We start from the raw sequence: 55,841 nt of genomic DNA, 5'->3' as shown, positions 1-55,841 counted from the left end.
GATCCCGCGCGACGCCAGCGGCAAGCCCGCGCTCACCGGTTCCTCCGCCGAGCACAAGAAGCTGTCGTACTCCCTGGACGCCTACGTCGGCCAGAAGTTCGACCTCCGCTTCCGTTACGCGACGGACGGCGGCGTGGCCCCCCAGGGCTTCACGGCCGACTCCATCACCGTGACCGCCGACGGTTCCGCCGTCTTCTCGGACGACGCGGAGAGCGCGGACGCGGCCTGGACCGCCAAGGGCTTCTCCCGTGTGGGCGCCTCGATCACGGACGACTACGCGCAGTACTACATCGCCGAGAACCGTCAGTACGTGTCGTACGACAAGACGCTGAAGGTCGGCCCGTACAACTTCGGCTTCTCGACCACGCGTCCGTCCTGGGTGGAGCACTTCCCGTACCAGAACGGTCTGTTGATCTGGAAGTGGGACACCTCGCAGGCGGACAACAACACCAGCGTCCACCCGGGCACGGGCCTCGTCCTGCCGGTCGACTCGCACCCGGCGGCGCTGCGCTGGGCCGACGGCACGGTGATGCGCAGCCGGATCCAGTCCTACGACTCGCCGTTCAGCCTCTACCGCACGGACGGTCTGAAGCTGCACAAGGCGGACGCGCCGACCACGATCCCGTCGTCGAAGGGTGTGTCCACGTTCAACGACCGGACCAACACCTACTACGACACGGCGACCCCGCTGGCCGGTGTCAAGATCACTGACACCAACACCAAGATCGACATCGTCAAGGAGGCCGAGGACGGCTCGACGATCACGGTCAAGGTCGGTCCCGCAGTGAAGTAAACGGTATTTTCGCAGGTCAGAGCATGTCCGGCCGTGACCCCCTTGGCGGGTCGCGGCCGGACGTGTTTAGGTGCGGGGTGTGGCCTTCTTATTGACACTGACACGCACGGGGGTGTGACCTGCATGGCCGCAGGAGGTTTCTGCAGACTGCCGGACGGCAATGTCGTCGTCGCCCTGAACCTGCCGGGGGCGACGGCGGGGCGAGCGCTGCCCGGGGCGGCGACCGGGGCGCCGGTGGCACCCGGAGCGGTGTCCGGGGCGGTGCCGGGCGTGGTGTCCGGCGCCCGGCCCGGAGTCATGGCGGGGGTGCCCGCCGGGGCCGTGCCGGGGGACGGGTCCGTACGGGTCCTCGTCCTCGCCGCGAACCGGGCCCGCGCCCTCACCCGGCTGCGCAACCTGGGCATGCGGGCGATCTACCTCCGCGGCAACGCGGCGCCCCCGACGCCGGACGAGATCACCGCCGTCCTGCACCACCCCGACGGCCTCATATGGCGCACCTCCCCGGTGAGCCCGGCCTCCACGACCCCCGAACTCTGGCACCCGATCAGAGCGCTGCTGAGGAGGCCCACGGTGCGGGTGTGAGACCGCTCACACCACCGGCTTGCCCGAGAGTTCCACGCCCGCGTTCCGCAGTTCTTCCAGGGCCCGGTCCGTGGTCTCCTCGGCGACGCCCGCGGTCAGGTCCAGGAGGACCTGGGTGCGGAAGCCCTCGCGGGCCGCGTCCAGGGCGGTGGCCCGTACGCAGTGGTCCGTGGCGATGCCGACGACGTCGATCTCGGTGATGTCGCGGGCGCGGAGCCAGTCCGCGAGGGAGACGCCGTTCTCGTCGGCGCCCTCGAAACCGCTGTAGGCCGCGGAGTACGCCCCCTTGTCGAAGACGGCGTCGACCGCCCCGGAGGCGATCACGGGGGCGAAGTTCGGGTGGAAGCCCACGCCCTCCGTACCGGCGACACAGTGGGCCGGCCAGGAGTGGACGTAGTCCGGGTTGTCGGAGAAGTGGCCGCCGGGCGCGATGTGGTGGTCACGGGTGGCCACGACGTGCCGGTAGCCGGGACCGGCCGCCTGGCCGATCAGCTCGGTGATGGCGGCGGCCACATCGGCACCGCCGGCCACCGCGAGGCTGCCCCCCTCGCAGAAGTCGTTCTGCACGTCGACGACGATCAAGGCGCGGCGCATGGTGTCGGTGTCCTTCGACTCTTCGGTTCTCGGGTGTGGATGGATGGGCGTAAGGAATCGGCCGGGACTTCGAAACTGCGAACTTCCGAGCCTAGAGACTTCGAGGGCTGTTCGGGAGGGGGCATCCGGCGCTCGCCCGATGCGCGGACCGGAGCACAGGCCCACCACGCGGGCGCTCGGGGGCTCGCGGGAGAGCGCGCCGGACACATTCGCTCCGGCCCGCCCCCGGCGTGCCCCACCCCCAGCGTGCCCCCGCCCGCCGTCCCGCGCCGCTCAGACGTATTCCGTCGGAATGACCGCCTCGCCGCGCGACAGCTGCGTCGCCGACAGCGGCAGGTTCGCCCGCGCGGCCACATGCCGTTCGCGCACGACGTCCAGGGGCTCGCGGAAGAGCACCCGGCCGTCCTCGATCAGCGGGACGAGGAGCTGACGGTCCTGGAGGTCGTCGGGCACCGGCCCGGTGCCGATCACCTCGGCCTCCGCCACGCCGTGGTCGTCCAGCCGCCGGGCCGCCCACTTGCGGCCTCCCACGGACGTCTTCCCGCCGCTGGACCTCTTCGCCACGGCCACCAGCGGGTCCGTGGGGTCCGCCGACTCCGCTCGGGCGACGAGCTTGTAGACCATCGAGCAGGTGGGGTGCCCGGACCCGGTCACCAGCTGCGTACCGACGCCGTACGCGTCCACCGGCGCCGCCGCGAGCGAGGCGATGGCGTATTCGTCGAGGTCCGAGGTGACGATGATCCGGGTGTCCCTCGCGCCCAGCTCGTCCAGCTGCTGCCGCACCCGGTGGGCGACGAGGAGCAGATCACCGGAGTCGATGCGCACGGCGCCCAGCTCGGGCCCGGCGATCTCCACGGCGGCCCGTACGGCCTCGGCGACGTCGTAGGTGTCCACGAGCAGCGTGGTGTTCCGGCCGAGGGAGTCCACCTGGGCCTGGAAGGCGTCCCGCTCGCGGTCGTGCAGCAGGGTGAAGGCGTGGGCGCTGGTGCCGACCGTCGGGATGCCGTAGCGGAAGCCGGCGGCCAGGTCCGAGGTGGAGGTGAAGCCGCCGAGATACGCGGCGCGCGAGGCGGCCACGGCGGCCAGCTCGTGTGTGCGCCGGGCGCCCATCTCGATCAGCGGGCGCCCTCCGGCGGCGCTGGACATCCGGGAGGCGGCGGCGGCGATCGCCGAGTCGTGGTTGAGGATGGAGAGGATCACGGTCTCCAGGAGCACGCACTCGGCGAAGGTGCCCTCGACCCGCATGATCGGCGAGCCCGGGAAGTACACCTCGCCCTCCTGGTAGCCCCACACGTCCCCGCCGAAGCGGTAGCCGGCGAGCCAGTCGAGGGTCTGAGCGTCGACGATGGAGCGCTCGCGCAGGAAGCCGAGGACGGCCGGGTCGAAACGGCAGTTCTCGACCGCGTCCAGCACCCGTCCGGTGCCGGCCACCACGCCGTACCTCCGTCCCTCCGGCAGCCGCCGTGTGAAGACCTCGAACACCGAACGCCGCTCGGCCGTACCCGCTTTCAACGCGGCCTGCAGCATCGTGAGTTCGTAGTGGTCCGTGAAGAGCGCGGTCGAGGGGACGTCGACCGGCAAACCAAGGTCCGCTGTGTTCATGGCAAGGGATCGTACTCCCATTTCGTCAGTCTGACGATTTCTGGAGGATCTTCGCCGGAACGTTTCTCGTCGGCCCTGGTCACGGGCCCGCATTTGTGCGGGCACCCCCCTGTGGTGGCAGCATGGGCGGTGTGACGGCAGCCGTACCCATGGAGATCGAGAAGACCGAGTCGGCGGAGGAGACCTTCGCCGTACCCGAACCGGACGTTCCGTGGGTCACGATCGTCCACAACGACCCGGTGAACCTGATGAGCTACGTGACGTATGTGTTCCAGGCGTACTTCGGGTACTCGAAGGACAAGGCCACCAAGCTGATGCTCGACGTCCACCACAAGGGCCGCGCGGTCGTCTCCAGCGGATCACGCGAGGAGATGGAACGCGACGTACAGGCCATGCACGGCTACGGTCTGTGGGCCACCCTCCAGCAGGACCGGAAGTAGCGACGCACCTGATGCCAGGACAATTCGAAGCGCTCCCCGGCGGCGGCGCGGCCGTCGCGCTCGACGAGGTCGAGATCTCCATCATCCGCTCGCTGGCGGTACAGCTCCTGGAGCTGATCGGCCCGGGGCCCGCCGAGGACGCCGGTGACGACCCGCTCGCCGAACTCTTCGCCGAGGGCCCGAGCGAGCCGCCCAAGGACCCCGTCCTGCTGCGGCTGTTCCCGGACGCCTACAGCGATCCCGAGGGCACCCCGACGGCCCGGGAGGCGGAGGAGCAGCGGGCGTACTCCTCGGAGTTCCGCCGCTTCACCGAGAACGATCTGCGGGCCGGCAAGCGCGAGAAGGCGCTCGCGGTGATCCACTCCCTGGACGCGCTGGCCGCGACCGGTGAGGGCGGGGCCGTGCTGAAGCTGTCGGCGGAGGACTCCCGGCAGTGGCTCGGCTGCCTCAACGATCTGCGGCTCGCCATCGGCTCCCGGCTCGACGTCGTCGACGAGGAGGACACCGACCTCCTCTACCGCCTCCCGGACGAGGACCCGCGCAAGCCGATGGTGATGGCGTACCTGTGGCTGGGCGGTCTGCAGGACTCGCTCGTCACGACGCTGATGCGCTGAGGGAGCCGTCCGGGGTTCGCCGGATGTTCGCTCAGAGGACACTCGAATCCGAACAACGATCGCGTCACCCCGCCCGCGAGGGATGCCCTCGCGGGCGCTCTTCGTCCGGTTCTCCCTGTGTCGTGCGCCACGGAGCGGTCGGGGGATCAGGGGTGCGGCCGTGATAGATCTCCTGGACTGCCAGCACATCCGGGGGGATCGGCGAAAGGCACACCACACATGACCTCCGCTCAGGTCGACGAGAACGGCGACGAGGCCGTACGCGGCGACACGGCCGCCCATGGCGACGCACCCGAAGAGGGGTACGAGCGCGGGCTCGGCAGCCGCCAGGTCCAGATGATCGCGATCGGCGGCGCCATCGGCGTCGGTCTCTTCCTCAACGCCGGGGCGAACATCGCCAAGGCGGGCCCCAGCCTCATCCTGATGTACGCCATCGCCGGCGTGATCATCTTCTTCATCATGCGGGCGCTCGGCGAGCTGCTGCTCTACCGCCCCGTCTCGGGCTCCTTCGCGGAGTACTCCCGTGAGTTCCTCGGCCCGTTCTTCGGCTATTTCACCGGCTGGACGTACTGGCTGCTCTGGGTCGTCACCGGAATGGCGGAGCTGACCGCAGCCGCGATCTACATCAACTACTGGTTCCCGGAGATCCCGCGGTGGGTCTCGGCCCTGGTCTTCCTGGTCATCCTGTTCGTGGCCAACCTGATCTCGGTGAAGCTGTTCGGCGAGATCGAGTTCTGGTTCTCGATGATCAAGGTCACCGCGATCATCGGCATGATCGTGATCGGCCTCGGTGTCCTCACCTTCGGCTTCAGCGCCGCCGGCGACACGGCCTCGGTCTCCAACCTCTGGGCCCACGACGGCTTCTTCCCCAAGGGCATCGGCTCCTCCCTGATGACCCTCCAGGGCGTGATGTTCGCCTACCTCGCCGTCGAACTGGTCGGCGTCACCGCCGGTGAGTCCGAGAACCCGGAGAAGACCCTCCCCAAGGCGATCAACACCCTGCCCTGGCGCATCGCGCTCTTCTACGTCGGTGCCCTCACCGTCATCCTGTGCGTGGTGAAGTGGACCGAGTTCGCGCCCGGCGTCAGCCCGTTCGTGGCGGCCTTCGCGAAGATCGGCATCCCGGCGGGCGCCGCGATCGTCAACTTCGTGGTCCTGACCGCGGCCCTGTCCTCCTGCAACTCCGGCATGTACTCCACGGGCCGCATGCTGCGCACCCTCGCCGACAGCGGCGAGGCCCCCAAGGCCTTCAACAGGCTGTCCGCCACCAGGACGCCCGCGTTCGCGATCACCGTCTCCGTGCTCTTCATGGGCATCGGCGTGATCCTGAACTACCTCGTCCCCGAGAAGGCCTTCGAGTACGTCGTCTCCGTGGCCACCGGGGCGGGCATCTGGACCTGGCTGATGATCCTGGTCAGCCATGTCCGCTACCGCCGCGCGGTCGACGCGGGCCGACTGCCCGCCTCCTCCTTCCCGGCCCCCGGCGGCGCGGTCGGCAGCTGGATCGCCATCGTCTTCCTGCTCTTCGTCACCTGCCTCATCGCCTACGACCACGAGGCCCGCGTCAGCCTCTACGTCATGGCCGGCTGGGCGGCGGCCCTCGGTATCGGCTGGGCCGTGCTGAAGACCCGCGGCCCGGGGGTCACGGACCGCCGCGAGCCGGAGTTCGAGAAGATCGGCTGAGGTCCGCCGACAGGCGCGTCTGCCCAACATGTGGGCCGTCCCGTACCACGCCTCGGTACGGGGCGGCCCCTCTGCTTATCCTGGCGAGCATGCTGACCATCACCCAGTCACTCGTCGACCAGATCGTGGCCCACGCCCGCAAGGACCACCCCGACGAGGCGTGCGGCGTCATCGCGGGGCCGGAGGGTTCGGACCGGCCGGAACGTTTCATCCCGATGCTGAACGCGGCCATGTCGCCCACGTTCTACGAGTTCGACTCGGGAGATCTGCTCAAGCTCTACCGCGAGATGGACGACCGCGACGAGGAGCCGGTGGTCGTCTACCACTCCCACACCGCCACCGAGGCCCACCCCTCCCGCACCGACATCTCGTACGCCAACGAGCCCGGCGCGCACTACGTCCTCGTCTCCACCGCCGACACCGACGGCCTCGGCGAGTTCCAGTTCCGCTCTTTCCGGATCGTCGAGGGCGAGGTGACCGAGGAGGAGGTGCGGATCGTCGACGCGTACTGACCCGACGGCGGCGGGCGGCCTTCGCAGGTTTTCGAGGGTTACGGTGTCCGTACGCACGCGCACGCACACAACTGCCCGCGACGGAGACGGTGTTGACTCAACAGACGCGACGACTGCCCGGTCGGCGCCCCACCCTGGACGACGTCGCACGTGGCTCGGGCGTGTCCAAGTCCACCGTGTCACGGGTGATCAACGGCGAGGACAAGGTCCGCGCGGCGGTCGTCGAACGGGTCCGGGAGGTCATCGCCGAACTGGGCTATGTACCGAACTCCGCCGCCCGCCAGCTGGTCACCCGCCGCAACAACGCCATCGCCGTCGTCGCGAGCCAGCCGCAGAACCGGCTCTTCATCGACCCCTTCTTCGACCTCCACCTCCGGGGCATCCGCAAGGAACTCGTCGCCCACGGGGCGCAGCCCGTCCTGCTCTTCCTGGAGGAGCCCGAGGAGTACCCGCGCGTCGGCGACTTCCTGGGCGGCGGCCATGTCGACGGCGCCCTCCTGTTCTCGCTGCGCGCCGACGACCCGCTGCCCGGCATGATCGACCGCCTCGGCCTGCCCGCCGTCTTCGGCGGCCGGCCCCTGGTCCGCGAGGGCGAGCCCGCGCACGACCGGGTCTACGTCGACGCCGACAACCGGGGCGGCGCCCGCGTTGCTGTCCGCCATCTGGTCTCCCTGGGCCGGGAACGTGTCGCGACGATCACCGGCCCGGTCGGTCAGGAGGCCTCGGCCCTGGACCGTCTGGACGGCTACCGGGACGTCCTCCCCGGCGCCTCGCCGCTCCTCGTCGAACACTCCGACTACACCCGGCAGGGCGGCGCCGACGCCATGGCCGCGCTCCTCGACCGCCGCCCCGACCTGGACGCCGTCTTCGTCGCCTCCGACCTGATGGCCTCCGGCGCGCTCCAGGTGCTGCGCGAACGCGGGCGCCGGGTGCCCGAGGACGTGGCCGTCGTGGGCTTCGACGACCTCGCGCCCATCGCCGGGCACACCGACCCGCCGCTGACCACCGTCCACCAGGACATCGAGGGCATGGGGCGGCTGATGGCCCGGCTGCTGTTCAGCAGTACGGAGGACCCCGCGGGCGGCGGGGCGCAGGGGGCGGGACACCCCCTGTCCTCCGTGGTCACCCCCACGCGACTGGTCGTCCGGCAGTCGGCCTGACCCCCCGCCGAAGGGCGCGGTCTCACTCCCCGGCCCGAAACCGTCCGACATGTGGGATCACATTCCGGGACCCGGACCGGGAATCGATACGATGAGCCCATGGTTTTTGACGACGTGAGCGAGAAGACGCCGGGCGCCCTGCTCGTGGCGCGGCTGCACGTCGACCTGTGCAGGCTTGCCAGCGCCATCTGTTGACGCCGACCCCTGCCGCCGTACGGCCGTGAGCCGCGGCGCCACCCCCGGTGTGACCCCGCACTTCCGCGCTGCCGCGCGCCCACCGAACCGACCACTCCCGACAGGAGCCGCACACCATGGCCATCGAGGTCCGCATCCCCACCATCCTCCGCCAGTACACCGACGGTCAGAAGGCGGTGGAGGGGGCCGGTGCCACCCTCGCCGACCTGTTCACCGACCTGGAGACCCGTCACGCCGGCATCCACGCCCGCATCGTGGACGGCGGTGAACTGCGCCGCTTCGTCAACGTCTACCTGAACGACGAGGACGTCCGCTTCCTGGAGGGCATCAACACCAAGCTGTCCGACGGCGACAACGTGACGATCCTGCCGGCCGTGGCCGGCGGCATGGCCTGATCACCCATGCGCTACGACTCCCCGCTGGCCGCGGTGGGCAACACCCCTCTGGTGTGCCTGCCGCGGCTGTCGCCGTCCGCCGAGGTCCGTATCTGGGCGAAGCTGGAGGACCGCAATCCGACGGGTTCGGTCAAGGACCGGCCCGCCCTGCACATGATCGAACAGGCGGAGAAGGACGGCCGGCTCACCCCCGGCTGCACGATCCTGGAGCCCACCTCGGGCAACACCGGCATCTCCCTCGCCATGGCGGCCAAGCTCAAGGGCTACCGCATCGTCTGCGTGATGCCCGAGAACACCTCCCAGGAGCGGCGCGACCTGCTCGGCATGTGGGGCGCCGAGATCATCCCGTCCCCGGCGGCGGGGGGCTCCAACACGGCCGTACGCGTGGCGAAGGAACTCTCCGCCGAGCATCCCGACTGGGTGATGCTCTACCAGTACGGCAACCCCGACAACGCGGGCGCCCACTACGCCACGACCGGCCCGGAGATCCTGGCGGACCTCCCCTCCATCACCCACTTCGTGGCGGGTCTCGGCACCACGGGCACGCTGATGGGCGTGGGCCGCTACCTCCGGGAACAGAAGCCGGACGTCAAGATCGTCGCCGCCGAGCCGCGCTACGACGACCTCGTCTACGGGCTGCGCAACCTCGACGAGGGCTTCGTGCCCGAGCTGTACGACGCGTCCGTCCTCACCACCCGCTTCTCCGTCGGCTCCGCCGACGCGGTGACCCGTACGCGGGAGCTCCTGCAGCAGGAGGGAATCTTCGCCGGCGTGTCCACCGGCGCCGCGCTGCACGCGGCGATCGGCGTCGGCAACAAGGCGGTCAAGTCCGGCGAGCCGGCCGACATCGTCTTCGTGGTCGCCGACGGTGGCTGGAAGTACCTGTCGACGGGCGTCTACACGGCGGCGACGACGGAAGAGGCCATCGAGACGTTGCAGGGGCAGCTCTGGGCGTAGGGGGCGCCTAGTGGGGTGGGGACGCGGTTCGTCGGCGGCTGCGGGTGCGTGGGGGCTGGTCGCGCAGGTCCCCGCGCCCCCAAAAGACCCAGGCCCCCGCGGCCCTGAAAGGCGACCGGCGATGGGCCTGAAAAGCACGGGGCGCGGCCCCTGCTTTTCAGGGGCGCGGGGAACTGCGCGAGAAGCCCCACCGGAGCCGCACCCGCCGACGCACCCCCCTCAGGCCGACAGATGGCGGACCTGGTCCCAGAGGATCGGGTCGGCCACGCCGGCCTTGCGGCGGAAGTCGTGGACCGGGACGTCACGCAGCTCGCCCGTCTCCAGAAAGCTGGGACGCCCCCGCACATCACCTACCGTGCCCGGCGGCAGCGGAATCACCCCCGCCCGTTCGTCGCGGTAGCGGCTCGTGATCTTGGCGACCCGGGCGCGATCCCCCCGCACGGCCAGCACCAGACACGGCCGGTCCTTGCCCCCGGGCCCGTCCTCGAACGGCACACTCGCCCACCAGATCTCCGCGGGCCGGGGCCGCGGCACAGGCCCCCGCGCCCGCTCGGGACGCCCCGGCGGACGCGCCCGCCCACCCGGCCGTCGCGCCCGCCGAGGCGGCCGTCGCGACCGCCCCCAACCGTCGACGAGCGTCGCGAGCAGCGCCAGCGACACCACCGCCGCGAGCGCCAACCACCAGGACGTGTCCATGGCCCCGACGGTACCGGCGCGCACCACGCCACGCCCGCCCCGTCACACGCCCACGCGCCGTCCGATACCACCTCACCCCGGCTCGAACACGCCTCAACGGCCCTACCACCAGCCGAACCGGTGACACCACAGGTGAGTTCGCCCACAACGACCCCTGGCGGAGGAGCGACCCACCCTTTTGCGCCTTACGCTCAACGGACCGCACCACGCCAGTTGCACCCACGTCCGTCCTTCGCAACCCCGCTAACTGCAATCTGCAATCCGCAACCCGTCGCGGAGGTTAAAGCTCTCATGAAGCTCACCGTCGTCGGCTGCTCGGGGTCGTTCCCGTCCGCGGAATCGGCCTGTTCGAGCTACCTCGTAGAGGCCGACGGCTTCCGGCTGCTCCTCGACATGGGCAACGGTGCCCTGGGCGAGCTGCAGCGCCACTGCGGTCTCTACGACCTCGACGCGATCTTCCTCAGCCATCTGCACGCCGACCACTGCATCGACATGTGCGCGTACTTTGTCGCACGGTACTACCGCCATGACGGGGGCCGCTGCGACCCCATCCCGGTCTACGGACCGGAGGGCACCGAGCAGCGCCTCACCACGGCCTACGCCGACACCCCGTCCGCCTCCTCCATGAGCGAGGTCTTCGACTTCCACACGGTCAAGCCGAGCACGTTCGAGATCGGCCCCTTCACCGTCCACACGGAACGGGTCGCCCACCCCGTCGAGGCGTACGGCATCCGGATCGAGCACGACGGCCGGGTCCTGACGTACTCCGGGGACACCGGCGTCACCGACACCCTGGACGAACTGGCCCGCGACGCCGACCTGTTCCTGTGCGAGGCCGCCTTCACCCACGGCAAGGAGAACATCCCGGACCTCCACCTCAACGGCCGCGAGGCCGGTGAGACGGCCACCCGGGCCGGCGCCCGCCGCCTCGTGCTCACCCACGTCCCGCCGTGGACCGACCCGCAGGTCAACCTCGTCGACGCCCGCGCGGTGTACGACGGCCCGGTGGAGCTGGCGGTGCCGAGGATGTCGTACGAGATCTGAGCCTCCTGGGTGCGCGAAGGCCCCGGAACCTTCCCGGTTCCGGGGCCTTCGTCATGCCGTACGGCGGTCGGATCTCACGCCTTGGTGAGGTCCTCCACCTCCTCCTCGGGTTCGCGGCCCGGGGTGGGGAGGTTCCAGTTGGTGATGGCGAAGCGGAAGACGAAGTAGTAGACCGCAGCGAAGACCAGACCGATCGGGATGATCATCCAGGGCTTGGTGGCGAGGTTCCAGTTGAGGAAGTAGTCGATCGCACCGGCCGAGAAGCTGAAGCCGTGGTGGACGCCCAGGGCCCAGGTGACGGCCATCGAGATGGCGGTCAGCACCGCGTGGATGACGTACAGCACCGGCGCGATGAACATGAACGCGAACTCGATCGGCTCGGTGATACCGGTGACGAACGAGGTCAGCGCGAGCGAGAGCATCATGCCGCCGACGGCCTTGCGGCGCTCCGGGCGGGCGGTGTGCGTGATCGCCAGGGCGGCGGCCGGCAGCGCGAACATCATGATCGGGAAGAAGCCGGTCATGAACTGGCCGGCGGTCGGGTCGCCGTGGAAGAAGCGCGGCAGGTCACCGTGCCAGACGGCACCGGAGGCATCCTTGAAGGAGCCGATCTCCTGCCAGGCCACCGTGTTGACGAACTGGTGCATGCCGACCGGCAGCAGCGCGCGGTTGATCGCGCCGAAGATGCCCGCGCCGACAGCGCCGAGGCCGGTCATCCACTCGCCGAAGTTGGTGATCACACCACCGATGGGCTCCCAGACCAGACCGAAGAAGACACCGACGGCGGTACCGATGAAGGCCATCAGGATCGGCACCAGACGGCGGCCGTTGAAGAAGCCCAGCCAGTCGGGGAGCTTGGTGCGGTGGAAGCGCTGCCAGGTGACGGCGGCTATGAGGCCCATGATGATGCCGCCGAAGACCTTGGGGTCGTTGTAGGTTGCGGCGACATCCGCACCCTTGGTGACCTGGGCCTCGGTGATCGGGAACGCGGTCAGCACGTTCTTGTACACCAGGAAGCCGACCAGCGCCGCCAGCGCGGTGGAGCCGTCGGCCTTCTTGGCGAAGCCGATGGCGATGCCGACGCAGAACAGCAGCGGCAGGTTGGCGAACACGGCGTCGCCGGCTGTGGCGAACACCGAGGCCACCTTGTTCCAGCCGAGCCCGTCCTTGCCGAACACGTCGGCCTGGCCGAGACGCAGCAGGATGCCCGCCGCCGGCAGCACGGCGATGGGCAGCTGCAGACTGCGGCCGACCTTCTGAAGGCCCTGGAAAAGACCGGATCCCCACTTCTTCGCGGGGGCCGCCGTTGGCGCGGTGGCGGTGCTCATAGACTTCCTCCATCGGGTGGTGGTCTACACCACTCAGTGGTGTAGACCTGTTGTAGCAGATGGGGAAGGGATCAGGAACCCTCGGTTCCTACCCGGATTTCGGACGACTCGTCAGACTCGTACGTACCGTGTGCCCGACTCGTCCCGGCGCAGCAGTTCCTCGTCCACGAGCGCCCGGCGCAGGGTCACCCAGTCGTCGAACCACTGGCCGCAGAGGGCGTTGACCTTGGCCTCGGAGTAGGTGACCCCGGCCTCGAAGGAGTCGGCGACGACGGCGAGCACCCGGGCGCGCACCTCCGTGGCACCGGGGATCGAGGTCAGTCGGCCCTTGCGGAAGTAGGCCCCCGCGCCGTCCCCGCCGCCACGCCCGGAGATCCGCACCTCGGCCCGGACGGCCAGCCGGAACGTGTCGTCCAGGAGCCGATAGGCGCGGGCCTCGGTGTCGTACGCGGCGATCCGCCCGTCGACGAGCCCGCGCAGCGCGACCGCGGCGGCGGCCGGGCGCAGCCCCGTCCGCTCGGCCACCTCTTCGAGGCGGGTGGCGCCGAGCGCGAGCGCCGCGAAGGCGTCCCGCCGATCGGTCTGCGCGAGCACGCCGACGAGATCGCGGCAGGAGGGCGGCGGGTCCTCGACGGAGGGGAGGTCATGGGTGTCGGGTGTGGTGCGGGATGTGTTCACGGGTGTCAACTTCCGGTTGGCCGTAGGGTATTGGCCCGCACCTCGGGTGCGGGCCCGGCCTCTACGACTACCGCGCCTCCCATGGGCCGGAGCAACCGAATTCCGTCGCCGGACTACGGCTTCGTCATGTCCTCCACCTCGTCCTCCGGCTCCCGCCCCGGGGTCTTCAGATCGAACCTCGTGATCGCGAACCGGAAGATCACGTAGTACACGACCGCGAAGCACAACCCGATCGGGACGATCAGCCAGGGTTTGGTCGCGAGGTTCCAGTTGATGACGTAGTCGATGAGCCCGGCGGAGAAGCTGAACCCGTCGTGCACCCCGAGCCCCCAGGTCACCGCCATCGACGCACCGGTCAGCAGCGCGTGCACGACGTACAGCCCGGGTGCGATGAACAGGAACGAGTATTCGATGGGCTCGGTGATGCCCGTGACGAACGACGTCAGCGCGACCGACGTCATCAGCCCGCCGACCTCCTTGCGGCGGCTCGGCTTCGCGCAGTGCGTGATGGCGAGCGCGGCGGCCGGCAGCGCGAACATCATGATCGGGAAGAACCCGGAGGTGAACTGCCCCGCGCTCGGGTCCCCGGCGAGGAACATGTTGATGTCGCCGTGCACGACCTCCCCGTCCGGCTTGGTGTAGCTGCCGAACTGGAACCAGATGGGCACGTTCAGGAACTGGTGCAGCCCGATGACGAGCAGCGCCCGGTTCGCGATCCCGAACACCCCCGCGCCCCACGCGCCCAGACCGTTCAGCCAGTCGCTGAAGCTCTCCAGCGCGTCACCGATCGGCGGCCAGATCCACAGACAGAGCGCGGCGAACGCGATCGCCACGAACGACATGATGATCGGCACCAGCCGCCGCCCGTTGAAGAACCCGAGCCAGTCCACCAGCTTCGTACGGTGGTAGCGCTGCCAGAGGTACGCGGTGAGCAGCCCGATCACGATCCCGCCGAAGACCCCCGGGTTCTGGTACGAGAACGCCGCCACCGTCCCCTCCGGTGTCCGGCAGCCCACGTCGACGGCCTTGGAGCCCGGCGCGCAGTCCTTGGGGAACTCGTGCAGCACGCTGTAGTAGACGAGGAACCCGGCGACCGCCGCCAGCGCCGTCGTGCCGTCCGACTTCCGGGCCATGCCGATCGCCACGCCCACGCAGAACAGCAGCGGCAGGCCCAGCTCGCCGTTGAGCAGCGCGCCGCCCGCGCCGTCCATCACCTTGGCGACGTCCGTCCATCCCAGCCCCTCGTCGCCGAACATGTCCGGCTGGCCCAGGCGGTTGAGGATGCCCGCGGCCGGCAGCACGGCGATGGGCAGTTGGAGGCTGCGGCCCATCTTCTGCATGCCCTGGAACAGATGGGTGCTCTGGAGTGCGCTGCCGGCGGCGTTCATTTGGTGACCGTTCGTCCGGTGGTGTAGACCAGTAGTCATCCTTCGGTACGGACGGCAGGGACGCTCGCGAAGCTGGGCCAACTGTGGGTTACTGCGGCAAACAGGTAAAAGGGAACAAAGGGGAGAGTGGGCATGGCCAGTAAGGCTGAGAAGATCGTCGCCGGGCTCGGTGGCCTCGACAACATCGAAGAGGTCGAGGGCTGCATCACGCGCCTGCGCACCGAGGTCCGTGACGCCTCCCTCGTGGACGACGCCGCGCTCAAGGCCGCCGGTGCCCATGGCGTCGTCAAGATGGGCACCGCGATCCAGGTCGTCATCGGCACGGACGCCGACCCCATCGCCGCGGAGATCGAAGACATGATGTAGCCCTGAGCGCGATGAGGGGGTGTCGCGCGACACCCCCTAAGCTCAGCGCCATGTCTCGAATCGACGGCCGCACGCCCGAACAGCTCCGCCCGGTCACCATCGAACGCGGGTGGAGCAAGCACGCCGAGGGCTCCGTCCTCATCTCCTTCGGCGACACGAAGGTCTTCTGCACCGCCTCCGTCACCGAAGGCGTCCCCCGCTGGCGCAAGGGCAGCGGCGAGGGCTGGGTCACCGCCGAGTACTCCATGCTCCCGCGCGCCACCAACACCCGCGGCGACCGCGAGTCCGTACGCGGCAAGATCGGCGGCCGTACCCACGAGATCTCCCGCCTCATCGGCCGTTCCCTGCGCGCCGTCATCGACTACAAGGCGCTCGGCGAGAACACGATCGTCCTCGACTGCGACGTCCTCCAGGCCGACGGCGGCACCCGTACGGCGGCCATCACCGGCGCGTACGTCGCTCTCGCCGACGCCGTCGCCTGGGCCCAGGGCCGGAAGCTGATCAAGGCCGGCCGTCAGCCCCTGGCAGGAACGGTGTCCGCGGTCTCCGTCGGCATCGTCGCCGGCGTCCCCCTCCTCGACCTCCGCTACGAGGAGGACGTGAAGGCCGACACCGACATGAACGTCGTCTGCACCGGCGACGGCCGCTTCGTCGAGGTCCAGGGCACCGCCGAGGCCGAGCCGTTCGCCCGCGAGGAACTCAACTCGCTGCTGGACCTGGCGGTTTCCGGCTGCGACGAGCTGGCCGCCCTTCAGCGCAAGGCACTTGATACGGTCCTCGAAAGGTAAAGAAGGGTAAAGGGCGCACCAAGAGCGACGGCCGCCGGTGGCAACCACGGCGGCCCCGCCCGCGTCCTTGCCCATACGGGCGCACGGCACACCACCGTGCGCCCGGCCCACCGCAGTAGCCGTTCATGCACCACGCAGGGGGCCGTCAGGCCTGCAACCAGTCCACCAGGAGGACCGTTCCATGGCCGCGAGCCGCCGACGTCGTATGACCGCCATCGCCGGAGCCGTAGCTGCCGTCGCCCTCACGGCCGGGCTCACCACCGGCTGCGACGCGGTGAACAAGGCCCTGGACTGCGTCCAGACCGCCGACGCCATCGCCCAGAGCGTCAACGACCTCCAGCAGGCCGTGCAGACCGCCGCGGACGACCCGACGCAGCTGGAGGAGTCCCTCGCCTCCATCGACAAGAACCTCGACGAGATCGGCGACAAGACGGACAACGCCGACGTCAACAAGGCCGTCGACTCCCTCCAGAAGGCCGTCACCGACACCCGTACGGCCGTGGAGAACGGCGACACGACGCCCGACATCAGCGGCATCACGGACGCGGCGGGCGAACTGACGAAGGTCTGCACGTCGTAACGGCACCGGCAGCGGCACTACTCGGGAGAGCCGGGCGGCGGGGGTCGCGATACTGGTGGGCATGACCCGCCTGATCCTCGCCACCCGCAACGCCGGCAAGCTCACCGAGCTGAAGGCCATCCTCGCCGACGCGGGCCTCGCCCACGAACTCGTCGGCGCGGACGCCTATCCGGACATCCCCGACGTCAAGGAAACCGGCGTCACCTTCGCCGAGAACGCCCTGCTGAAGGCCCACGCCCTCGCCCGCGCCACCGGCTTCCCCGCCATCGCCGACGACTCCGGCCTCTGCGTCGACGTCCTGAACGGCGCCCCCGGCATCTTCTCCGCCCGCTGGGCCGGCACCCACGGCGACGACAAGGCCAACCTGGCACTGCTGCTGGCCCAGCTCGGCGACATCGCCGACGAACACCGTGGCGCCCACTTCAACTGCGCCGCGGCCCTCGCCCTGCCGGACGGCACGGAGCGCGTGGTCGAGGGGCGGCTGAGGGGCGTACTGCGTCACACCCCGGTCGGCACGAACGGCTTCGGCTACGACCCGATCCTCCAGCCGGAGGGGGATACGCGGACGTGTGCGGAGCTGAGCCCGGAGGAGAAGAACGCGATCAGCCACCGGGGCAAGGCGTTCCGGGGGCTGGTGCCGGTGCTGCGGGAGCTGGTGGGCTGAGGCCCACGGGGAAGGTCCGGCTTGCAGAAGTCGCAAGCCGGACCTTGAAAATAAAGGCGAGTGCGGCCTGAGGGATTCGAACCCTCACGGGATTGCTCCCATCGCGCCCTAAACGCGAGGCGTCTGCCGTTCCGCCAAGGCCGCTGGTCGCCCGTCGTCCAGCATGGCGGGCGGCTGTCAGTGTACGGTGATCGGCCCCTACCCTGCGAGTGGTGTTCGTTCTTTCTGTCGGCACCACGTATCTGTCAGCGCGTGGCAGTTCGGGCACGGGTATCGCAGGTTCTCCTGGCGGTTGTCGTGCCAGTCCCCGTTGACGTGGTCGATCTGCAAGGTGATGCGACGGCCTAGCCATTCACCAGGGTTGCCGCGACTCGCGCACGCGTACCGCACTCCCACTTCGGTCAGGGCTCGGTGCAGTTGGCTTCTGTTGGTTCGTCCGGCGTGCGCGGGTAGAACAACGAGTACACGATGAGCCGTCGGGGCGTGAGCCGGGCTGTCCGGCTTGCCCCAGGCGCGGCGTTTGAAGTGGCTGGTGTCGAGTCCTAGGCGTGTTGCGGCGCGCCTCACGCGTCGGTGGTCGGTGTCGTTGACAGCCGGATCGAGGCCACGCATCACATCGGCATAGCTCGATGCTTGGGGGGATCAGGGTGCGGAGTGTGTCCTCGTGAATCGACAAGCGGGTGTGGGCGAAGTGCTTTGTGTCAACGCCCCGTTCGCGCAACATGCGTAGCAGTGTGGCGCGCGAGCGGCTGTCATCCGGAACGCCCAATGAGCGCGCCACGCCACGAACGCTGTGTGCTGTGGCTGCGGCTGCTCTCAACTCCTCGGTGGTGAAAGGAAGGTCCAGCTCGGGCCGGTCGATGCCGGGGAAATGGCTGATGTCGATGCCTGCCGCGTCGATGCGCCGTCGAATATGGGACAGCGTGCCGGTGGCCGGAGTGGCGCCCAGCTTGAGTGCTACCTCGCGCAGCGAGAAGGATGAGGCGGCAGCTTCGGCGATGTCGGCGTCCGGGTATTTGCGCCACGGGCTGCGCTGGGTGAAGTGGCTCGTGTCCAGCCCGTGACTGGCAACCTTTTCTTGCAGCACACGTCGCTGCCCCCCGCTCGTCTGGAGTCCGAGCCGCCGCATTGGATCTGTCCAGTTGCGTGTCTCGGCGACGGCTGGTGCGAGTCGCTCCTTGCTGTAGGCGTCCATGCCCACCCACCCCTCCCATTCGACTGTTTGATCAGTCCTCGCATGGAGTAACGAACCGTTTATCGGACGGTCACGTCCGGGATGCGGAACGGCCCGTACCGGATCGTTTCGGTACGGGCCGTGCGGGCGGCTGCTGCGGGTCTCAGATGCCCAGGTCCTTGATGATCTTCGCCACGTGGCCCGTCGCGCGGACGTTGTAGAGGGCGTGGGTCACCTTGCCCTCCTCGTCGACGATGATCGTGGAGCGGATGACGCCCTGGTAGGTCTTGCCGTAGTTCTTCTTCTCGCCGAAGGCGGCGTAGGCGTCCAGGGCCGTCTTGTCGGGGTCGCCGAGAAGGGTGACCTTCAGGGACTCCTTGTCGCGGAACTTGGCGAGTTTCTCGGGCTGGTCGGGGGAGATGCCGATGACGTCGTACCCGGCGTCCGCGAGGAGCTCCAGGTTGTCGGTGAAGTCGCAGGCCTGCTTGGTGCAGCCGGGGGTCAGGGCGGCCGGGTAGAAGTAGACGATGACCTTGCGGCCCCTGTGGTCGGACAGGGACACCGCGTTGCCGTCGGCGTCGGGGAGGGTGAAGGCGGGGGCCACGTCACCGGGCTGGAGTCGCTCGCTCATCGGTCCAGCGTAATGGCGGGCCCTGGCAGTGCGGCGGCGGGTGGAGCTGACAGACTGTCCGCAACCAAGAGATTTCACCAAGAGATTTCAGGGACAACCGACAACGGGAGGCAGCGCGGTGGCGGATACCTCGGACACCAGAAGCCCGGCCGAGATCGAGGCGGACATCAAGCGCCGCCGCGACACCCTCGCCGAGACGCTCGACGAGATCGGCGTCCGTGTGCATCCGAAGACCATCGTGGGCGACGCCAGGGCCAAGGTCGTCTCCAACATCGACCACACCCTGGGCAAGGCGTACGTCTCGGTCAACCGGGTCGTCAGCGATGTCCGGGGCCAGTTCGTCGACGAGGACGGGGCGCCCCGGATCGAGCGCATCGTGCCCGTCGCCCTCGTGGTCGTCGGTGTGGTCGGGCTCCTGGCCTTCAGCACCCGGCGCCGTAGGGCCTGACGAGGACGGTAGGTTCGGGGTGTGAGCGAGAAGACCCAGCACGACAAGTTGCCCATCCGGATGCTCCACGACCGTGTGCTCGTGCGGCAGGACACCGCCGAGGGCGAGCGGCGTTCCGGCGGCGGCATCCTGATCCCCGCGACGGCGGCCGTCGGCCGGCGCCTCGCCTGGGCCGGGGTCGTCGCGGTCGGCCAGAACGTCCGGACCGTCGAGCCCGGCGACCGGGTCCTCTACGACCCCGAGGATCGCGCCGAGGTCGAGGTCCGGGGCGTGGCGTACGTGCTGATGCGGGAGCGTGATCTGCACGCGGTGGCCGCGGACCGGTTCGAGGGGTCGGAGGACTCCACCGGCCTGTATCTCTGATTCCACTGTCGGTAGAGGCGTGAGGGGCTGGTGACCATGGTCACCAGCCCCTCACGCCTCTGTTTTGCTACCGTTGAAGACGCCCGACGAGACGCGCCGTACCGGGACCCGCACCGGGATTCGACAAGACGACGCACCCCGATTCCCTTCACGGATCACGGAGGTGCCGTCATGGCCTGGGTTCTGCTCGTCGTCGCCGGAGTACTCGAAGTCGGCTGGTCGATCGGGATGAAGTACACCGATGGATTCACCCGCCCGCTGCCGAGCGTGCTCACCGGCGCCGGCATCGTCGCCAGCATGCTGCTGCTGTCCTACGCCGCCCGTACCCTGCCCATCGGTACCGCGTACGGCGTGTGGGTGGGGATCGGGGCGGCCGGGGCGGCGGTCGTCGGCATGGTGTGGCTGGGGGAGCCGACCACCGCCGCCCGGATCTTCTTCGTATGTCTGCTGCTCGTGGCCGTGGTGGGGTTGAAGGCCACCTCCGGCCACTGAGCAGTCGCGGTCACCTCGGCTAGCCGAAGGGTCCCACCGAGGTGTCGCCCCCTGTGGTCGCTCCGCCGTCCGTCGTTCCCCCGTCGGTCGTGGTGCCGCCGGTGGAGGTGGCGCCGCCGTCCGTCGTCGTACCGCCCGTGGACGTGGCGCCGCCGTCGGTGGTGGTGCCGCCGGTGGACGTCGTACCGCCGTCCGTGGCCGTGCCGCCGGTGGAGGTGGTGCCGCCGTCGGTCGTGGGCGTGCCGCCGGTGGTGGTGCCGCCGTCGGTGCCGCCGTCGGCCGGGCCGTCGGTGTCACCGTCGGTCGGGCCGTCCGTCTCCTCCTCGCCCGTCGCGCCCGGCTCGTCGGCCGGGGTGCTGGGCGGGGTGATGACGACGTCCGCGCCGACCTGGAGGTCGAGGTCGAACTCCTTGACCTTCTTGCCCTTCAGGGCCTCCTTGGTGAACTGCGCCCAGATCTCCGTGGGCGCCCCGCCGCCGTTGATGCGCGGCAGGCCCATGGCGCCGTACAGCGGCTTGTGGGCGCCCGTCTTGGGGTCCTGGCCCATGACGGAGACGACGGTGGCGAGGTCCGGGGTGTAGCCGGCGAACCAGGCCGCCTTGTCCTCCTCGGCGGTGCCGGTCTTGCCGGCGACCGGGTGGCCGGAGGCCTGGGCGGCGGTGGCGGTGCCGCTCTCCACGACGCTCTGCAGGACGGCCGTGGTGGTGTCGGCGGCCTTGCGGCTGACGGCCTGGGTGGACTCCGTCGTGGGCAGCTTGATCACCTCGCCGTCCTTGCTGATCTTCTCGATCATCGTGTACGTGCCGTGCTTGCCGTGGTTGGCGAGCGTGGCGTACGCCTCCGTCATGTCGAGGACGCTCGCGGTGGCGGTGCCCAGGGCGATGGACGGGTACGGGTTCATGTCCGGGGTGTTCTTGGGCAGTCCGAGGTCGATCGCGGTCTTCTCGACCTTCTCGGGGCCGACGTCCACGGCCATCTGCGCGTACACCGAGTTCACGGAACTCTGGGTGGCCTGGCGGACGGTGATGTCCCCGTAGTTGACGTAGTCCTCGTTCTCGGGGGCGTACGTCCCGCCGGGCCAGCCGACCACGGGGCGCTTGTTGGTGCCGTCGTAGATGGTGTTCGGGGTGATCGCCTGGCCGCTCTGGTTGTTGGAGGCGTTCTCCACGGCGGAGGTGAACACGAACGGCTTGAAGACCGAGCCGTTCTGGAAGTCGCGGCGGGTCGCGTTGTTGACGTACTGCTTGGTGTAGTCGATGCCGCCGTACATCGCGATGACCTTGCCGGTCTTCGGGTCGATGGAGACCCCGCCGGCGCGGACATGGTTGTCGATCTTGCGGTTCTTCTTGTCGAGCTTGTCCATCAGCTGGTCGTCGACGGCCTTGATGAAGGCGTTCTGCATCTTGGGCTGGATGGTGGTGGTGATGCGGTAGCCACCGCCGTTCTCCAGTGCCTTCTCATCGATGATCTTGTGCTCGATGAGGTACGACTTGATGGCCTCGACTAGGTAGCCGCGCTGGCCGGAGAAGGCGCTGGACGTGGTGGCCTGCTTTGGCATCGGGAACCTCGCGCCGGTCCGCTCGGACTGCTTGAGCCAGCCCTCCTTGACCATGCCGTCGAGGACGTAGTTCCAGCGGGCGACGGCCGCGTCCTTGTTCTCGGGGTGGGCGACGACGTCGTACATGCTCGGCGCGTTGACCAGGGCGGCGAGGTACGCGCCCTGCTCGGCGGTGAGTTCGTCGGCGTCCACGCCGTAGTAGGCCTGGGCGGCGGCCTGGATGCCGTAGGCGTTGCGGCCGAAGAAGCTGGTGTTGAGGTAGCCCTCCAGGATCTCGTCCTTGGTGACCTCGCGGTCCAGCTTGATCGCGATGAAGAACTCCTTCACCTTGCGGGTGACGGTCTGGTCCTGGGCCAGGTAGTAGTTCTTCACGTACTGCTGGGTGATCGTCGAGCCGGACTGCTTGCCCTTGCCGGTCGCGGTGTTCCAGGCCGCGCGGGCCATCGCCTTGAGGTCGATGGCCGGCTCGGAGTAGAAGTCGCGGTCCTCGGCGGCGAGTACGGCCTGCTGGGCGGCCTTGGAGACCTTCGACAGCGGGACGTTCTCGCGGTTGACCTCGCCGTCGCGGGCGATCTGGGTGCCGTCCGCGTAGAGGTAGACGTTGGACTGCTTGGTCGCGGCGTCCTGCGGCTTCGGGATGTGGACCATGTTGTAGCCGAGCACGAAGGCGCCGGCGATCAGCATCAGTCCGATCACGAAGGCGCCGAGCACGAAGCGCCAGGTGGGGATCAGCCGCTTCCACCCGGTCCGCTTGGGCCGCTTGCGCTTCTTCGCCTTGCCGCCGTCGGGGGCGGGGTCCGGGGTGACGTCCGGCACGACCGCGGTGGCCTTCCCGGCGGGGATGACACCGAGGGCCTGCGTGGGCGTGTCGGCCCCGGGGCCCGCGGTGGCGGCGGTGCCCGCGGCGGCGGCGCCTGCGGTGGCGGCGGCGCCTGCTTTGCGGGCCGGGGTGATGGCCAGGGTGGTGGTGGGGGTGTCATCGGCGCCGCCACCTGCCGTGCCACCCGCCGCGCCGGGGGTCCGGGGGGACTTGGCGTCGTGGGTGGAGGAGGGGGTGCCGCCGGAGGAGGGGGAGGAGGCTCCGGAGGGGGTGCCGTCACGTCCGGCGACGGCGCCGGGGCCGGTGTCACGTGCGCCGGCCGCGCCGGCGCCCAGCGCGCCGGCGGCCTTGGCGGCCCGCGCCGCCCTGGCAGCCCTGGCGGCCCGCGCGTCCGGGACCCCGGCACCGGGCGCCTGCCCACCACGGTCCCCGGAGGGCTTGCCACCGGCAGCGGACGCGGACGCGGATGCCGACGTGGACGTGGACGTGGACGTGGATGCGGACGTGGACGTGGACGCGGACGCCGAGTCGGCCTCGGCCGCCCGGCCACTTCCGGCAGGAGGCTTCCCACCGGGTGCCGAGCCGGGTGCCGAGCCGGGTGCCGAGCCAGGTGCCGAGCCAGGGGATGCCGCGCCGGGCGACGCGCCGGACCGCCCACCGGGCGCGGCACCGGGCGCGGCACCGGACGCCGCGCCGGACCGCCCACCGGGCGCGGCACCGGACGACCCATCGGGCCGTCCGCGGTCCGCCGCACCGGACCGCGAGCCAGGCTTGCCGCCGGGCGCCGCGCCGGACCGCCCACCCGGACGCCCACCGGCTGCCGTGCCGGACTGCCCGCCAGGCCTCGCCCCCGGCGGTCCGCTCGGTGTCGGGTCGGGGCGGTTGTCGGGCCTTCGGAGGGCGGAGGTGGGCCCGTCGGTCGGGGGCGGGTCGGTGGCCGGTGTCGTGCCGGGCTCGCCGTCGGTGCTCCCCTTGGCGGCGTTGTCGCCGGACCCCGGAGTCGCGCCCGGAGTGCGTCGCTCCGGATCCCTCGGCGCCCAGCCCGGATCGTTCCGCTTCGGCTGCGGCTCGTCGCTCATCGTGCTGCCGTGCTCCTGTTTTCGCGTCGTACGTTCATTTCCGTACGGCCTCGTACGCTTTACGCCCGCTCCGGGCCGGTTCTGAACCCCTGAGTTAAGACTCTCGTACCGTTCGATCCGTTCCCGGATCGCGTCACGTCCCCCTCACACCCCAAGCGCACACCATGCGCACCTCACGAGCGCCACCGTCCGCCCCCGAAAACGCATGGCGGGCCCCTCCGGCCGCGGACTAGGCTCCTTCGCTTCGGCCCGAATCGGTCCAGGCCTCGGCCTTTCGCCTAACTCTTCGCAGCGGATGGGGGTTTCCTCGTGGGCACAGGGCGGTTGTACGCCGCCGTCGCCGCCGGTGGTTTCAGGCGGTACGCGACATATCGGGTGGCCACCGCGGCGGGGGTGTTCACCAACACGGTCTTCGGCTTCATCCTCGCATACACCTACCTGGCCCTCTGGCACGAGAAGCCCCACCTCGGCGGCTACGACCAGGCCCAGGCACTCACCTATGTCTGGGTCGGCCAGGCCATGTTCGCGGTGATGGTACTGGGCAGCGTGGGATTCGAGGAGGAGTTGATCGAACGGATCCGGACCGGGGACATCGCGGTCGACCTGTACCGGCCCGTCGACCTCCAGCTGTGGTGGCTCGCCGCCGACATGGGCCGCGCCCTGTTCCAGCTGCTCGGACGCGGTGTCGTCCCCATGGTGTGCGGCGCCCTCTTCTTCGACCTGGCCCTGCCCGGCGGCCCGCTGCCCTGGCTCGCCTGTCTCGTCGCGGTCGCCCTCGGCGCCCTCGTCAGCTTCGCGATCCGGTACATCGTCGCCCTGTGGGCCTTCTGGCTCCTCGACGGCGCCGGAGCGATGCAGATCACCTGGCTCACCGGAGTCTTCTTCTCCGGGATGCTCCTGCCGCTCAACGTCTTCCCCGGCGCCCTCGGCGACCTCGCCCGCCTCCTGCCCTGGTCCGCCCTGCTCCAGGCCCCGGCGGACGTCCTGTTGGGCGAGGCCGACCCCTGGGCGACGTACGCCTTCCAGCTCACCTGGGCGGTGGTCCTGCTCACGGTCGGGCGGCTGATCCAGTCGGCGGCGACCCGGAAGGTGGTGGTCCAGGGTGGCTGACCTCGACGAGCGGCCCATGGCGGGAGTCGGGCCCGAGGACCCGTTCGACGCCTACGGTGTGGGCGACCGCGTACGGGACGGGCTGCGCGCCTATCGCATGATCGCCGCCATGTGGATCCGCTCCACGATGGCCTACCGCGCCTCCTTCGCCATGACGACCTTCGGCAACTTCGCGGCGACCTCGTTCGACTTCGTGGCGATCCTGCTGATGTTCTCCCAGGTGGATGAGTTGGGAGGCTTCTCCCTCCCCGAGATCGCCCTGCTGTACGGCACCTCCGCCGTCGCCTTCGGGCTCGCGGATCTGATGATCGGCTCCATGGACCGGCTCGGCCGCCGGGTCCGCGACGGCACGCTCGACACCCTCCTCGTACGACCCGTGCCCGTGCTCGCCCAGGTCGCGGCGGACAAGTTCGCGCTGCGCCGCCTCGGCCGGGTCACCCAGGGACTGTTCGTCCTCGGGTACGCGCTCACCACGCTCGACATCGCCTGGACGCCGGTCAAGGCGCTGATGATCCCGCTGATGGTGTGCGGCGGCGGGCTGATCTTCGCGGCGGTGTTCGTCGGCGGCGCGGCCTTCCAGTTCGTCGCGCAGGACGCCTCCGAGGTGCAGAACGCCTTCACCTACGGCGGCGCGACCCTGCTGCAGTACCCGCCGGCCCTCTTCGCCAAGGATCTGCTGCGCGGTGTGACCTTCGTCCTGCCGCTCGCCTTCGTCAACTGGGTGCCCGGACTGTACGTCCTGGGCCGCCCCTACCCCCTCGACCTGCCGTCCTGGACGGCCTTCGCACCCCCGCTGGTCGGCGTGGCCTGCTGCGCGCTGGCGGGGCTCGTGTGGCGGGCGGGGCTGCGTTCGTACCGGAGTACAGGGAGCTGAGCCGTGGCGTCAGACAGCATGTTCATCGAACTCGACCGCGTCGAGAAGGTCTTCGACGTCCGGAAGAAGACCGGGTTCCTGCGGCGGGAGCGGCGTGAGGTGCGGGCGGTCGACTCGATCTCCTTCACGGTCGCGAGAGGGGAGATGGTCGGCTACATCGGGCCGAACGGCGCGGGAAAGTCCACCACCATCAAGATGCTGACCGGCATCCTCACACCGAGCGGGGGCCGGCTGCGGGTCGCCGGCATCGACCCGTCCCGGGAACGGACGCGGCTGGCCCGCCGTATCGGAGTCGTCTTCGGACAGCGCACGACCCTCTGGTGGGACCTCCCGCTCATCGACTCCTACCGGCTGATGCACCGCATGTACCGCATCCCCGACGCCCGTTACCGCGAGAACCTCGACCGCTGTGTCGAACTCCTCGAACTGGGCGAGCTGTTGGACGTGCCCGTACGGCAGCTCTCGCTCGGGCAGCGGATGCGCGGGGACATCGCGGCGGCGCTGCTGCACGACCCCGAGGTGCTGTACCTGGACGAGCCGACGATCGGACTGGACGTCATCAGCAAGGCGAAGGTCCGCGAGTTCCTCAGGGAACTGAACACCGGGCGGGGCACGACCGTGCTGCTCACCACGCACGACCTCCAGGACATCGAGCAGCTGTGCCGCCGGGTGATGGTCATCGACCACGGGCGGCTGATGTACGACGGGCCGCTGACCGGGCTGCACGAGGTGGGCGAGAGCGAGCGGACCCTCGTCGTCGACCTGGAGCGCGAGTTGCCGCCGATCGAGGCCGGGCCCGCCCGCGTCGTACGGGTGGAGGGGCCCCGGCAGTGGCTCGCCTTCCCGGCGTCGGAGTCGGCGGCCCCGCTGGTGGCGCGGATCGCGTCCGAGTATCCGCTCGTGGACCTCTCCGTGCGGGAGCCGGACATCGAGGCCGTGATCGCCCAGATGTACGCGCAGCAGGCGGAGCGGGTGGCGGAGCGGCGGGGGGCGGAGGAGGCCGGCGAACGGGTGGGGGAGCCGGGGCCGGCTGTGTCGTAGCCCCTGTGCGGGGGTTCCTCGTAGGCTGATTCGTATGACGGACGACATGCCGGATCTTCCGGCCGCCGCGGATCTTCGTGCCTCCGACGCCGATCGTGAACGGGTCTCCGAGCAGTTGCGGGACGCCCTCGCGGAGGGGCGGCTCGACATGGAGGAGTTCGAGGAGCGGCTGGACGCGACGTACAAGGCGCGGACGTACGGCGAGTTGGCGCCGATCACCCGGGATCTGCCCGGGGCGGGGACCGTGGCGCCGCCGGCCGTCGTGCCGTCGTCGTTGCCGTCGTCGCCGTCCGTGTCGCTGGTCAAGGGGCCCGGGGAGGGCGCGAGTTGGCCGGAGCGGATCGTCGGGGGCGAGGGGACGTCCACGTGGGGCGTGGCGATCATGTCCGGGTTCGAGCGCAAGGGGCGGTGGACCGTGCCCGCGCGGTTCGACTGCTTCGCGTTCTGGGGCGGCGGGGAACTGGATCTGCGGGACGCGGTGTTCGCGGAGCGTGAGGTCACGATCAACTGCGTGGCGATCATGGGCGGGATCAATGTGATCGTGCCGCCCGGGGTCGAGGTCGTCGTCCGGGGCATCGGGATCATGGGCGGGTTCGACCACGGCGAGGAGGGGGTGCCGGGGGATCCCGGGGCGCCTCGGGTGATCCTCACCGGGTTCGCGTTCTGGGGCGGGGTCGGGGTCGAGCGGAAGGTGCCGAAGGCCGAGCGGCAGCGGTTGAAGGAGGCGCGGAGGTTGGAGCGGGTGGAACGGCGTGAGGCCCGGCGGGAGTTGCACGCGTCCCATCTCGACCGGGTGCACGAGAAGCGGCGGGAGAGGGATCTGGAACGGGAGCGGCGTAGGGGGCGGGAACGGTAGGTCGTGTGCCGGGTGCGGGTGCGGGTGCGTCGTGGTTGCTCGCGCCGTTCCCCGCGCCCCTAAAAGATTGCGCCGTTCCCCGCGTCCCTGTGTTGCTACAGCTCCGCCGGTGCCGAACCCTTGAGTTTCTGTAGGTCGAAGACCTCGGCCATGCGTTCGTAGCCCTTGTCGCTGGGGTGGAGGTGGTCGCCGGAGTCGTAGTCGGGGCGGAGGCTGCGGGGGTCGTAGGGGTCGCGGAGGGCCTTGTCGAAGTCGACGTAGGTGTCGAAGACGTCGCCCGAGCGGATGGTGGCGTTGACGGCCTGGCGGACGGACTCGCGCTGGTCGGAGTAGCCGCGGTGGCCGCGGAAGGGCATCAGGGTGGCGCCGACCACCCGCAGGCCCCGGGCGTGGGCCCGGTCGACGAGACGGCGCAGGCCCTCGGTGATGGCCTCGGGGTCGGCCCGGCCGGGGTTCTTCAGGATGTCGTTGACGCCGAGGTCGATCACCACGGCCCTGACGCCCGTCCGCCCGAGGACGTCCCGCTGGAAGCGGGAGAGTCCGCTCGGGTTCTCGGCGGGGCGGCCGTTGCCGTCGGTGAGGACGCGGTTGCCGCTGATGCCCTCGTTGACGACGCTGTAGCGGGGTGTGTCGGAGGAGCCGGCGGCGGCGCGGATACGGCCGGAGAGGACGTCCGTCCAGCGCCGGTTCTCGCCGGCCGTGGAGGTGACGCCGTCGGTGAGTGAGTCGCCGAGGACCACGACCGTGCCGTCGGACTCGTTGCTCAGCACGTCCAGCGCGGTGACGTACCGCCAGTGCATCGTCTGCGTGGTGTAGGGCACCCCGGTGACGTCCGCGACCCGGTCGCCCTCGGCGGTGTACGAGATCTGCCGGGCGTGCGCGTGATAGGTCGCCGGGCCGGAGGGCGTCGGGGAGTAGGTGGTGATCAGTACGTCGCTGTCGTGCGGGATCGGCACCCGTACGGCGTCGCTCACCACCTGCTGACCGGCGGCGACGACGACCGTCGGATTGCCGGCGAAGGTGAGGCGGCGCATGGTGTCGGCCGCCGCGGCCGGGGTGGCCGACGAGGCGGCGACGGCGAGCGAGGCGTGGGTGATGGTCAGCGGCTGCTGGCCGTAGAGATTGGACAGCGTGACGCGGGCACTCGTACCGGAGGCGGTCGTGTGCACCACGTTGCGTACCGAACGGCCCGCGAGGCCCGCCGTCTCGGTGCCCGGCTCAGACCCGCTCGGCGAGGCGGCCCAGGCGCCGACCCAGACGCCGGTCGAGGCGGGTGCGGCGCTGTTGCGGGGCGCGCGGGTGAATGTCTCCTGGCGGTGGGTGCCGTCGTCGGTGCCGACACCGACGTATATCGCGGCCGAGATGGCCACGATCAGCGCGGCGATGGCCGCCAGCAGTGCATAACCGTTCTGCCTGGTCATGCGGTGAGCTACTCCTCGGGCTGTGGAGCCCCGAGGCTCCGATGTGATCACCCCATCATGCGTCATGGGGTCAGGGCTGCTTGTCGGAACCCCGATCGGTTCCCCCGCCCGGACAGACGCGGGGAACTCCTGTTCCGTTCCGGGAGTAGGTCATGCAGTGGGTCACGTCCGCAGGTGTGGAAGACCGGCAGAGTTGAAGATCGGCAGAGTTGAAGATCGGCAGAGTTGAAGATCGGCAGAGTTGAAGATCGGCAGAGTTGAAGATCCGCAGAGTTGAAGATCTGCGGGTGTTGAAGAGATGAGGAACGGGACAATGTGTACGGGGGACAGGGAACGGGTGGAGTGAATGGACCGTACGAAAGCGGAAGCGGCGGAAGCTGCGGACGAGACGGGCGAGGCGGGCGAGGCGGGCGGAGCGGCGCGGGCCGCCGAGCCGCGTGTCTCGCACCGCACCATGACCACCTTCAGCGCCGCCGACGAGGAGAAGCAGCGCGGCGTCCGGCAGATGAAGCTCATCGCGGCCGGGCTACTGCTCTTCGTCGCACTGGTGTACGTCCTGGCCAAGTGGGCCGCGCACGAGGGCGCGGGCGCCTGGGCCGGCTATGTCGCGGCGGCGGCCGAGGCGGGCATGGTGGGCGCGCTGGCGGACTGGTTCGCCGTGACCGCGCTGTTCCGCCATCCGCTCGGGCTGCCCATCCCGCACACCGCGATCATCCCCACGAAGAAGGACCAACTGGGCGTCTCGCTCGGTGAGTTCGTCGGCGAGAACTTCCTCTCCCAGGACGTCGTACGACAGCGGCTGCGGGCCGTCGGCATCGGCAGCCGGCTCGGCGCGTGGCTCGCCGAACCGCAGAACGCCGATCGGGTGACGGCCGAGCTGGCGACCGCGCTGCGGGGCGCGCTGACCGTGCTGCGCGACTCGGACGTGCAGGCCGTCGTCGGGGAGGCGATCACCCGGCGGGCGGGCGCCCAGGAGATCGCGCCCGGCATAGGGAAGATGCTGGAGAAGATCGTCGTCGACGGCGGCCACCGCCGGGCCGTCGATCTGATCTGCGCCCGCGCCCAGAACTGGCTGATACTCCACGACGAGCAGGTGATGGACGCCGTCGAGGGCGGCGCCCCCGGCTGGACCCCCCGGTTCGTCGACCGGCGCATCGGCGAGCGGGTCTACAAGGAGCTGCTCCGCTTCGTCACCGAGATGCGCGACTCGCCCACCCATCCGGCGCGCGGCGCCCTCGACCGCTTCCTCACCGACTTCGCCACCGACCTCCAGTCCGACACGGACACCCGGGCGCGGGTGGAGCGGCTGAAGGGCGAGGTGCTCGGCCGGGGCGAGGTCCAGGACCTGATCGCCTCCGCCTGGACGGCCGTACGGTCGATGATCGTGTCCGCCGCCGAGGACGAGCGCAGCGAGCTGCGGTTGCGGGTCCGGACCTCCCTGCTGTCGCTGGGCACCCGGCTGGCGACCGAGCCGAGTGCGCAGGCCAAGGTCGACAAGTGGCTGGAGGGCGCGGCCGTGCATGTCGTGACCACCTATCGCGCGGAGATCACCTCCCTCATCACCGAGACGGTCGCGAGCTGGGACGCCGAGCACACCACGAAGAAGATCGAGGCCAACATCGGCCGTGACCTGCAGTTCATCCGGATCAACGGCACGGTGGTGGGTTCGCTGGCGGGCCTGCTGATCTACACGGTGTCGCGGGCGCTGGGGGCGTAGGCCGTTCGGGTGCCCTCGCGGCGGCCGGGCGCAGGCCCCGCCGGGCGGGGCACTCGGGCCGGGTTCGCTCGATGTGGAGGGAGCCGCAGCCCATGTCCGTCACCGATCCGAAGTCCCCCGGATCCCCGGATCCCCGGATTCGCCGGATTCACCGGATTCACCGGATTCGCCGGGGTCGCCGGGGTCGCCAGGGGTGATCACGACCGCCGTACCGGCGCGTCTGGACCGTCTGCCCTGGTCGCGCTGGCACTGGACGATCGTCATCGGCCTCGGCACGGTGTGGATCCTCGACGGGCTGGAAGTGACCGTCGTCGGCAATATCGCGGGGCGAGGCAAACTGTTCGACACGGTCGGGCGGCGGATCATGATCTCGTCGACGTATCTGCTGTCCGGTGTCCTGCTCTTCGTCACGGCCTGGCTCTTCGGCCGGGGTTCGCTCGACGAGGTGACCCTGACGGGCTGCTGGTGCGTCGTCCTGTTCTTCGCCTCGGCCGGGGCGAGCAGCGCGTATCTGACGGTCTCGGAGGTCTTCCCCATGGAGACCCGCGCGATGGCCATCGCCTTCTTCTACGCCCTCGGCACGGCCGCCGGCGGTATCAGCGGGCCGCTGATCTTCGCCGAGCTGACCGAGTCCGGGGTCGTCTCCGACACCGTCCTCGCCTTCCAGATCGGTGCGGGGCTGATGTGCGCGGCGGGGCTGGTGGCGGCGTTTCTCGCGGTGCGGGCGGAGCGGCGGTCGTTGGAGGACATCGCGGAGCCGTTGTCGGCGACGGCGCTCCGCTGAGGGGGGGCGGGGGAGGGGTGGGGTGGGGCGGGTGGTTGGTCGTCCGTCGCGCCGTCGTGGCTGGTCGCGCAGTTCCCCGCGCCCCTTACAGGGGGCGGGGTCTGCTGTGTGGCTCAGGGCGGACTGAGTATCCGTACTCTGTCGGCGCGGCGGCTGCCCGGCAACCCTCGTACGCATGACCGAGAAGCTGCTTCGCCCTCTGCGCACGCGCCCCTGGCCGGAACGCTGGCTGACGCGTCTGCTCGGTGCCGCGCTCGCCGCGGCGGCGTACCGCGTCTGTCTTCCCTGGGATCTGCGCAACCGGCCCGAGCTGGAGGGTTCCCTCTCGGAGACGACCCCCGTGACCGTCACGGGGCTGATCGTCCTCGCTCTGGTCCTTCTGCTCCTCGCGGCCTACTTCGGCCGTCGGGACGCCCTGGCCTGGCCGTTGCTCCTGGTCGCCGTCCCGCCGGCCGCCCTCATGTACTTCTCCTTCCACAGCCGCCCCGAGCCCCTGGACGCCTCCGTCTGGCCTCTCTCCTGGGCCTTCTTCACCCTGGTGCTCGGCGCGTGGGTGCTGGTCGCGGCCTCGGTGGCCCGGGGGTTCCGGAGGGAGCCGGTCGACGAGGAGTGGCTGATCAGGGCCCGGAGTTGAGCGGTCGTGGGGTGGGGGACGGGGGCGGGGGTGCCACCGTGCCACCGTCGTGTCACCGGCCGTCGAGGTAGAGGGTGCCCTTCTTGAGCATGTGCGACGCGTAGGCCCTGCCCACGAAACCCTTGCGCCGACAGATACCCACGTACTGGCGCGCGCTGTCGACCACGACGGGCCGGGCCATGATGCCCCAGTCATGGCGCGCCTGCGCCTCCGCCCACTGCATGGCGGCCGGGTCCACCCGGTCGCTGACCAGCACGGGGAAGATACCGATCCCGGTCTGTACCCCGGCCGGCAGTCCGCCTTTGATGCGCTTGGCGTACTCCATCGCCTGGAAGGTGAAGGTACCGATCGTCGCCATCGTGATCTCCGGGACGGCGATCGCCATCGTGAACAGATGCATCTTGCCCAGCCACCGCAGCCGGAAGTCGGCCCGCCGCCCTATGAGTACGGGCACCCCGCCCCAGTCCTCCCACCAGGTCTGGCAGCCGTCGGTGGCGAGCCGGGCGGCAACGGAGGCGAGGTAGGCCTGGGAGGGGGACTGGTGTGGATGCATGGCCGGATCATGCACCCGCGCGAGGGCCGGTGGGAAGCGGGTGGGATGCGGGGAGCGCTTCACGCGCCGGTGGTCGAACCGGGGCGGACGATCATCAGGATCGTGACCGTGGCCCACAGCAGGTTGAACACGCCTGTGAACATGGCGAGTTGAGCGGTGGCCTTGGTCACCTTCGTAGTCTTCGTCGCCGTGGTCGCCGTGGTCGCCGTGGTCGCCGTGGTCGCCGTGGTCGCCGTGGTCGCCGCGGGGCCGGTCGTCGTCCTGGTCCCGCCCGCCTCCACGTCACCGCCGACCCCGGCATCTCCGCCGAGCCCCTCCAGGATCTCCTCCTGCCGGGGCAGCACCAGCGCCAGCAGGACCATCGCCGCGAGGGTGGTCAGCAGCATCGACACGATCAGCCAGGGGTCCTTCAGCACACCCATGCTCATCGCCGTGGCGAACCCGAGGACGGGTACGGCGATGCCCACACCGCCGTACACCCGGCAGATCCGGTGCAGCAGCCGTACGGCCGACACCGCCCGCTCGCTCCCGGGTTCGGCCAGCGCCTTGCGCGCGCTCGGCGGGAACATGCTGGCCGCGACGGTGATGGGCCCGACGGCGATGATCGCGGCGAGGACGTGGAGGGAGAGCAGGAACTTGGTCACGGGGGGACGCTATGGGGTGGGCGGGATGGGGAGTAGTGGCGGGATGGCCATAGGTCAACGGATTCTCGCCAGCGGTCCCGCCAGTGTCCCGCCAGTGTCTCGCCAGTGCGGTGAGTGCGGTGAGTGCGGTGAATGTGGTCCCCTCGGGCGCGCACCCGGAGCCCTGCAGCTCACCGGCGCTTGGCGAGAACCCGGCGCCCCCCTACGCTCGCGCCATGCACACCGTGGCCGTACTGGCGCTGGACAACGTGATCCCCTTCGACATGTCGGCCCCCGTCGACACCTTCGGCTGGGCCCGGCTGCCGGACGGGCGGGAGGCGTACCGGGTGCGGGTCTGCGCGGCGGCGGCGGACGGGGAGGTGAAGGCGGGGCCGTTCAGTGTGCGGGCGCCGTACGGTCTGGAGGCGCTGGCCGACGCGGACACGATCATCCTGCCGGGGACCGAGGACCCGACCGTGCCGCTGCCGCCGGGGGTGACGGAGGCGCTGCACGCGGCGGCGGCGAGCGGGACGCGGATCGCCTCGGTCTGCGTGGGCGCGTTCATCTTCGCCGCGACGGGACTGCTGGACGGGCTGCGCGCCACGACGCACTGGATCGCGGCTCCCGACCTGGCGGCCCGCCACCCCCTCGTCACCGTCGACCCGAACGTCCTCTACGTCGACAACGGCCAGTTCCTGACCTCGGCGGGCGCGGCGGCGGCCATGGACATGTGTCTGCACATGATCCGGAAGGACCACGGCTCGGCGGTCGCCGCGTTCACCGCGCGGATGTGTGTCATGCCCCTCGAACGGGAGGGCGGCCAGGCCCAGTTCATCGTCCAGGACCAGCCCCCGGCCCCCGCCGGCGCGGCGATGGAGCCCCTGCTGCGCTGGCTGGAGGAGAACGTGGAGCGGGATCTGACCCTGGACGACATCGCCCTCCACGCCGGCACCAGCGCCCGCACCCTGAACCGCCGTTTCCGCGAACAGACCGGCACGACGCCGTTGCAGTGGCTGCACCGGGCGAGGGTCCGCCGCGCCCAGTACCTCCTGGAGTCCACCGACCACACGGTCGAACGCATCGCCACCCAGGCGGGCTTCGGCTCCCCGACGGCTTTCCGCGACCGCTTCAAGAGGGTGGTGGGGACGAGCCCGTACGCGTACCGGCGGGCGTTTCGGGGGGAGGGGGGCGTTCTTTAGGGCGCGCGATGTCGGCTGGGGCGTGTTATGGGCTGGGGCGTGTTACGGGCTGGGGCGCGTTCTGGGCCGGGGTGCGTTCTGGGCTGGGATGCGTTCTGGGCCGGGGTGCGTTCTCGACGGGGGATCGCGCCCTTTTTTTGGGGGCGCGAGGCGCCGATCGCCGGATGTCACGGGGGGCGCCGCCCGGCCACAGGGCAAGCGCGGGCCACGACGTCCACCTCGACCAGCCCGGCCGCCTGCGCGCGCTGATGGCCGGATTCCTCAACTCCCTTGTCGGGAGCGACAGTTGGGCCGTACTGGAATGTGACCCAAGTCACCGGCGTGACGTACGGGAAGTGGTCCGCGACCCACCCGTAGGCCTGGCATGCTCATGCGTGGCTACTGGGGGGTAACCGCCGCGTGCGCGCTGTCACACGGCCCGCCTGGGTCATGCGGACGGCTGTGTCGTCGCGACCCGCCCCCTGGATGCCGTATCTCCTCATCTCCTCATCTCCTCCCTCCTGAAGCGCACCCCCCTGTCACCGCTCCCGAGGACTCACGCGTGCACGAGCTCAGAAGACATGCCCTGCTGTCGGCACTGTCGGCGATCACCGTCGCGACCCTGCTGACCACCGGCTGCTCCGCCTCCGGTTCCCCCTCCACCGTCGACAAGGCGGCGGCCACGACGGCCGAGAGCCCCGAACCCGGGGCCGTCGAGGAACAACTCGCCGTCGTCTCCGCCCCGGACGGCGACGCCACCCCCACCGCCGTGGCCGACGCGAACGCCGTCGACCAGGGCAAGGCCAAGAAGTCCGCGCTCAAGGTCGCCTCGTACGACCGGAAGAGCGGCCGGGCGGTCATCTCGGCACCTTCGTCGTCGGCCGCCTCGGACGCCGAGCCGTCGGCGACACCGTCGGAATCCTCGTCGGACAAGGGCTCCAACTCCGACTCCGGCTCCGACTCCGGTACGGACTCCGGCTCCGGCTCCAACGCCGGTACGGACTCCGGTGCCGGCTCCGCCGCCGACTCCGGTGACGCGAAGTCCAAGCCCGCCGTGGCCGTAGGCGACGTCATAGCCAGCGCCCCCGCGCCCGGCGCACCCGACGGCGTACTGGCCAAGGTGACGGAGGTCGTCGAGACGGCCGCGGACGGCGGTACGACGGTCGAGACGGAGCCGGCCAAGCTCAACTCCGTGCTGGGTGAGGGCGAGGCGGACGGCACCGTCCCCGTCGACCCGTCCACCATGAAGGTCGACCCGCTCGTCCAGGGCGTGAAGGTCTCCTGGGCGAAGACCGGTGACCTCACCTTCGGCCCCGAGGGCGCGAAGCTCCCGCTGGGCAGCCTGCGCATCGACGTCGGCGCCGCCGTGGAGACCGCGCCGGGCGCCCCCGCCTCGGCCGCCGCGTCGGTCGAGGGCTTCGTCCAGCTCGCCCCCGAGGTCGCCTTCTCGTACGACGGTTCCGGATCCGGTACGGGCTCCTCGCCCGGCGGCGCCTTCCTGGGCCTCACCGGCGACTGGGCCTCCCAGTGGTCGCTGAAGGGCCGCGCGGCGGGCTCGACCGACGGCAAGCCGATCCGTATCCCCTTCGCCGAACTGCACGCCGACCCCGTGATCCAGGTCGGCCCGGTCCCGATCGTCGTCAACCTCGACCTCGTCTGCTACTTCCAGGTGGAAGCCGACGGCCGCGTGACGGTCGACGTCGAGCAGGACCTCAAGGGCGACTTCCGCGTCGGCGGCAACTTCACCTGGGCCAAGGGCTGGCAGGGGGTGAGCGAGTCGAACATGAGCGGCGAGCCGCTGAAGACGACGGTCACCGCCGTCGGCGACGTCAAGGCCGCGATGGGCGCCGAGGCGACGGTCGGCCTCTACGGCACGGTCGGCGTCACCGCCGACGTCGCCCCGTACCTCCGCGCCGAGGCCGACGCGACGGCCGAGGGCTCGGCGGACGGCACCGGCTCCGCCACCGGCTCCTGGGCCCTCTACGGCGGCATCGACCTCACCGGCACCCTCAATCTCCAACTCTCCATCTTCGGCACCCCGATCTTCCAGACGAAGATCCCGCTGGGCGCGCTGCACGAGGAGTGGCTGCTGACGAAGGGGGAGGCGAGCACGTCGACGCCGTAGCGCGCCGAGCCTCGCTCACCGCAGTTCCCCTGCTCCCCTGCTCCCCTGTTCCCTTCAGGCCCTGCCTCACCTCCGCGTGGGGCAGGGCCTGTTGCGTCGGACCGGACCGCATCGGATGGCGCTGAACCGCATCGGACGGCGTCGGACCCCGCTACGGCAGAATCGCGCCATGGGGACCAAGAAACTCACCGCCCGTGCCCTCAACCGCGCGACGCTCGCCCGCCAACTCCTCCTCGCCCGCGCGCCGTTGGACGTGACCGAGGCGGTACGCCGCATCGTGGCCCTCCAGGCCCAGCAGCCGGCCTCCCCGTACATCGCCCTGTGGAACCGCCTGTCCCGCTTCGACCCGACGACCCTCGACAAGGCACTCACCGACCGCCACCTGGTCCGTACGACCCTGATGCGGATCACCCTCCACACCGTCCACGCCGACGACTACGCCCCCTTTCGCGAGGCCATGGAACCCACCCTCCGCGGCTCCCGCCTGCGAGACCCCCGCTTCAGGGCCTCCGGCCTGACCGCCGAGGACGCCGACGCCGTACTCCCGCCCCTCCTCAAGTACGCGGAGACCCACCCCCGTACGGCGGCCGACCTCCGCACCTGGCTGGAGACCCACCTCGGCACCCCCCTCCCCACCGCCGCCCACCGCCTGCTGCGCCAGTACGCCCCCCCTCTGGCACCAACCGACCGGCGCCCCCTGGTCCTTCACCACCCGCCAGTCGTACGTCACCGCCACCCCACCCCCGTCGCTCACCGACCCGGAGGCCGCCGCCGAGGGCCTGAAAACCCTGATCCGCCGCTACCTCTCCGGCTTCGGCCCGGCGACGCTCGCGGACATGGCCCAGTTCGCCCTGGTCGGCCGCCACCGGGCGCGAGCGGCGCTGCGGTCCCTCACGGACGCGGGCGAACTGGAACTCTTCGAGCAGGCGGACGGCAAGGAGGTCCTCTACGACCTCCCGGGCGCCCCCCGCCCCTCCCCGGACACCCCCGCCCCACCCCGCCTGATGGCCATGTGGGACAGCCCCCTCCTCGCCTACCTCGACCGCTCCCGCCTCCTCCCCACGGACTACCGCACGTACGTGATCCGCGTGAACGGCGACGTCCTCCCCACCCTCCTCGTGGACGGCCACGTGGCGGGCGTGTGGCGCCCGCTCGCCACAGGCATCGAGGCCACGGCCTTCCACCCTCTCCCCGAGTCCACCTGGCAATCCCTGACCGCGGAGGCCGCCACCCTGACCACGTTCCTCACCACCCGCGGCGACCTCACCCCTTACCGCCGCTACGACCACTGGTGGGCCAAGCCCTTCCCCGACACGGCGGAGACCCGTCTGCTCTCTTTTGAGTGAGGGCGCTCGTGAGCGATGGTGTCCATGCGAATTTCGAAGTACTTTCAAAGTCATGGGTACCGAGAGCGCCGCCGTGAACTTCTCCGAGCTGGTGAACAAGAACAAGCGGACGCTGGCCCGGCTCCAGGACTCGCCGAGACTGCTCCTGCACCGCAGAGACGGCGAGGACCTGGTGCTCACCACCGCGGCGCGGGCCGAGCAGGACCAGACCGTGGTGTCGGCGGCCACGCGGATGCTGGTCGCGATGGCCCGCCGCGAGCCCGGCAGCATGGAACTGCTCCTCGACATACTGCCGGACGCGTTCCCCTGGGTGCGCTTCCTCCCCGAGCCCGACGTCCACGCCTTCGCCGTCGAACTGGTCGACACCATGCGGGCCGCCGACTCCGTCGGCAACAGTGCGTCCGTCGCCCAGTTGCTCATCGCCTGGCAGCACACCGCAGAGGTCTACTCCGACCCCGAACTACTGGCCGCGCCGACCCGAGACCACTCCGAGGACTACGGCCCGGTACCCGACCCCCGGGACGTCGCATGAGCGTCGGCCGCGGAAATCGCGCCGCACCACCGGCACCGGACGGCCACTGGGAAGTCCGCTTCGCGGACGCCGCCTCGGCCAAAGGCTGGGAGAACCTCGCCCAACAGGCCCGGGAGAACACCTACCGAGCCTGGGTCACCATGCGCACCCACCCCAACCCGACCATCGAGACACCCCGCCACCACCGGCTCAAGGGAAGCCTGGCCCACGGCACTCACCGGGGCCAGACCTGCGAGCAGTGACAGGTCGAGGTCACCGGCGGCGGCCGCGTCCGGTACCTCCTGGACACCGCCCGCGACACCTGTTGGATCACCTTCGCGGGCACCGGGCATCCGAAAGCCACGGACCGTAGCTGATCCGGCACATGAGGGGGCGGCGCGGCCGGACATGGCCGCTCACCTACTCGCGCTGGGGCCTACACCCTGCCGATTCCGCCTCGCAGCGACGACAGGACCAGGCGCCCGTACCGTGTCGTCAGGGCTGCCGCTGTGGCAGCGACGGACAGCCCGAGAGAGATGAGCAGGTGTGTCACGGAGTGGTCGTCGAGAACCTGCAGAATGCCGAGGGCGGTGCCCAGTGGCAGGCCGAGGATGGTGAGCAGCCCCAGAGCGCCGCTGATCTGCTGACTCTCCTGGGTCTGTACGAGCCTGCTGTAGTCGCCCGCTTCAGCAAGGATCTCGTCGAAGCGGGCGGGTAGCCGATGCTGGTTGTGGAAAGCGAGCAGCAGGTCGTTCGCGGGCCCGTGGGCTGTGAGGTGCTGTCGCCAGTAGGTGCTGCGAAAGACGGCGATGTTCCTCTCCAGGGTGGCCACGCGTCGTGCGAGTCGCGAGGAGTCGAACACGCCCGATAGTTCGTCGGTGAGTTCATCGATGTGATCGCGTTGGAGAACGCCGAGGAGCAGGGCGTCGAGATAGACCGTGCGGGAGTGCAGGGCACCGAATTCGAAGAAGTCGCCCTGTCCCGTATCGGGCCGGTGACCGAGGAAGGCAGCGCCTTGCCGAAGTACCAGGGCGCTCCAGTCCGCCGAGATGCGGACGGCGTCTTTGAGCTGCGCGTGAGCGGTCTCTGGTGGGACGGGGAAGTCGTCTGGTGTGGAGCGGGAGGCCAGTTGCCACAACCAGCGGTCGGCATCGGCGGGAAGTTCTCTCTCCGGGCCTGTGCGGAGCGCAGGAGTGTGTTGTGGCGTCGGCGTCATGAAGGCGACCGAGTAGGGCCGGGCAATGGCGAACGGTACGCCGGAAGTGCGTACGTCGGCGACATCCACGAGGAGTGTGGTGGGATCGAAGCACCCGGTGAGCGGTTCGGCACTGACCTCCGACCGTCGTCCGGCCAGTGCCCGGAGGATGGGCAGGAGCGGTCTCTCCACACTGAAGTGCAGTACGGCGAGGGCGTGTTCGGGGTCGCGTGCGCTGGCGGCACGGAGAAGTTCCAGGCCGATCAGATGCAGCCCATCGTGCTTGACATCTGTGGGCAGGTGCCAGCGCCGGGGCCGTCCAGGCCCTCCGTACAGGGCTCGGGCGGAGGCGGGAGCGAAGTAGGTCGACCGGGTTTCGGCGTCGGTGCGGCGGCTACCCAGCTCGAACGGGAAGGGCCCTTCCGTCCAGTCGGGAATGCGCTTCAACCGCACGGGCAGGACGACGGTCAATTCCTGGCGCGACCCTGTGACCGTGCTGAGGAGCGGAGCGCTGTCGGTCACCGGTAGTACTCGGCAGGGTCGGGCTGACCAAGGCGGATCACGAACTCGGCCCGGTCAGGACTCTCGGCACTGATGTGGAAACGCACGTGTTCCCCCGCGCGGATGGTCCGGAATCCCTCGGTCACGATGTGCCGGTAGTCGAAGCTGTAGTACCGCTCGTCCTCGTCGTCGCGAATGATGTAGGAGCTGAGTACACCACTCGGTCCTCCGCCACTCAGTCGTGTGTCGACGATGGTTCCGTACCGTGGCTGCCCGCCGCTCATGTCGTCGGCTCCTCTGTCCCGCAGGTGCTGCTTTCGTCGCTGGCGGATTGCACACATCGGAAGCCGACCGCGTTACTTGCACCGTTCTTTCGATAAATGCCCTTGGAACTGGCTTGTGTGGCGCGCAACGGGTTGTCGTAACTACCACCGCAGATGACGGCTTCGCCGGAGTCGTCCGGGCTGGTGGAAGTCCATTCCCAGCAATTGCCCACCATGTCGAGGAGACCGAACGGGGAACGGTTGCCCGGGCGTTCTCCGACCGGTGTCACCCATGCTCTGCGAAGGGCGTCTCCCGCGAAGTCCCGGTACCAGGCTTGGTACGTCACGACGGGTCGGCCGACCCAGGTGTCGGCGCAGTTGACGCGATCGCCGTCCGGGGCGTCGCCCCAGGGAAAGAGCCGGCCGTCGTTTCCTCGTGCGGCAGCTTCCCATTCGAGCGCCGTCGGCAGCCGCTTCCCTTCGAAGGCGGCGAAGGCGTACGCGCTCCACCAACTGACGCAGACGGCGGGGTGAGCGTCGTAGCACGAGTTCTCGTAGTAGTCGGGTCGTCGTAGTCGGTTGATCACGGGACGATGTGTGATGTCGGCGGGCTGGTTCGGGTGGTCCCACCGTGAAGTACCGTCTGTTTCGAGGGCGTTGAGGAAGCGGCGATAGCGTGCGACGGTCACGGCGTCACGGTCGAACCGCACAGGGTGTCGGACCCGGCGGATCAGCAGCCGCTCAGCCGGGCCGACCAGATACGCACCACTGGGCAGCACACAGTCGTCGGTCCGCAGCCGACTGGGCATTCCGGCCAGGAAGGCGCGTACTTGCTCGGTGAGGAAGACACCTCCGGGAAAACCCGCCGCCTCGTCTTGATGTGATGGATCAGTGAGATACCGGGCGGCAAGAAGTTCCTGATATGCGCTGTGCGCAAGAGCGACGTGATCAGGCCCGGCAGGTCGCAACAACGGTCCAAGGACACAGGCGTCGAGATCCAGCCGTCCGTCCGCGAAGGCTTCGGCCCCCAACCGCCGGACCAGGTCAAGGAGAGAGAACACGGTCTGGTCGGAGAGGAAGGCGTGTCCGAACGCGGCTGGCAGCCGCGCCTCAAGGTCGGGCCGTCCTCGCTGGGCCAACGTCCGTGTGATGTGTGCTCCGAGTATGTCCGCGAGCCTCTGCCCCGGCGGAAGGTCCAGCACGGCGACGAGCTGCTTCTCCAGCGGTGTGGCCTCGGGTTCGGCCAGGCGTACGACGTGGAAGTGCGGTACGCGCGATGGGTCGAGGCCGTTCGCGTACATCTGCTCGACCAGTTGCTCGGAGCGGCCCGCGCCACTGTCCAGCAGCTGGCGTACCTGGGGCGAGTCCGCGAGGAAGGACACCCGTGAACTCATGACCACCGCCGATTCGGCGGACAGGACGGCGGCGAGATCGGTGAAGAGCCGTAAGAACCCCGCGGGGCTCGACTCCTCGACGCCTTCATCGACGGCATCGAGCACACACAGCGCGGTCCCGGAGCGGATCAGGTAGAGAAAGAGGTCGAACGCGCGGGAGCGGTCCGAAGGCGCCAAGGCAGGTGCCACGAGACGGCCCGCGTACTCGGAGAACGGTTCGTCCTTCGGTTTGAGCCCGAGGTCGAAGTAGAAGCGAAAGCGGTGGATCTCCGGGTCGGTCGCGAGTGAGCGCAACAGTGTGCTCTTTCCGCTTCCGGGACGTCCGGTGACCAGAACGTTCGCGTTGCCCTGAGCTAGACGGGACAGCAGCTCCGCCGCGTTTCCGGACTGTTCCACCCCTGCTTCGCCGGTGCGCGGGTCGGTGGTCAGTGTGGCCGCGGTGACAACGGTCCGCGGTTCGACCGGCGCAACGACGGAGGCGACGCGGGCGAGGTGGTTGTCGAGATTGACGATGGTGTCGAGAAAGCCGTCGTAGCGCACGATCCGGAAGTCCCCGCCGAGGAGCTGACGCAACGGGTCGGAGGGGTTTCCGCAGTCGTCGTCGAGGACGACGAACCGGGTGAGCTTGGGCAGTCGGGTGCGCAACAACTCGCCGCCGCTGGAGGCGAGGACCGTACTCAGGTCATCGGCGTCCTGGGAGAGCATCAGCTCCACGTATTCGAGTCGTACTCCCGACTCGCGGCAGAACAACTGATACACGGTGTCCCGGCTGAGCACGAACCGTTTCGCCTGGCGGTAGCCGAGCGTGAGATACAGGCCGGCGAGGAACTCGCAGCGCCGCGCGACTTCAGGGGCCATGCCGGGCTCACCGTCGAGCAACGCCACGCTTCCCGTGTCGGTGAACCAGACCAGCACGTCGACGAGCCTGCGTACGGCCAGCAGGCCGTCCTCGTCGCTGATGTCGTATCCGTCGTGCGTGGACCGGTTACGGAGCCGTCGGATGTCGTCCAGGGCGTCCAGGACCGTGCTGCTGCGGATGTACGGTCGGCAGCGCTTGACGAGGTCGTTCAGGGCCTTCGTCGCAGGATCGCCTTCGATTTCGTGGTAACGCCACAGCTCCTTGAGTAACTTCTCGGCCAGCTTTCCGACCAGAGCGACGGCGTTCTCCGGGTAGCCGTCGTTCAGCGACCGCAGTGGCCGTGCCAGATCGAGCCCCAACCGATCGGCGATCCGCGCGTGGTCGTCGAGTTCGTTCCTCAGACGCCGCAGCCGTTCGTCGACCACAGTGCTCACGCCTCGTTCCCCCGCCGCCGTCCGAGGACGAACGCGAACCGGTCAGGGAACACCAGAACAGGCTCCGGATGCGCCGTCCGCATTTCTTCGATGCCCTTTTCGATCTCACTGTCGCTGAAGGTCGACAGCAGCGACATATACCGGGCGCGCACCATGCCGAAGTACCTGTCCCGGTCGATGCGTAGTTCATGCTCGACGTGTGTGAGGTCGGCCTCCAGCCCGGCCGCCCTCAGATGCGACTCTATGAGCGCGGGGTCCGGCTGAAGCTCCTCAAAGCGGTCGAGGGCGGCCTTGAACAGCGGATACTCGATCGTGGCGGGGAGCATCACCACCAGCAGCCGCCCCCCGGGTGCGAGCCGGGCGGCCAGACCCCGAAGCGTCCGGGCCTGGTCGGCCACATGATGCACCGACTCCTTGAGCCACATCGCGTCGAGTTGTGCGTACGGCAACTCCGCTCGCCCTTCGGCGATGTCCTCGGCGGAGGCGACGATCGGCGCCAGCGCGGGGGGAGGTGGGGCGCCGAGCTGACGGAGCATCGCGGCGGAGGGATCGACACACAGGATCGGCTGACGTGGCTGGACCTGCTCTGCAACTTCCCTCGCGAACAAGCCCGTTCCGGAACCGATGTCGGCGATCCGGTCTGTGGGGTTGAGCCGCAGCACCTCGGCGATCCGGCCGGACATCCAGGGAACGTACTCCGGACCGTAGATCCAGTGCTCGTCGTACTCGGCCGCGAGCTCCTCGTAGTGCCCTCGCACGTCGCCCTGCCGCTCCACGATTCCCCTCGCGTCCCTCGACTGCCGTCGACTGTGCTGCCTGTGTCGACTGGCATGCCGCACAGAACCTGTGCAGGTTATCGCGCGTGCCGGAACGGCAACAGGGCGTCATCAGCGATCGCGCCGCTCACTCGCAACAGCTCAAGCAATCCTCTGAACTGAGCGGGAAGGGGGTTGTCCGTACCCCTACCCGGCGACACTGCCGACAGCCGAAGTGTTTCGAAGGGGGATACGGAATGCGTGTGTTCCGGCGGTCCGCGGCGGTCATGGGGGAGCCCCAGACCGCCGCCCTGGACCTGTATGACCTGGCCTTCCTGGCAGGCGGGGCTCAACGGGTCTCGGACAGCGCGGTGATCGCGCTGTCCGAGACGGGGTCGCTCAGGATCCGTGGCTCACGGGTCCGTGCCGTGGGCGAGGCGCGCCCCGCGCACCCGGTCGAGCAGGCCGTGCTCGCGTGGTGCCCGCACAGCCGCACCATCACCTCCGTGCACGCCGCTCTGCGCGCCTCCCCAGAGGTCGAGGAGATCGGCCGACGGCTGGCCGCCCGAGGACTGGTGACGGGGGCCCGGCGCCGGCCGACCCGGGCGGGCAAACGGCAACTTCAGGCAGCTGAACGCGACGAGGGCCTGCCGACGTACGTCTTCGTCGGCCCCACGGTCCTCCCGAACGGTCAGGTCCGACGCGGCGTCCTCGGCGCGCATCCCCTACCGTCAGGCCTCGGCCGAGCTCTGACCCGCATGGGCAGGGCCCTGGATCGCGACTCCGATTTCGATGCCGATTCCGACTCTCACTCCGACTCGGGCGGGGGCTTCAGCTGCGGGGGCGGGGGCGGGGGTGGCAGTGACTGAGGCCGTGCGTTCGGTTCGGTGACCATCCCGACGAGCTGTCGACGAGCAGGCGCCATCACGCGAAGAGGAGGGTCGGCTCGGCGAGGATGTCACGCCCCAGTTCGCTCTTGTAGATCAGATCGATGCTGCCGAAGCGCGCGTGAGCGTAGTCCAGGCTCAGGGCTGCTACGGCGTCTTGCACCGCCGCCGTCAGACGGGTTGACCGCGCGAGCGGTCTTCAAGGAGATTCCGAGGCTCCTGGACGATCGGGCTCTCGCGGCTCGACAACTCTGTGTGATCACACGCGGCAGAGCAGGCTATCGAACATCTAAACGGCTAGGATTTTCTGACCTGCCCAGTGCCTGTCCCGTCTGGCAGGCTGGGTAGATGCGGGGACTCGGGGCGTCTCGGGTCGGGATCTACGAAGAGCGGAGCGACGTGGCGAACGGCAGCGAACCTGACTGGGACGACGCAGATGGGGAAGAAGAGGACACCTCTGCGGCAGTCACTTCTGAAGAAGTGACACGAGCGGTGGTCACCGATACAGACTGGACTGCTGAGACTATTCTGAGCCAGTTGCGTCGAGGGAACATTCAACTCAATCCCCGGTTTCAGCGTAGGGACGCATGGAACAAGCCGAGGAAGAGCAAGTTTATCGAGTCCCTGATCCTCGGACTGCCTATCCCTCAGATTGTTCTTGCGGAGGATAAGAATCGCCGCGGAAAGTTCATAGTGCTGGACGGCAAACAGCGTTTGCTGGCCCTCAGGCAGTTTGCTGCGGGATCTTCGTTCGCTGCATCCGCTGAAGAAGAGACGTTCAAGGGGTTCTCTCTGACCGGGCTTGAAGTTCGAGAGGATCTTCGGCTTGCCACGCTCCGAAAGATGGAGAACGAGGAAGGATATGTAGATGACCTGAACTCGCTACTCAACGAGACCATCCGAACTGTCGTCGTTCGACGCTGGCCCAACGAGGATTTCCTCAACCTGGTGTTCCTGCGGTTGAATACGGGCAGCGTTAAGTTGTCTCCGCAGGAGTTGCGACAAGCATTGCACCCGGGGCCCTTTACGGACTATCTAGATGATTGCGCGTCCGGCAGTGAGTGGCTGCGGGCGGCTCTGCGCATCGATAAGCCGGACTTCCGAATGCGCGATGTCGAGATACTGCTGCGATATTTTGGTTTCCAGTACACTCTGGACGAATACACTGGAAACCTCAAGAAATTCCTCGATGACACGGTTAACGTCCTCAATGATCAGTGGTCGAAAGAGGAAGATCGTATCAAGCGAGTTGGCGAGAACTGCGATAACGCCATCGAGGCAACGTTCAAGATCTTTGGGGACAATGCGTTCTATCGCTGGGCTTCTGGGAAGTATGAAGGTCGGTTCAATAGGGCTGTTTTTGATGTCATGACCTTCTATTTCTCTGATGAGGCTGTTCGCGCCCAGGCAGTTTCGCGAGGGGCAGCGGTCGAAGCGGCCTTCCGTGGTCTATGCGACACCAACCAGCGCTTCGTTGAGTCGATCCAGACGACCACCAAGACCCCTGTGGCAACGCATCGCCGTCTGTCTCTGTGGGGTGAGGCCCTCGGCGAGGCGCTCCAGACGAAGCTGCGCATCCCTGAGCTGCGCGATAACCGTCTCATCCCGTAGGGGGCGGTTGGTATGACGTCTTCGCGCTTCTTGGAGCTGGAGAAGAGAATCGGAGAGCTTCGCCATAGCTTTCTGCCACCATTGTTTGATCCGACTGTTCTCTATGAGGAGATAGTCTACGAGCATACGCGAGCCTTCAGGGTCCTCGCTCACGCGGAATTCGAGTCCTATATTGAAGACCGTGTACTTGAGGTCCTAGATACTGCCTTCTCTGTCTGGAAGGCTGACGGGGCAATATCTGTGAGCCTGCTCGCGGTCGTGGCTTATAGGGAATCTGCGCCGTCTATCCCGGAGTCTTTGAACGATGCGGCAGCCCGGCCAGCAAAGTACCCTACTCTGGAAGGTCGGATTGAGGCTGCACGAACGGACTTTCACCGTTATGTGCGGAAGCAGAACCACGGAATCAAAGAGAAGAATCTCCTGCGGCTGCTTCTGTCGGTTGGCCTGCAGGAAGTCGAAATCAACCCTGGTTGGCTGGATGTGACGGAAACTTGGGCAACCGCTCGCGGTGACGCTGCCCACAAGGGAGCCAAGGTGCAAGTCAGACCTGATCCCCAGAAGGAACTCAAGACGGTGAATGATGTACTGGATGGATTCCGCGGGCTCGATAATATAATGGCGAGCAAATAGCGGTCGCGGTAGGAACCGAGGGGGATTCTCGCGGGATTACAGGGCGATGTACTTTAGTGCTTCTATGAATTCGCGCCATGCTTGGTATCTGACAAGGATAAGATCCCCCTCGGTGAACTTCGAGTCGCGTATTAGAGTGCCCCTATCTGTATGTGCGCACTCGACGCACTCTGTGCCGCTCCCGCCGCTGTGAGAAGACTTGAACCAATAAGATGTGACTATATCGGTCATTCTGGCTCCTTGCTTAGCTGGTTGATCAGGGCGGCAGAAGACTCCATGTCGATGGCATTGGCGCTCAGGTACTGGAATGCCAACCTGTATCGATCCAGTTCCTGAGGCTTCTCCATGAAGAGGCCGCCTGCGAGCAAGTCGACGTAGACCACGTCCAGCTCGGGTGTCGGGCCTCGTAGTACGGCGAAACTGCCAACGGCTGCCGCATGCGCGCCCTTTGAGAAGGGCAGTACCTGGACCGTGATGTTCCGGCGCTCGGACATTGTGTGCAGGTGGGTAAGTTGTTCGCGCATCACCTCGCGTCCGCCGACGTTGCGTCGGATGGCTGCCTCGTCGATCACGCACCAGATGTGCGGCGGCTCATCCCGTTCGAGAAGTTCTTGTCGCTTCATGCGAATGTCGACCATGTGTTTCACTTCCCGCTCTGTGCATTCGACCTCTGAGGCCCGGTGAACGGCCTCCGCGTACTTGCGCGTCTGGAGCAAGCCGGGGATGTACATGCAGGCATAGTGGTCTTCGCGTACGACCTCGTCCTCAAGTGTGAGCATGAGGTTCATTGAGTCGGGGATCGGGTCGGCGAGTGACCGCCACCAGCCTTGGATCTTCGCCCCCTTTGCGAGCTCGACCAGGGCTAGACGCTCTTCGTCAACGGCGCCGTACTCGCGACAGAGGGCGTCTACGGCCGGCCACTTGACTGTGCCCTCCTTTGTTTCGTAGCGACTCAATGTCGCTTTTGAGATGCCGACGCGGGCGCCCGCTTCCTCAAGGGTCAGTCCCTTGAGCTCGCGGAGGCGGCGCAGGTCCGCTCCCAGTTGGCGCCTTCGTGTGGTGGGTCCCATCGGCATACGTGTAGCCCTTCATGTCGATCCATCAGATCGTCCTTGTTGCCCGGACGGGTCGGCAAGGTGGTGTGCGCCGGGGGCGCGAGATGCGGAGGCGCGCTCCTTGTCGCCTGAAGTGAGAGTTCCATTTTGAGAGTTCCAATGAAACTCTAGGTGTGCAAGATACACCTGTGTGTAACTCAACGTGGGGAAGAAGGAGTTGGGCATGGACTGCATGGCAAGGAAGGCCTGGGATCTTCAGTTCCTGGCAGAGCCCGAGGAAGTGGCCGCCCTACGCCGCATCGTGCGGCTCCACCTGGGGCTTTGGGGGCTGCATCATGTCGTCGACGAGGCTCAACTCTGCGTCAGCGAACTCGTGTCGAACGTCATCACACACGTTGGCCACGGCACTCCGGCCACCCTCGCGGTTTCGATGCACGGCACGTATCTGCGCATCGAGGTGTATGACCCCGACACCCGGGCCCTGCCCACGCTCACGGCTGCGGATTCCGACTCGGAGGGCGGGCGCGGCATGGCCCTCGTGGATGCCGTTACTGACCGCTGGGGTGTTCAACTCCTCGCTGATCGCAAGATGACGTGGTGCGAACTCCCCACCACCCTGACCTCGCTCAACAGCCATCGTGGTGGACCTCGTGTCACAAGAGCGAGCGAGGTGCTCGACTTCTATGGCCAGGTGAAGCAGCCGTCCACAAGCAACTCAGGACGGTTGAGTGCAACCATGGCAGAAGAAGCAGCGATCATTGTCATTGCTGATCTTCTCCACTGGCTTCGGGCGCACGGTCGCGATCCGGATGACGCGTTGGACCGAGCCCAGATGCACTTCGAAGCGGAAGTGGAAGCAGGGGTGTTGGGGGCCTGATGCGCGGCGCTACCCGGCTTTGATAGTCGAGTACGTCCAGACGTCCGCCGGAAGCTCCTGCCTTAGTTTCCACGTGATCGCCATCGGCTTGCTCCCGGTGTGATCCTCGTACTCCGCAGGGCCGAGCAGTATCCACGGCTGCGCGCCCCCTATGTCGGTGTTCTTGTAACGGCGTACGAAGAGCAGGACGTGGCTGCCTTCGGCCACATGATTCTTGTAGCGCAGGCCGGTGGGGGAAGTCGCTGAGGTCTGGTTTTGAGACTCCCAGTGGAAGAGAGTCTCGCTCTGTGCGTAGTCGTGGTACCTGGTCTGCGGGGAGAAGTCCTTCTCGTCCTTCTCCAAGGTGATGAGGAGCGCGTCCGTCTTGATCGAGTCGCACCACTTCACGCCCTCGCGGAAGTCGGCCGGCATGAAGCCGCCGATGTACGACTGCCCCAAAGCGGGCAGGATCTCTTCGCGACTGTATGAGGCATGCACGGTGAGGGGGACGCCTGCGGGGCCGCCCAAACCGAAGAGAGGGATTGGTACGTGCTCGGTGTGGGCGAGGTTGTATGCCAGCATCTGACGCAGCTCGCTGCGGACGGCATGTTGTTTGCGCAGGGTTGCGAATCCGGCGTCGTAGTTGGCGTAACCCTTGCGCATGATGCCTCCAAGGGGCCACAACTGGAAGAAGAGCATGCGGGCATAGGCCTGTGCCCGCTCGTCAAGTTCGTTGTAGGTAGGGGCGTCGTCTTCCAACATGCTTGTGTACGCAGCGACTCGTAGCGGGTCGTCCACGTGGAGGAACGCTGAGACGCGCTTAAGTAGCGCGGCCTCGCCCTCGGGAGCCTCGCCCTTCAGTAGGCCGGAGCGACGGAGCAAGCCCGTCCACGAGTTCCCGTTGCCTCGGTAGAGCTCTTTGAGTTCGCGTCCGCTCTCGTCGAGGTAGCGGCTGAGGTTCGGCTCGGCGTAGCTCGCTACCTCGCGAGCCAGAGCTGTGACGTTGACGCCGATCTGGTCCTTGATGTTGGCGATGATTACTTTCTTCGCCTTCTCCTCAAGGATGATCTGACAGCCGGAAGGGAGTTGTGGAAAGTCGTGCTCGATGTTGTCCAACAGTCGCTTGCGAGTAAGGTTCGTGAGGGCGCGGAACTGGTTCTCGAAGCGGAACTCCTTGCGGTGCTGGCCAATGAAATCCAACACGGTCAATACGGCCTTGTTGTCGGTACGGCGGAGGCCTCGGCCAAGCTGCTGCAGGAACACCGTGGCGCTGGAGGTGGGCCGCAGCAAGAGCAGGGTGTCTACATCAGGGATATCAAGGCCCTCGTTGAAGAGGTCGACCGAGAAAATTACCTGCAATGCCCCGGACGTGAGATCGGCCAGGGCTTGCTTGCGCTCATCGGTAGGGGTTCCGGCAGATAGGGCAACGGCGTTGAGTCCTGCTTTACGGAAGGACTCCGCCATGAAGCGTGCATGTGTGACGGAAACGCAGAAGCCCAAGGCGCGCATGGCGCTCGGGTCGGCGATTTTCTCTTGCACGGCCTTCAAGACCAGTAGCGCCCGCGCGTGGTTGGCGGACAGCACATCACTCAGCTCGCCCGAGTCGTACGCCCCGCGATGCCACTTCACCGCACTGAGGTCGGTGTTGTCGCTGATGCCGAGGTAGTGGAAGGGGCTGAGCAGGTCGTTCTCCAAGGCCTCCCACAATCGCATCTCCGCAGCGATGCGCCCATCGAAGAACTCGTCCTGGATGTTCTTGCCGTCCATGCGCTCGGGTGTCGCGGTCAGCCCGAGCAGTTCCAGCGGCTCGAAGTGGTCGAGGATCTTCCGGTAGGTCGGGGACGTCCCGTGGTGGAACTCGTCGATCACGATTACATCGAAGTGATTGGCTGCAAGCCGGTCCAATGCGCGCGCGTTGAGTGACTGCACGCTGGCGAAGACATGCGTCCAGCGGTCCGGAATCTCTCCACTGTGCAGAGATTCGCCGAAGTTCGCGTCTACCAAGACGTCTTGGTAGGTCCGCAGGGACTGCTGGAGAATTTCCTTGCGATGAGCAATGAAGAGGAGTCGTAGGTCACGGCCGTGCTTCTTGCGCAACTGCTTGTAGTCCAGCGCTGCCATCACTGTCTTACCCGTACCTGTGGCCGTCACCAGTAGATTCCGGTGCCGGTCATGCACTTCTCGCTCGACTTCGAGGCGCTCCAGCATGTCGCGTTGGTGGGCATAGGGGCGTACTTCGAGTCCGGACAGGGTGATTCTGCGATCTGCGCCCGAGGTATTCGAAGAGCCCCCGGCGATCGCCAATGCCTCCTGGAGCCGTGCACCGTCAGCGTCCGGGTCATACAGCTCGAAGGACGGGTCGCTCCAGTAGGCCTCGAAGGTCGCGCCGAACTTTCGCATTACGTCGGGGGTGGCGATGGAGGAAAGGCGCACGTTCCACTCCAGCCCATCGAGCAGCGCGGCCTTGGAGAGGTTGGAGCTGCCGACGTACGCGGTGTCGTAGCCACTTCGTCGGCGGAACAACCATGCCTTGGCGTGAAGGCGAGTCGACCTCGTCTCGTAGTTGACCTTGACCTCGGCATTGAACTCTCGCACCAGCCGGTCCAGCGCGCGCCGCTCAGTCGCCCCGATGTAGGTCGTGGTGATGACCCGTATCGGCACGTCTCGCTCACGGGCGGCCTGTAGAGACTGCTCGATGATGCGCAGGCCGTGCCACTTCACGAAGGCGCAGAGCAGGTCGACGTGGTCAGCGGTGGCGAGCTCGGCACGCAACTCGAAGCCGAGGCTCGGGTCTTCGGGCGAGTTGGTGATGAGTGCAGTGTCGGAGAGTGGGATTCCCGGGCGTACGGCGAAGACGCCGGGGGCCTCCTGTCGGGTCAGCGCTAGCAATTGACGAGGGCCGGACGCGACCAAGTCCACCCACTCCTGGGCCCCCTTGAGCGTGCTGATGGAGTCCAGAATGTGGTTCGCTGCGTGCACTCGCTCTTCGGGAGGAATGCCGAGCAGCACGCGTCGTACGGTCGTTGCGACGTGCCTGGCCAACACGTGGGGTACCGATTCTGCTCCCAGTTTGTCGCTCACCGGACGCCATCCGAGGCTGGCGAGCTCCTTCAGCCGCTCCTCGCACCGCAGCGTGATGAGTTCCTCGTACACACCTGCGACAGGCTGTGACAGGGCTCCTGACTCAGACACGCACGCTCCTTCGATCGCCCAGACGGCTATGCCCATGTGTAACAGAGCCCACCGACATTCCATCGAAGAACTTCATTGCGAAGTAAGCGGCACACCCATCGAGAGACGGACTGCCAGCTCGGCGGCCGTGTCCTCGCTGACTTGCCTGATCATGCGTGCGGGGACGGCGGGAGACAACGATGTCTTCGTGCTCAAGGCAGCTGGCCCTCACGATCATGGCTCGATCGAGCCGTTGGACCACGGCCGCGGTTCGATTCGATCACAGAGCCGAGGTCGGCTGCACCGGGTCTCGGGGACTGCTCTGTTGATGGGTACCGGCGTTACCGGGTTGCCGTAGGACCACTCGATTCTGGCAGTGTCGCGCCTCCGCCGCCCGCCTCAGGGCGCTGCGCGTCGCCTGCGGCGATGGCCCTGCGGGCCACCCGTGACCCGGGCCGCTCCAGCGCGGGGGTGAAGAGAGCGAGCGGCCCGGAGGGGTAGGTGGCCCGGCCGAGTTCAGGATGGAGGTCGGTTGGGTTGTGGGGCGGGGTTCGGGGCGCGTTCTCGTCTCGCAAGCACGCCGGGATCGCTTAGCGGCTTGCGGTGAGTGGTGGGTGAGGGGTGGTGAGGGCTACGCCCCGTGGCAGGTCTCGTACGTTTCCCCCGAGCCGCACCAGCATGCGCTGCCCCGCTGTGGGGGCCAGGAGACGGCCAACCCCCGCGCCGCCAGTGTCGTCGCGTACTGCGGTAGCAGCGTCGCGTCGTCCGGGGAGGCGCCCTCCGAGGCGGCGAAGGCCTCGTAGGACGGGACCGTGCCCGTGACGATGCCCAGGTTGGGGGTGCCTGAGGAGGATAGTTCCCTCAGGGAGGCCTCTATTGTCGACAAGTGGGTCTCGTGGGACGGGTATTCCGGCGTCAGGCCTGGGTACGCCGACACGAGCTCCGACAGCTCGTTCGCCGGCCAGTGGAGGACCGCTACCGGGAACGGGCGGGAGAGAGCCTCGCGGTACGCGCCCAACTCCGCTCGTAGGCGGGAGATTTCGGCCTGGAGTTCCGCCGGGTTGTCCGAGCCCAGGGACCAGACGCGCTTGGGGTCGTGCAGTTCGTCCAGGGAAACGGAGGACGAGTGCTGGGTGTCCGCGACGGCGTCCCAGTTGTCGTGGGGGGCGCCCAGCATGCGGCGGACGCGGTGGCGGCCGAACAGCAGCGCACGCGTCGCGTACGGGGGCTCCGCCACGTCCGTCAGGAGGAGGGTCACGGCTGCCGTGAAGGTGTCCTGGGCGGCTTCGAGTTCGTCGTGCGACTCCAGGGACTCCGCGACGATCACCCAGGGGGCCGGGTCCCGCGGGGCCGCCGCGCGGACTCCGTCGATGATCGCGCGGGCCTCCGCCTCGTGGCCGTACTCCCAGAGGTTGGAGGCTTTGAGGGCTCGTACGAGGTGGGGGTTGTCCAGCGGGGTGGAGGACGACAGGAGGCGGTCGTAGAGGGTTGTCGCGGTCGGGCGGTCGCCGGCCAGTTCCCGGTGGGCCGCGGCCTGCAGCAGCAGGTGTTCGGCGTCCTCCGGGTAGAGGTCGGCGGTCCGCTCCAGGCGTGCCGCTTCGGCGGTGTGGTCGACGTTCTCGGCAGGCGTGTCGGGGCGCATGGACGACACCGTACTGCCGATGGGGGAGCGAAGGGGATGGAGGTGAGATGTGGGTGGAGGTGGGAGGGGGCAGGTCAGGGGCGCGTTCGCTCCAGCCTCCCTCCCATCTCCCTCCCACCTCCCTCCCACCTCCGCCTTCGGGCCCTTTCCCTACGGGGCCCGCGCACCGGTCCCTAGATCGTCACCCCGTCGATCTGCAGCGTCTGCACCGCGCCCGCCGCGAACGGCACCGCCACCGACTTCCCGCTCAGGTAGGTGTCCGAGTACGCGCGGTAGCGGTCGCTGCCGCCCGAGGTGTGGGTGTTCCAGCGGGGGACCAGGCCGTTCGTGCCGCCCGTCACCGTCGTGAAGCCGGAGAGGTTGAAGGTGAAGGTCTGGGCGGAGGTCGCGGTGTTGATCGCCACGATCACCAGGCGCTTCGCCGTCGCGTCGTACGCCGCCGCCGTGTAGCTGGAGCCCGCGTCCAGGATCGTCATTCCCGGGCGGATATGGCGGCTGAATTGGGCCATTACGTAGTATTTGGTCTGGATCGTGGTGGGTTGGAGGGTGTTCGCGTCGTACGCGATCATCGCCCAGCCCGCCGTCGGGTCCATCACCTGCCAGTAGACCCAGGCCGTGGGGTGGAGCCAGCGGAAGTCGTAGCAGAGGTTCCGGGCGAGGGTCCAGCCCGTGCCGTCGCTGTCGCCCGTCTCCGAGTTCCAGAGCTTCTTGCCGGACGTCGTCACCACGTCCGTGTAGAGGAGGTCGCGGCGGCCTCCCGCACCCTGGTAGCCATGTACGTTCACCTGGCTGACCAGGGCTTTCGTCGAGGAGCCGAAGGAGGCCCAGGTGGAGCGGGCCGTGTCGTAGTTCGTCTCGTCGGAGGCCGCGATACGGACCGACGTCAGGCCGCGGGTGTCCAACTCGCTGCGCATGTACGGGAGTACTGCCGCCTGGACCGCCGGGTCCATGTGGCAGCCCTCCTGGGTGCCGGTCGCGGTCCACCAGGAGGCCGCCGGCTCGTTGAAGGGGTCGACCGTCGCGAAGTTCACGCCCCAGTTGTTCTTGGCGTAGAGGGCCGTCGCCGCCAGGTGGGAGGCGTGCTGGCGGTAGTTCCAGGTCTGGAGGTTGTTGCCGCCGCCGGAGGCACCCGAGGGGTTGTGGTTCGAACACATCCACCACATCGGGGAGTTCGCGAAGAGTTCCGTCGTGGCCCCGCGCGCCACCGCCTTCGTCAGGGCCGCGCGCTGGTTGGCGTCGGCCGTCCAGTCCCAGGCCGAGGAGGTCGGGCTCTCGTTGGTGTAGTCCTGCCAGAAGCCCTCGATCTGCTTGTACGCGGGGATGTTGGCGGAGGCGACCATCGACTCGCCGTTGATCGCGTTCCAGCTGCACGCGCCGAGGTTGTAGCGGGCGATGTTCATGCCCAGGCCGGGCAGGGCCGTGCCGTTGTACGTCGTCGTCTTCGTGGTGAACCACAGGTCGGCGAAGTCGTCCCGGGCGCCGAAGACGTTGGCCCACCAGGCGAGGGAGGTGCCCCAGCCCTCCCAGGTGCCGTACTTGGTGGCCGGGTTGACGGCGATGGTCGCGTCCGCGCTCGCCGTGCCCGTGCCGAGGGCGGTGCCGACGACCGCGCCGCCGGCCGCCGCCAGCAGGGCTCTGCGGCCGAAGGCCGTCGGGGGCCGGTCCGGGGCCGGGGATTCCGCGGCCGGTCTCGCCTGGTCGTCCTTGGGGAAGGGGGATGCGGTCATGTCAGCTCCGGGGGATGCGGGTGCCGAGAGGAGGGAAAGGTGGGGTTGGGGGACCGGCCACCTTCCGAGCTGCTCAGTGGGACATCGGAAGAGTCAGGGGTGAGTGGTGAGGTTGTCGAGAGGTGTGACAGCGCTTTCTGCTATTTCTTTCAAGGGTTATGAGAAGGGGAGATGAAAGTCGCCCACGTCCGTGCGCTCCGCGTCGCCGCCGAGTGCGCCGTCACCCTCGGGCTCGTCCTCCTCCTCTTCGTCGCCCATCAGCTGTGGTGGACCAACCGGCAGGCCCAGGAGGGCGCGGCCCGTGAGGTGGCCGCGCTGGAGCGGGAGTGGGCGGCCGGGAACGGGACGGATCCGGGGCCGATTCCCCTCGCCGCCGCCCCCTCGCCCCGGCCCGCCCAGCCCTACGCCGTCCTCGTCGTCCCCCGCCTCGACCTCCGTGTCCCCGTCGCCGAGGGCGTCGGCCG

General features: G+C 68.5%; 53 protein-coding genes, 1 tRNA gene, 3 pseudogenes and 1 riboswitch (2 of these 58 only partly in view). Of the genes and pseudogenes, 35 read left to right on the top strand and 22 right to left on the bottom strand.

All coding sequences use genetic code 11. The features are described from left to right. Together F9278_RS17500 and F9278_RS47140 are read left to right on the top strand one after the other, a co-directional pair. Positions 1-793: the 3' portion of an immune inhibitor A domain-containing protein gene (locus F9278_RS17500; protein WP_193241533.1), read on the top strand. It extends 1,559 nt beyond the left edge of the window; only the last 793 of its 2,352 coding nucleotides appear in the window; its start codon lies off the left edge, out of view; the stop codon is at positions 791-793. A 297-nt stretch (positions 794-1,090) separates the two neighbouring features. Then, the gene (locus tag F9278_RS47140; protein ID WP_226967302.1) at positions 1,091-1,375 is read left to right on the top strand and encodes a hypothetical protein; all 285 of its coding nucleotides are present in this window, start codon (positions 1,091-1,093) and stop codon (positions 1,373-1,375) included. 6 nt (positions 1,376-1,381) lie between these two features. On the opposite strand, the gene F9278_RS17490 is transcribed toward F9278_RS47140, so the two are convergent. After that, entirely contained in the window at positions 1,382-1,969 is a 588-nt protein-coding gene (locus F9278_RS17490; RefSeq protein ID WP_152169202.1) for an isochorismatase family protein, read from the bottom strand. A 273-nt stretch (positions 1,970-2,242) separates the two neighbouring features. After that, the gene (locus F9278_RS17485) at positions 2,243-3,571 is read right to left on the bottom strand and encodes a nicotinate phosphoribosyltransferase (RefSeq protein WP_152169200.1); all 1,329 of its coding nucleotides are present in this window, start codon (positions 3,569-3,571) and stop codon (positions 2,243-2,245) included. 122 nt (positions 3,572-3,693) lie between these two features. Between F9278_RS17485 and clpS the strand changes: the two genes are divergently transcribed. The 8 genes from clpS to F9278_RS17445 all read left to right on the top strand — a co-directional run bounded on the left by clpS (position 3,694) and on the right by F9278_RS17445 (position 9,527). Next, positions 3,694-4,011 carry an ATP-dependent Clp protease adapter ClpS gene (clpS, locus tag F9278_RS17480; protein ID WP_152169198.1) on the top strand — a complete coding sequence of 106 codons (318 nt, stop codon included), beginning with the start codon at positions 3,694-3,696 and terminating at the stop codon, positions 4,009-4,011. Between the two features lie 11 nt (positions 4,012-4,022). After that, positions 4,023-4,625, top strand: coding sequence for a DUF2017 domain-containing protein (locus F9278_RS17475; protein ID WP_152169197.1), 603 nt, complete (start codon positions 4,023-4,025; stop codon positions 4,623-4,625). Positions 4,626-4,844: 219 nt separating this feature from the next. Beyond that, on the top strand, positions 4,845-6,308 hold the full coding sequence (locus F9278_RS17470; RefSeq protein ID WP_152169196.1) for an amino acid permease: 1,464 nt from the start codon (positions 4,845-4,847) through the stop codon (positions 6,306-6,308). 89 nt (positions 6,309-6,397) lie between these two features. Then, positions 6,398-6,820: a Mov34/MPN/PAD-1 family protein gene (locus F9278_RS17465; RefSeq protein WP_152169194.1), complete on the top strand. Its 423-nt coding sequence runs from the start codon at positions 6,398-6,400 to the stop codon at positions 6,818-6,820. A 92-nt stretch (positions 6,821-6,912) separates the two neighbouring features. Then, positions 6,913-7,980, top strand: coding sequence for a LacI family DNA-binding transcriptional regulator (locus F9278_RS17460; RefSeq protein WP_152169193.1), 1,068 nt, complete (start codon positions 6,913-6,915; stop codon positions 7,978-7,980). 99 nt (positions 7,981-8,079) lie between these two features. Then, complete coding sequence (locus tag F9278_RS48475) at positions 8,080-8,175, top strand: putative leader peptide (RefSeq protein WP_020115562.1); 96 nt, start codon at positions 8,080-8,082, stop codon at positions 8,173-8,175. Positions 8,176-8,291: 116 nt separating this feature from the next. After that, complete coding sequence (locus F9278_RS17450; protein ID WP_152169190.1) at positions 8,292-8,570, top strand: MoaD/ThiS family protein; 279 nt, start codon at positions 8,292-8,294, stop codon at positions 8,568-8,570. A 6-nt stretch (positions 8,571-8,576) separates the two neighbouring features. Then, positions 8,577-9,527, top strand: a complete 951-nt coding sequence (locus F9278_RS17445) for a PLP-dependent cysteine synthase family protein (RefSeq protein ID WP_152169189.1) — start codon at positions 8,577-8,579, stop codon at positions 9,525-9,527. Between the two features lie 219 nt (positions 9,528-9,746). Here the strand turns inward: F9278_RS17445 and F9278_RS17440 are convergent, their stop codons facing one another. Next, on the bottom strand, positions 9,747-10,223 hold the full coding sequence (locus tag F9278_RS17440) for a type II toxin-antitoxin system PemK/MazF family toxin (RefSeq protein ID WP_152169188.1): 477 nt from the start codon (positions 10,221-10,223) through the stop codon (positions 9,747-9,749). Positions 10,224-10,514: 291 nt separating this feature from the next. Between F9278_RS17440 and F9278_RS17435 the strand changes: the two genes are divergently transcribed. Further along, positions 10,515-11,267, top strand: coding sequence for an MBL fold metallo-hydrolase (locus F9278_RS17435; protein WP_152169187.1), 753 nt, complete (start codon positions 10,515-10,517; stop codon positions 11,265-11,267). A gap of 74 nt (positions 11,268-11,341) precedes the next feature. Here the strand turns inward: F9278_RS17435 and F9278_RS17430 are convergent, their stop codons facing one another. The 3 genes from F9278_RS17430 to F9278_RS17420 form a co-directional block, all read right to left on the bottom strand. Beyond that, on the bottom strand, positions 11,342-12,595 hold the full coding sequence (locus F9278_RS17430) for a PTS transporter subunit EIIC (protein WP_152169186.1): 1,254 nt from the start codon (positions 12,593-12,595) through the stop codon (positions 11,342-11,344). A gap of 111 nt (positions 12,596-12,706) precedes the next feature. Then, positions 12,707-13,273, bottom strand: a complete 567-nt coding sequence (locus tag F9278_RS17425; RefSeq protein ID WP_193241532.1) for a DUF2087 domain-containing protein — start codon at positions 13,271-13,273, stop codon at positions 12,707-12,709. 113 nt (positions 13,274-13,386) lie between these two features. Further along, entirely contained in the window at positions 13,387-14,661 is a 1,275-nt protein-coding gene (locus F9278_RS17420; protein WP_152169184.1) for a PTS transporter subunit EIIC, read from the bottom strand. Positions 14,662-14,793: 132 nt separating this feature from the next. On the opposite strand from F9278_RS17420, the gene F9278_RS17415 reads away from it, so the two are divergent. The 4 genes from F9278_RS17415 to rdgB all read left to right on the top strand — a co-directional run bounded on the left by F9278_RS17415 (position 14,794) and on the right by rdgB (position 17,059). Beyond that, the gene (locus F9278_RS17415; RefSeq protein ID WP_059081259.1) at positions 14,794-15,027 is read left to right on the top strand and encodes a glucose PTS transporter subunit EIIB; all 234 of its coding nucleotides are present in this window, start codon (positions 14,794-14,796) and stop codon (positions 15,025-15,027) included. A 50-nt stretch (positions 15,028-15,077) separates the two neighbouring features. After that, the gene (rph, locus tag F9278_RS17410) at positions 15,078-15,815 is read left to right on the top strand and encodes a ribonuclease PH (protein WP_152169183.1); all 738 of its coding nucleotides are present in this window, start codon (positions 15,078-15,080) and stop codon (positions 15,813-15,815) included. Between the two features lie 181 nt (positions 15,816-15,996). Further along, positions 15,997-16,395: a hypothetical protein gene (locus F9278_RS17405; RefSeq protein WP_152169182.1), complete on the top strand. Its 399-nt coding sequence runs from the start codon at positions 15,997-15,999 to the stop codon at positions 16,393-16,395. A 61-nt stretch (positions 16,396-16,456) separates the two neighbouring features. Further along, positions 16,457-17,059 carry an RdgB/HAM1 family non-canonical purine NTP pyrophosphatase gene (gene rdgB, locus F9278_RS17400; RefSeq protein ID WP_152169181.1) on the top strand — a complete coding sequence of 201 codons (603 nt, stop codon included), beginning with the start codon at positions 16,457-16,459 and terminating at the stop codon, positions 17,057-17,059. 61 nt (positions 17,060-17,120) lie between these two features. On the opposite strand, the gene F9278_RS17395 is transcribed toward rdgB, so the two are convergent. Continuing rightward, positions 17,121-17,203, bottom strand: a tRNA-Leu gene (locus tag F9278_RS17395). Between the two features lie 1,193 nt (positions 17,204-18,396). Continuing rightward, positions 18,397-18,864, bottom strand: coding sequence for a thioredoxin-dependent thiol peroxidase (gene bcp, locus F9278_RS17385; protein ID WP_152169180.1), 468 nt, complete (start codon positions 18,862-18,864; stop codon positions 18,397-18,399). A gap of 118 nt (positions 18,865-18,982) precedes the next feature. On the opposite strand from bcp, the gene F9278_RS17380 reads away from it, so the two are divergent. The 3 genes from F9278_RS17380 (at position 18,983) to F9278_RS17370 (ending at position 20,167) form a co-directional block, all read left to right on the top strand. Then, positions 18,983-19,312 carry a DUF3618 domain-containing protein gene (locus tag F9278_RS17380; protein ID WP_152169179.1) on the top strand — a complete coding sequence of 110 codons (330 nt, stop codon included), beginning with the start codon at positions 18,983-18,985 and terminating at the stop codon, positions 19,310-19,312. A gap of 21 nt (positions 19,313-19,333) precedes the next feature. After that, positions 19,334-19,675 (top strand): GroES family chaperonin, encoded by a 342-nt coding sequence (locus tag F9278_RS17375; protein ID WP_193241531.1) that lies wholly within the window; start codon positions 19,334-19,336, stop codon positions 19,673-19,675. Between the two features lie 61 nt (positions 19,676-19,736). Continuing rightward, positions 19,737-19,813: riboswitch (guanidine-III (ykkC-III) riboswitch) on the top strand. A gap of 33 nt (positions 19,814-19,846) precedes the next feature. Then, complete coding sequence (locus F9278_RS17370; RefSeq protein ID WP_152169178.1) at positions 19,847-20,167, top strand: DMT family transporter; 321 nt, start codon at positions 19,847-19,849, stop codon at positions 20,165-20,167. Positions 20,168-20,186: 19 nt separating this feature from the next. Here F9278_RS17370 and F9278_RS17365 read toward each other — a convergent pair whose 3' ends face one another. Then, on the bottom strand, positions 20,187-23,624 hold the full coding sequence (locus F9278_RS17365; protein ID WP_404818904.1) for a transglycosylase domain-containing protein: 3,438 nt from the start codon (positions 23,622-23,624) through the stop codon (positions 20,187-20,189). A gap of 309 nt (positions 23,625-23,933) precedes the next feature. Between F9278_RS17365 and F9278_RS17360 the strand changes: the two genes are divergently transcribed. The 4 genes from F9278_RS17360 to F9278_RS17345 are packed head-to-tail and all read left to right on the top strand — an operon-like array spanning position 23,934 to position 27,505. Continuing rightward, positions 23,934-24,734: an ABC transporter permease gene (locus tag F9278_RS17360; protein WP_152169177.1), complete on the top strand. Its 801-nt coding sequence runs from the start codon at positions 23,934-23,936 to the stop codon at positions 24,732-24,734. A gap of 16 nt (positions 24,735-24,750) precedes the next feature. Beyond that, a complete protein-coding gene (locus tag F9278_RS17355) occupies positions 24,751-25,608 on the top strand; it encodes an ABC transporter permease (protein ID WP_226967300.1) in 858 nt (285 codons plus the stop codon). Positions 25,609-25,626: 18 nt separating this feature from the next. Beyond that, entirely contained in the window at positions 25,627-26,649 is a 1,023-nt protein-coding gene (locus tag F9278_RS17350; RefSeq protein WP_152173914.1) for an ABC transporter ATP-binding protein, read from the top strand. 34 nt (positions 26,650-26,683) lie between these two features. Beyond that, a complete protein-coding gene (locus tag F9278_RS17345; RefSeq protein ID WP_152169175.1) occupies positions 26,684-27,505 on the top strand; it encodes a DUF1707 SHOCT-like domain-containing protein in 822 nt (273 codons plus the stop codon). Positions 27,506-27,600: 95 nt separating this feature from the next. Here the strand turns inward: F9278_RS17345 and F9278_RS17340 are convergent, their stop codons facing one another. Then, on the bottom strand, positions 27,601-28,926 hold the full coding sequence (locus F9278_RS17340) for an SGNH/GDSL hydrolase family protein (protein ID WP_152169174.1): 1,326 nt from the start codon (positions 28,924-28,926) through the stop codon (positions 27,601-27,603). A 346-nt stretch (positions 28,927-29,272) separates the two neighbouring features. On the opposite strand from F9278_RS17340, the gene F9278_RS17335 reads away from it, so the two are divergent. The 3 genes and pseudogenes from F9278_RS17335 to F9278_RS17325 all read left to right on the top strand — a co-directional run bounded on the left by F9278_RS17335 (position 29,273) and on the right by F9278_RS17325 (position 32,061). Continuing rightward, complete coding sequence (locus F9278_RS17335; RefSeq protein WP_152169173.1) at positions 29,273-30,643, top strand: DUF445 domain-containing protein; 1,371 nt, start codon at positions 29,273-29,275, stop codon at positions 30,641-30,643. A gap of 328 nt (positions 30,644-30,971) precedes the next feature. Further along, a pseudogene (locus F9278_RS17330) lies at positions 30,972-31,427 on the top strand (MFS transporter); the annotation flags it as partial. 175 nt (positions 31,428-31,602) lie between these two features. Beyond that, on the top strand, positions 31,603-32,061 hold the full coding sequence (locus tag F9278_RS17325; protein WP_152169172.1) for a hypothetical protein: 459 nt from the start codon (positions 31,603-31,605) through the stop codon (positions 32,059-32,061). Positions 32,062-32,113: 52 nt separating this feature from the next. Here the strand turns inward: F9278_RS17325 and F9278_RS17320 are convergent, their stop codons facing one another. Both F9278_RS17320 and F9278_RS46230 read right to left on the bottom strand, forming a co-directional pair. Then, a complete protein-coding gene (locus tag F9278_RS17320) occupies positions 32,114-32,614 on the bottom strand; it encodes a levansucrase (RefSeq protein WP_152169171.1) in 501 nt (166 codons plus the stop codon). Between the two features lie 59 nt (positions 32,615-32,673). Next, on the bottom strand, positions 32,674-33,258 hold the full coding sequence (locus tag F9278_RS46230) for a protease (RefSeq protein ID WP_193241530.1): 585 nt from the start codon (positions 33,256-33,258) through the stop codon (positions 32,674-32,676). A gap of 215 nt (positions 33,259-33,473) precedes the next feature. On the opposite strand from F9278_RS46230, the gene F9278_RS17310 reads away from it, so the two are divergent. The 5 genes and pseudogenes from F9278_RS17310 (at position 33,474) to F9278_RS17290 (ending at position 38,660) form a co-directional block, all read left to right on the top strand. Next, entirely contained in the window at positions 33,474-34,436 is a 963-nt protein-coding gene (locus F9278_RS17310; RefSeq protein ID WP_152169170.1) for a GlxA family transcriptional regulator, read from the top strand. Positions 34,437-34,977: 541 nt separating this feature from the next. Further along, positions 34,978-36,540, top strand: a complete 1,563-nt coding sequence (locus F9278_RS17305) for a hypothetical protein (RefSeq protein WP_152169169.1) — start codon at positions 34,978-34,980, stop codon at positions 36,538-36,540. 169 nt (positions 36,541-36,709) lie between these two features. Beyond that, a pseudogene (locus tag F9278_RS17300) lies at positions 36,710-37,886 on the top strand (winged helix DNA-binding domain-containing protein). Positions 37,887-37,938: 52 nt separating this feature from the next. Beyond that, positions 37,939-38,418 (top strand): hypothetical protein, encoded by a 480-nt coding sequence (locus F9278_RS17295; protein WP_152169168.1) that lies wholly within the window; start codon positions 37,939-37,941, stop codon positions 38,416-38,418. Next, positions 38,415-38,660, top strand: a complete 246-nt coding sequence (locus tag F9278_RS17290) for a hypothetical protein (RefSeq protein ID WP_226966779.1) — start codon at positions 38,415-38,417, stop codon at positions 38,658-38,660. The genes F9278_RS17295 and F9278_RS17290 overlap by 4 nt, the downstream gene beginning before the upstream one ends. A gap of 173 nt (positions 38,661-38,833) precedes the next feature. On the opposite strand, the gene F9278_RS17285 is transcribed toward F9278_RS17290, so the two are convergent. From F9278_RS17285 to F9278_RS17270, 4 genes are read right to left on the bottom strand one after another with little or no spacing between them, the layout of a single operon-like run. Beyond that, positions 38,834-40,063, bottom strand: coding sequence for a ZIP family metal transporter (locus F9278_RS17285; protein WP_226966778.1), 1,230 nt, complete (start codon positions 40,061-40,063; stop codon positions 38,834-38,836). 47 nt (positions 40,064-40,110) lie between these two features. Then, positions 40,111-40,377 carry a hypothetical protein gene (locus F9278_RS17280; protein ID WP_152169166.1) on the bottom strand — a complete coding sequence of 89 codons (267 nt, stop codon included), beginning with the start codon at positions 40,375-40,377 and terminating at the stop codon, positions 40,111-40,113. Next, a complete protein-coding gene (locus F9278_RS17275; protein WP_152169165.1) occupies positions 40,374-43,043 on the bottom strand; it encodes an SUMF1/EgtB/PvdO family nonheme iron enzyme in 2,670 nt (889 codons plus the stop codon). Before F9278_RS17275 ends, F9278_RS17280 begins: the two co-directional genes overlap by 4 nt. After that, positions 43,040-43,819 (bottom strand): class I SAM-dependent methyltransferase, encoded by a 780-nt coding sequence (locus F9278_RS17270; protein WP_152169164.1) that lies wholly within the window; start codon positions 43,817-43,819, stop codon positions 43,040-43,042. The genes F9278_RS17275 and F9278_RS17270 overlap by 4 nt, the downstream gene beginning before the upstream one ends. A 236-nt stretch (positions 43,820-44,055) precedes the next feature. On the opposite strand from F9278_RS17270, the gene F9278_RS17265 reads away from it, so the two are divergent. Further along, complete coding sequence (locus tag F9278_RS17265; RefSeq protein ID WP_152169163.1) at positions 44,056-44,667, top strand: TIGR04222 domain-containing membrane protein; 612 nt, start codon at positions 44,056-44,058, stop codon at positions 44,665-44,667. 55 nt (positions 44,668-44,722) lie between these two features. Here the strand turns inward: F9278_RS17265 and F9278_RS47135 are convergent. Continuing rightward, a pseudogene (locus F9278_RS47135) lies at positions 44,723-44,854 on the bottom strand (adenylyl cyclase); the annotation flags it as partial. A 230-nt stretch (positions 44,855-45,084) separates the two neighbouring features. Between F9278_RS47135 and F9278_RS17260 the strand changes: the two are divergent. Further along, entirely contained in the window at positions 45,085-46,296 is a 1,212-nt protein-coding gene (locus F9278_RS17260; protein WP_193241529.1) for a DUF262 domain-containing protein, read from the top strand. Between the two features lie 30 nt (positions 46,297-46,326). Continuing rightward, a complete protein-coding gene (locus F9278_RS17255) occupies positions 46,327-46,926 on the top strand; it encodes a hypothetical protein (protein WP_226966777.1) in 600 nt (199 codons plus the stop codon). Between the two features lie 36 nt (positions 46,927-46,962). Here F9278_RS17255 and F9278_RS17250 read toward each other — a convergent pair whose 3' ends face one another. Both F9278_RS17250 and F9278_RS17245 read right to left on the bottom strand, forming a co-directional pair. Beyond that, a complete protein-coding gene (locus F9278_RS17250) occupies positions 46,963-47,157 on the bottom strand; it encodes a DUF397 domain-containing protein (RefSeq protein WP_152169160.1) in 195 nt (64 codons plus the stop codon). Further along, a complete protein-coding gene (locus F9278_RS17245) occupies positions 47,154-48,002 on the bottom strand; it encodes a helix-turn-helix domain-containing protein (RefSeq protein WP_152169159.1) in 849 nt (282 codons plus the stop codon). Before F9278_RS17245 ends, F9278_RS17250 begins: the two co-directional genes overlap by 4 nt. Before the next feature lie 202 nt (positions 48,003-48,204). On the opposite strand from F9278_RS17245, the gene F9278_RS17240 reads away from it, so the two are divergent. Beyond that, positions 48,205-48,858, top strand: coding sequence for an ATP-binding protein (locus F9278_RS17240; protein ID WP_152169158.1), 654 nt, complete (start codon positions 48,205-48,207; stop codon positions 48,856-48,858). 9 nt (positions 48,859-48,867) lie between these two features. On the opposite strand, the gene F9278_RS17235 is transcribed toward F9278_RS17240, so the two are convergent. The 3 genes from F9278_RS17235 to F9278_RS17220 all read right to left on the bottom strand — a co-directional run bounded on the left by F9278_RS17235 (position 48,868) and on the right by F9278_RS17220 (position 55,377). Then, complete coding sequence (locus tag F9278_RS17235; protein ID WP_152169157.1) at positions 48,868-52,029, bottom strand: DUF3427 domain-containing protein; 3,162 nt, start codon at positions 52,027-52,029, stop codon at positions 48,868-48,870. A gap of 610 nt (positions 52,030-52,639) precedes the next feature. Continuing rightward, positions 52,640-53,650, bottom strand: a complete 1,011-nt coding sequence (locus tag F9278_RS17225) for an SEC-C domain-containing protein (protein WP_152169156.1) — start codon at positions 53,648-53,650, stop codon at positions 52,640-52,642. Between the two features lie 173 nt (positions 53,651-53,823). Then, positions 53,824-55,377 carry a glycoside hydrolase gene (locus F9278_RS17220; protein ID WP_152169155.1) on the bottom strand — a complete coding sequence of 518 codons (1,554 nt, stop codon included), beginning with the start codon at positions 55,375-55,377 and terminating at the stop codon, positions 53,824-53,826. A gap of 171 nt (positions 55,378-55,548) precedes the next feature. Between F9278_RS17220 and F9278_RS17215 the strand changes: the two genes are divergently transcribed. Then, positions 55,549-55,841 carry the start of a class E sortase gene (locus F9278_RS17215; protein WP_152169154.1) on the top strand. Its footprint extends 379 nt past the window's final position, so the window shows 293 of its 672 coding nt (coding positions 1-293); it begins with the start codon at positions 55,549-55,551; its stop codon lies beyond the right edge, outside the window.

This window comes from Streptomyces phaeolivaceus (assembly GCF_009184865.1).
Classification (GTDB): Bacteria; Actinomycetota; Actinomycetes; order Streptomycetales; family Streptomycetaceae; genus Streptomyces; species Streptomyces phaeolivaceus.
Note: the sequence above shows the minus strand (reverse complement) of the source record. Positions and strands in the feature narration are given on the sequence as shown.

Bases quoted from the DNA above. Each gene is read 5' to 3' on its own strand.
- F9278_RS47140 (WP_226967302.1), top strand. From the start codon at position 1,091: ATGGCGGGGGTGCCCGCCGGGGCCGTGCCGGGGGACGGGTCCGTACGG.
- F9278_RS17490 (WP_152169202.1), bottom strand. From the start codon at position 1,969: ATGCGCCGCGCCTTGATCGTCGTCGACGTGCAGAACGACTTCTGCGAG.
- F9278_RS17485 (WP_152169200.1), bottom strand. From the start codon at position 3,571: ATGAACACAGCGGACCTTGGTTTGCCGGTCGACGTCCCCTCGACCGCG.
- clpS (WP_152169198.1), top strand. From the start codon at position 3,694: ATGGGCGGTGTGACGGCAGCCGTACCCATGGAGATCGAGAAGACCGAG.
- F9278_RS17475 (WP_152169197.1), top strand. From the start codon at position 4,023: ATGCCAGGACAATTCGAAGCGCTCCCCGGCGGCGGCGCGGCCGTCGCG.
- F9278_RS17470 (WP_152169196.1), top strand. From the start codon at position 4,845: ATGACCTCCGCTCAGGTCGACGAGAACGGCGACGAGGCCGTACGCGGC.
- F9278_RS17465 (WP_152169194.1), top strand. From the start codon at position 6,398: ATGCTGACCATCACCCAGTCACTCGTCGACCAGATCGTGGCCCACGCC.
- F9278_RS48475 (WP_020115562.1), top strand. From the start codon at position 8,080: ATGGTTTTTGACGACGTGAGCGAGAAGACGCCGGGCGCCCTGCTCGTG.
- F9278_RS17450 (WP_152169190.1), top strand. From the start codon at position 8,292: ATGGCCATCGAGGTCCGCATCCCCACCATCCTCCGCCAGTACACCGAC.
- F9278_RS17445 (WP_152169189.1), top strand. From the start codon at position 8,577: ATGCGCTACGACTCCCCGCTGGCCGCGGTGGGCAACACCCCTCTGGTG.
- F9278_RS17440 (WP_152169188.1), bottom strand. From the start codon at position 10,223: ATGGACACGTCCTGGTGGTTGGCGCTCGCGGCGGTGGTGTCGCTGGCG.
- F9278_RS17435 (WP_152169187.1), top strand. From the start codon at position 10,515: ATGAAGCTCACCGTCGTCGGCTGCTCGGGGTCGTTCCCGTCCGCGGAA.
- F9278_RS17430 (WP_152169186.1), bottom strand. From the start codon at position 12,595: ATGAGCACCGCCACCGCGCCAACGGCGGCCCCCGCGAAGAAGTGGGGA.
- F9278_RS17420 (WP_152169184.1), bottom strand. From the start codon at position 14,661: ATGAACGCCGCCGGCAGCGCACTCCAGAGCACCCATCTGTTCCAGGGC.
- F9278_RS17415 (WP_059081259.1), top strand. From the start codon at position 14,794: ATGGCCAGTAAGGCTGAGAAGATCGTCGCCGGGCTCGGTGGCCTCGAC.
- rph (WP_152169183.1), top strand. From the start codon at position 15,078: ATGTCTCGAATCGACGGCCGCACGCCCGAACAGCTCCGCCCGGTCACC.
- F9278_RS17405 (WP_152169182.1), top strand. From the start codon at position 15,997: ATGGCCGCGAGCCGCCGACGTCGTATGACCGCCATCGCCGGAGCCGTA.
- rdgB (WP_152169181.1), top strand. From the start codon at position 16,457: ATGACCCGCCTGATCCTCGCCACCCGCAACGCCGGCAAGCTCACCGAG.
- bcp (WP_152169180.1), bottom strand. From the start codon at position 18,864: ATGAGCGAGCGACTCCAGCCCGGTGACGTGGCCCCCGCCTTCACCCTC.
- F9278_RS17370 (WP_152169178.1), top strand. From the start codon at position 19,847: ATGGCCTGGGTTCTGCTCGTCGTCGCCGGAGTACTCGAAGTCGGCTGG.
- F9278_RS17365 (WP_404818904.1), bottom strand. From the start codon at position 23,624: ATGAGCGACGAGCCGCAGCCGAAGCGGAACGATCCGGGCTGGGCGCCG.
- F9278_RS17355 (WP_226967300.1), top strand. From the start codon at position 24,751: ATGGCGGGAGTCGGGCCCGAGGACCCGTTCGACGCCTACGGTGTGGGC.
- F9278_RS17350 (WP_152173914.1), top strand. From the start codon at position 25,627: ATGTTCATCGAACTCGACCGCGTCGAGAAGGTCTTCGACGTCCGGAAG.
- F9278_RS17345 (WP_152169175.1), top strand. From the start codon at position 26,684: ATGACGGACGACATGCCGGATCTTCCGGCCGCCGCGGATCTTCGTGCC.
- F9278_RS17340 (WP_152169174.1), bottom strand. From the start codon at position 28,926: ATGACCAGGCAGAACGGTTATGCACTGCTGGCGGCCATCGCCGCGCTG.
- F9278_RS17335 (WP_152169173.1), top strand. From the start codon at position 29,273: ATGGACCGTACGAAAGCGGAAGCGGCGGAAGCTGCGGACGAGACGGGC.
- F9278_RS17325 (WP_152169172.1), top strand. From the start codon at position 31,603: ATGACCGAGAAGCTGCTTCGCCCTCTGCGCACGCGCCCCTGGCCGGAA.
- F9278_RS17320 (WP_152169171.1), bottom strand. From the start codon at position 32,614: ATGCATCCACACCAGTCCCCCTCCCAGGCCTACCTCGCCTCCGTTGCC.
- F9278_RS17310 (WP_152169170.1), top strand. From the start codon at position 33,474: ATGCACACCGTGGCCGTACTGGCGCTGGACAACGTGATCCCCTTCGAC.
- F9278_RS17295 (WP_152169168.1), top strand. From the start codon at position 37,939: ATGGGTACCGAGAGCGCCGCCGTGAACTTCTCCGAGCTGGTGAACAAG.
- F9278_RS17290 (WP_226966779.1), top strand. From the start codon at position 38,415: ATGAGCGTCGGCCGCGGAAATCGCGCCGCACCACCGGCACCGGACGGC.
- F9278_RS17280 (WP_152169166.1), bottom strand. From the start codon at position 40,377: ATGAGCGGCGGGCAGCCACGGTACGGAACCATCGTCGACACACGACTG.
- F9278_RS17265 (WP_152169163.1), top strand. From the start codon at position 44,056: ATGCGTGTGTTCCGGCGGTCCGCGGCGGTCATGGGGGAGCCCCAGACC.
- F9278_RS17250 (WP_152169160.1), bottom strand. From the start codon at position 47,157: ATGACCGATATAGTCACATCTTATTGGTTCAAGTCTTCTCACAGCGGC.
- F9278_RS17245 (WP_152169159.1), bottom strand. From the start codon at position 48,002: ATGCCGATGGGACCCACCACACGAAGGCGCCAACTGGGAGCGGACCTG.
- F9278_RS17240 (WP_152169158.1), top strand. From the start codon at position 48,205: ATGGACTGCATGGCAAGGAAGGCCTGGGATCTTCAGTTCCTGGCAGAG.
- F9278_RS17225 (WP_152169156.1), bottom strand. From the start codon at position 53,650: ATGCGCCCCGACACGCCTGCCGAGAACGTCGACCACACCGCCGAAGCG.
- F9278_RS17220 (WP_152169155.1), bottom strand. From the start codon at position 55,377: ATGACCGCATCCCCCTTCCCCAAGGACGACCAGGCGAGACCGGCCGCG.